Here is a 56,944-nt window from a genome sequence, read left to right as displayed (position 1 = left end):
CAATTTACCGGCAGATGCGGTGATTTGCCCGTGTGAGAATGAACACCGTCCGGTCTATCCGGTGCGTTATGCCTATTCGAATTTATACGGTGATAAAAATGCCGTGGCAGCGATGCCGCCGGAGGTTTCAACGCTGATGACGGCATCCTCAATGGCGGAAACAAAGGGATTTTCTGTCAGATTACTGAGACCCGGCTGGGTTTATGTTTTTGAGGAAGGGCAATTCCCGACCCGGACAGACTCCCGGGGGCAACTGCTGATTTTTAAACATATCGTCCGGTATTATGATGACGGATATGTTTATACTGATGATGATATAACGCCGGAAGCACAACAAGCGAGAGAGGCCGGTGATGCTGAAGAAGGGTTTATTCCTTATCTGCGCTGTGCATCAGATAATACACTGCAGGAACAATCCTGTCAGTATCCTTATCTGCCGGTAAAAAAAGATGTCATCAATGCCTCGTTCATATTCAGCGACATTCCTCTGTCTGATTATGTTTTAAATAAAATAGAAACGGATGAATCTTACCGCCGTGCATTTATGCAGAAAATCAATGTGGTTGATTTCAGCCATAATCCGCATGCGCTTGAGCTCAGTGAAGAGCATGTTGAACATCTTGTTGAGGAGTACAAAGCAGAGGAGCAGCAGTTTTCGGTATTTACCGAACACACAAGGGCGATTGGCAATCCGCTGCCTAAAGAGTATTTCTCACATATCGCCGCCCTCAGCAGTGCAACAGCAACAACAGACCGGCTGTTAAATCAGATAGAGCAATTTCTTGATCACGAAGAAAAGAGCTGCCTTGTTGCGCTGTATGACCCGGTCGGGTATCAGAAAGATATCTTATCCCTGTATTCCTTTGTCACTACATCCTATGCCATGTTTCAGCATCACTGGGAGTATCCCAACAAAATCGGTCAGTACCTTTCGGTATTAGAAGCGCAGTTCAGCAGTGACGAAATGGCAAAAACCGGGGCAGGACAGAAATTAGCGGAAAAGTTTAACAAGCATATTGATGTGCCCGGCTGGAAAACCTACTGGCCGCAAATTGATAAAGGTTATCAGGAATTTGAAGCCTTACAGAATAATGTCATTCAGATTTACTATGATTTTCTGACAAATCCGGCAGTCTCTTCCCGGCAGGGAGGAATAAAACACTATCTTGACCATGCATTTTTAATTCAGGAACAATATGAGTCTGGGGATTTCCCGCATTCCGGATTTCTGGATGAGCTTAACGCCTGGAGTCAGTTACATGAACTGCTTTTGACACCGCTGAACAGCACCGCTTACGGGCGTGCAAAGCTTGATATCCTGTTCTCCACTGATACGGAAGAAGGCAGTATCTGGGTATCGTTTATGACCAGCTTTCTCAGCGTACTGAATGAAGATGAAATAAAAAAAGAAGCATTGACAGTATTTAAACAGCGTGTGCAGCCTGTATTGCAGTCCGCCGTTATGATTTGCTGGGATGTGCTCGGCTATGCTTATGCCGAAATTCATCCGATGCTCGGTGAGGCCCGGAACCAGGTCCGCCGTATCAGCAAAGCAGGCATCGATTTTCTTGCCTGTAAAGTGCTGCCTGCATTTTTAGCCTATTACGGTGTCACACTGAGTTTTGATAAACTGCATACGCTGGGGGCGGATGCATTCAGAGTGTGGATGAACTCACTGAACGCCAAATCTGAGTCATTAAAACCGGTTGCGAACAAAATGAAAAAGATGTTTGACTGGGATAAGCGACTGCAGGCCGCGGGCTCAGCACCGGTGATAACGACGGCAAATTTTGGGGTGATAGCGGGTTTTCATAAAACGGTATTGCCTGAAGGTAAAAAGTCACTGATGGAGCACATTCAATTCGGTGAGAAAGTCTTTGCGCTTATCAGCGGTATTATTGAACTCAGTGTTGTGGCCAGAACAAAAGAGTTTGAGCTCAATTCCCCGTTGCATGTTGCCGCAGCTAATCTTTTCCGGGTACAGATGGTTGCCAATATATTAAGCACGGCGGATGCAATAATTAATATCCGTAAAGCTGCACCGGGATACTCCGCGACTATTACCTATCCGCCCCTTCAGCGGTTGCTGACAAAAATAACACTTCCTGAAATAAAAACGGAGCTGGGTAAAGCCGGAATGAAACTTTTCGGATATACCGTTACATTTATGGGGTTTGCACTACCTGTTGCGGAAGCAGCAGCTGAATTTATGGACGGCAACAAGATTACCGGTTCGGCTAAAATTACAGAAGCTGTTGGCTCATTGGTTTTTTCTTTGGGTATAGCAGGGTTAGGATTAACACAAATAACCAGTGTCACCACACTGTTTATTTTCGCATTTGCCTGGGAGCTGGTAGTCATTGGTGCAGTCCTGATAGAAATTGGACTGGCTGTTTATCACTGGTTTAAAACTGATGACTTTGAAAATTTACTGAAGAAATGTTTTTGGGGAAATGGTGATAAATATTTTGCTGGGGGAAAAGAAACAGATGATAATCCAAAAATAAAAAGAGAGCCAAGTAAATATATACAACTTAAAAAATATATTAGATTCTTTGAAAATTATCATGGGTATTATCAGGCTGAAATTCAGGAGTTTAAAAATTTATTTTTCACCTCACAACTTAAGGTTGAAGCTGTTCCGAATCCGAATGTTCCCCGTAATGAAATGAATTACGGTGTGGTACATTATATGATTCAGTACCATTTTAAGTTATCGAATTTCCAGTACGGTCTCTCTGATATTGAGTATCAGCTGGCTGAGAAAAAATCCCTGCCTGTTAATCCGTCAGACAGACCTGCAAAACCCGGTGATGAGGTTGTCACACGTCGCGGTATTCAGTATCTGGCATCACAGAACAAAAAATTCAATGCTGCGTTTGAATCCGCACTGCAAAATGCACTGGAAACCACATTGAGAAACAGAGATTCAGCCAAAAAAGCAAAATCCGGTAATGGTGACCTTGAGCTGAAATTTGAAGTTTATACCTCTGTATTTATGGGGAGTCCGGTAAGGGAAAAGATACCTTCCGTTTACTGGTATTATTTGGTTGACCGGATTAACGGGGATATCGCCCCGTTACGTTACCGGGATAATAACCCGGAAGATAAAATCTATGGTTGTATTGATGAAGAGGGCACCGCATGACCAGTTTATATACCGCAACCAGGCATCCTGAGCAGCTGGAGACAACATTATTAACCGGGGAAAGTCACACCTATGATGACCCTTTAGCCCCCCGTAAACTGGTGTTTTTGGATGCTGTGAATGAGCAGCGTTGTGTGATTAACTCACCGCAGCGTAACAGTCAGTTAACCAACACAATTCCTTTTTTTATCGCTATCCTGATTATGGCGTGTTATACATCATTTTATTTTGTTCATGAACATACTGCGGCTAAGGCTTCAATAGAGGACATGTCTCAATATTTATTTAAACATAATCAGGATTTTAATAAACTAGATGCTCTTGAAAGAAATTCTATAAAAAAATATGAACCATTCTTTGGGAGAGAGGATATAAGTTGGTGGGAATATATTAAAGCTTATAATTCTGGTGATTTTTTTACCGGGAGTCAGAATGAAAAATATATTGTTATAGGCTGGCTGATCCTCTTCCCTGGGGCATTATGGATATTTGGGTATCTGGCTTTCTTTGTTCCTCCGGCACACCTTATTGCTGACAGGCAACGGGGTATTCTGTACAGCTACGGTATGGGAAAAGTATATGTAACCCGTTATGAAGAGGCGCAAATCGGGTTAGCCGGTAAAATGCCCGCTATCAAACTTTATGGTCTTGACCAGAAATCCGGTGAACTGAAAACAATTCTCTTTCGGCCGAATGTCTCGCATTATTCGGCTTTTCTGACCAGTACGGACAGTGAAAACCACCGTTTTATTACATTCCTCAATGCCTATATGCAGCAGGGACGTGATGCTGTTTCAGCCTCGGATTATCAGGCGCGTAAACCATTCCTGTCATTTGGTAAAAATCCGCTTCCCGACAATTTTGAGCAACAGGTTACACAAATTCTGGCAAAGTTGGATAACAGGAAGCAACGTCATGCGTAGTGTTGTGAATGGTCGTAAGATCATTTTAAAAAATGACACCACCAATACCGGAGGTACTGTTCTCCGGGGCTCTTCTGTTGCGAAACAAACGCAGGGGATTGCCTGTGTGGGTGACCCGGTATATTGCCCGTCGTGTAAACAGACGGGGACAATCGCGGAAGGTGACAGTTTGATAAAAATAAACGGCATACCGGTTGCCCTCGAAGGTCATAAAGTGACATGCGGATGTTCCGGTGGGTGCCTGCTGGTTGCGGCGGGTTAAGTACAGAGATATGAACGAAAAATATTCTGCTCCGTCTGTGTACGGTGATGATCGGGTTAGCGGGGATATTTCCCCGTTTAACCTCGATGGTTGTATTGACGAAGAAGGTACCGCATGACCCGTTTATATACCGCAACCCGGCATCCTGATCAGCTGGAGACAACATTATTAACCGGGGAAAGTCACACCTATGATGACCCTTTAGAACCCCGCAAACTGGTGTTTTTAGATGCGGTGAATGAGCAGCGTTGTGTGATTAATTCACCGCAGCGTAACAGTCAGTTAACCAACATAATTCCTTTTTTTATCGCTATCCTGATTATGGCTTGTTATACACTATTTAGTTTTGCTGATAATCATCTTGGAAAGAAAGCATCAATGGAACGAATGTCTAAGTACTTGCAAGATCAATATAATTACTTATCTGAGGATGAAAAAAGAAACGATAGTGCTATTATTCTTTATTCTCCTTTTTTCTATAAAGAGAAAATAAGTTGGTGGGAATATATAAAATCCTATAATTCTGGAAAATATTATATTAATGGTCAGAATGAAAAATATCTTGTTATAGGCTGGCTTATCCTATTCCCGGGGGCGTTATGGCTATTTGGGTATCTGGCTTTCTTTGTTCCTCCGGCACACCTTATTGCCGACAGACAACGGGGTATTCTGTACAGCTACGGTATGGGAAAAATATATGTAACCCGTTATGAAGAGGCACAAATCGGGTCAGCCGGTAAAATGCCCGCTATTAAACTTTATGGTCTTGATCAGAAATCCGGTGAACTGAAAACAATTCTCTTCCGGCCGAATGTCTCGCATTATTCGGCTTTTCTGACCAGTACGGACAGCGAAAACCACCGTTTTATGACATTCCTCAATGCCTATATGCAGCAGGGACGTGATGCTGTTTCAGCCTCGGATTATCAGGCGCGTAAACCATTCCTGTCATTTGGTAAAAATCCGCTTCCCGACGATTTTGAACAACAGGTTACACAAATTCTGGCAAAATGTGATGAGAGAGATAATCGTAAATGAATAACCCGTTTACAGTATCAAGGTTTCCGTCACAACTGAAAACCTCACGTTTGGCGGATGCAAATTATCCTTATGATGACCCGTTACCACTGAAGGATCTGGTTTTTTTGCAAAGTATCAATAAACACGAGTGCAGAATAAAATCATCACAAGTCAATAGCCGGATATCGAATACGTTTCCGATGTTTGTGGTATTGCTGGTGATGATGTTTTATACATTATTTATATTTGTCGATGGACATAGACACAAAAAAGCTGACTTTGAAAAAAGAGTGGCACGTGCAGAGTTAAAATATAAGAATTATCAAGACCTAAATAAATTTGACCGTGACTATCTAACGGCATATGAACCCTATTTGGGGAAAGATAAAGTAAGCTGGTTAGACTATTTTAAAAATTATTATATTGATGAATACTATAGTGGAACTGAATACGATAAATATTTCATTATCGGATGGTTAATATTTTTTCCGGGGGGATTATATATCGTAGGTTCTCTGAGTTTTTTTGTTCCGATGACCTGGCTGGTAGCAGACCGAAAGCGGGGCATCCTGTATTCCTATGTGGACGGGATTGTGATGGCCGTGCGTTATGAGGATGCACAGTTTGGTTTTGCAGGCAGAATGCTGGCGTTTAAATTATTCTATATTCATCCGGAAACCGGAAAGTTAGGTACCCATATTTACAGACCTAACGTTTCGTTCTATACCGGTTTTTTAATGAGCACGGATACCGAAAATTACCGTTTTATTACGTTTTTAAATAAGTATATGAAAGAGGGACGGGATGCCGTTTCATCCGTGGATTATCAGGCACGTGATCCGTTGTTTTGTTTTGCCAAAAATCCGCGTCCCGACAATTTTGAGCAACAGGTTACACAAATTCTGGCAAAGCTGGATAACAGGAAGCAACGTTATGCGCAGTCAGGTGAATGCCTGTAAAGCGATATGCGGTTGTTCCGGCGGCTGAGTACTGGTCGCGGCGGGGTGAGTCGCCAGAGGCAACACCGGATTCTTTTTTTATCGTCATATTTATTATAACTGATTATTTATCAAATTTTATTAACAAGAGACATTTGTAATGTTTGAATTTTTTATGGGAACAATGTTCCCGGCTAAGCTGAAAACGCAAAAAATTACGTCTTATCAGGAAGACGGTCGTTTTACGGGTTCCCCGGAAGACAGCCCGTATTTGCTGAAGATAAATCAGGAACAATGTCAAATAAAGTCCACTAACTTTAAACATCGAAAGGTTGTCTCAATTCCTTTATTTTTAGTTGTCTTTGCTACTTTTATTTTTTTGATGAATTCTTTTTTCGAGAGTCATTATTCAAATTATGAGTCATTTATTTCAGATGTTGAAATATATAAAGAGTATGATGAAAACTCAAGAGATCCACTTGAGGGTACAGAACGATATCGTCCTTTTTTTGATAAAGAACCTGGCGTATTTGATTATTTAATATCTTACTACTCCGGGAATTTTTATGCAGGAACGAAGTATTTAATATATTTAACGACACTACTGGTATTCGGATTTGGTTATTGCCTGTATGTTACGGGTAAATCGGCTTTTTTTGGACCTTACCCCATTTTGGTCTTAGACAGAACACGTCAAATTTTGTATACATGGGAAAATAACAAAGTTTATATGGCTCGCTATAAAGATGCCGGATATGCAACACCAAATAATAATTTATTTATAAAATTGTTTTCGTTTAATGCCGAAAAAAACAGACTGGACACGATTTTGTTTCAACCGAATGCATCCGATCACAGTAGCTTATTTCTCAGTGAAAAATATGAAAATAATGCATTTATTAGTTTTATTAACACGTATATGCAAAAAGGGCGTGATGCTATTACAGATCATGATTTCGAATGTGAGCCATTGACACTTTATTTTGGCGGCTATAATCCCCCGGCGGATGCTGACAGCCAAATAGCGAATACATTAGGCATGCTGGATAAAGAGACGGTTTCTGATGCGTAGTCTTGTGAATGGTCGTAAGATTATTTTAAAAAATGACACCACCAATACCGGAGGTACCGTTCTCCGGGGCTCTTCTGTAGCGAAACAAACGGAGGGGATTGCCTGTGTGGGTGACCCTGTATATTGCCCGTCGTGTAAACAGACGGGGGCAATCGCGGAAGGTGACAGTTTGATAAAAATAAACGGCATACCGGTTGCTTTGGAAGGCCACAAAGTGACATGCGGATGTTCCGGTGGGTGCCTGCTGGTTGCAGCGGGTTAAATACAGAGATATGAACGAAAAATATTCTGTTCCGTCTGTGTACGGTGATGATCGGGTTAACGGGGATATTCCCCCGTTTAACCTCGATGGGTGTATTGATGAAGAAGGTACCGCATGACCCGTTTATATACCGCAACCAGGCATCCTGAGCAGCTGGAGACAACATTATTAACCGGGGAAAGTCACACCTATGATGACCCTTTAGAACCCCGCAAATTGGTGTTTTTGGATGCTGTGAATGAGCAGCGTTGTGTGATTAATTCACCGCAACGTAACAGTCAGTTAACCAACATAATTCCTTTTTTTATCGCTATCCTGATTATGGCGTGTTATACGTTATTTTGCTTTATAGATAGACATGCATCCAAAATGTACACATTTCAAGATAATATAAATTACGATAGAAGTATTTATAACTTATATATAGAACGCAATCAGAAAATACCAGAATATTTAAATGGATACGAAATTTATTTTAATAAGGAAGAAATAGATATCTTTGATTATATCAAAGCTTATTATTCTGGAAAACTTAGTCGCAATAGTGATATTGATCTATTATTGATATTCGGCTGGCTTATCCTATTCCCGGGGGCGTTATGGTTATTTGGGTATCTGGCTTTCTTTGTTCCTCCGGCACACCTTATTGCCGACAGACAACGGGGTATTCTGTACAGCTACGGTATGGGGAAAGTATATGTAACCCGTTATGAAGAGGCACAAATCGGGTTAGCCGGTAAAATGCCCGCTATCAAACTTTATGGTCTTGATCAAAAATCCGGTGAACTGAAAACAATTCTCTTCCGGCCGAATGTCTCGCATTATTCAGCTTTTCTGACCAGTACAGACAGCGAAAACCACCGTTTTATTACATTCCTCAATGCCTATATGCAGCAGGGGCGTGATGCTGTTTCAGCCTCGGATTATCAGGCACGTAAACCATTCCTGTCATTTGGTAAAAATCCGCTTCCCGACGATGTTGAACAACAGGTTACGCAGATTCTGGCAAAGCTGGATAACAGGAAGCAACGTTATGCGCAGTCAGGTGAATGCCTGTAAAGTGATATGCGGATGTTCCGGCGGATGAGTTCTGGTCGCTGCGGGATGAGTCGCCAGAGGCAACACCGGATTCTTTTTTTATCGTCATATTTATTATAACTGATTATTTATCAGATTTTATTGAACAAGAGACATTTGTAATGTTTGAATTTTTTATGGGAACAATGTTCCCGGCTAAGCTGAAAACGCAAAAAATTACGTCTTATCAGGAAGACGGTCGTTTTACGGGTTCCCCGGAAGACAGCCCGTATTTGCTGAAGATAAATCAGGAACAATGTCAAATAAAGTCCACTAACTTTAAGCATCGAAAGGTTGTCTCAATTCCTTTATTTTTAGTTATATTTGTCACTTCTATATTTATGCTAAATTATTTTCTTGACGGGCATATTTCAAGATATAGAAACTTTATTTTTTTGACTAATGTATATAAGGAGAAACATGAGCATTCTATTAATATTACGAAAGGAATAGAAAAATATCGTCCTTTTTTTGATAAAGAACCTAATTTATACGATTATTTGGTCTCTTATTATTCAGGAGGGTTTTATGCAGGAACTAAGTATTCAATATATTTAACGATACTACTGGTATTCGGAATTGGTTATTGCCTGTATATTACGGGTAAATCAGCTTTATTTGGGCCTTACCCCATTTTGGTCTTAGACAGAAAACGTCAAATTTTGTATACATGGGAAAATAACAAAGTCTATATGGCCCGCTATAAAGATTCCGGATATGCAACACCAAATAATAATTTATTTATAAAATTGTTTTCATTTAATACCGAAAAAAACAGACTGGACACGATTTTGTTTCAACCGAATGCATCCGATCACAGTAGCTTATTTCTCAGTGAAAAATATGAAAATAATGCATTTATTAGTTTTATTAACACGTATATGCAAAAAGGGCGTGATGCCATTACAGATCATGATTTCGAATGTGAGCCACTGACGCTTTATTTTGGCAGCTATAGTCCCCCGGCGGATGCTGACAGCCAAATAGCGAATACAGTAGGCATGCTGGATAAAGAAACAGGTTCTGATGCGTAGTCAGAATATATTTACCGGCAGGGTGTTCTCTGCCGGAAAATATATTCATAACATCAGTGTGTTTCCGGTAATTTAAAAACGGAGACCATCTGTGCGAGCTGTTCTGCTTCACTTTTCAGAAGCTGTGTCCGCGAGACGGCATTATCAATTAAAGTGGCATTCTGCTGCACGGTGGTATCCATTTCGGTGACTGCCATGGTAACCTCAGCCAGCCCTTTACTTTGTTCCTCTCCCGCAACCCGGAGATCACTCATCAGCTGTCTGACTTTCAGGACATCCTCCACCAACTGATTCAGTGTTTCACCGGATTCATGCACCTGGCTGCTGCCTGTTTTAATATTCTGAACAGACTCGTCAATCAGAACTTTAATCTCACGGGCTGCCCGAGCACTGCGCTGAGCCAGAGACCTGACTTCAGTCGCAACAACGGCAAAACCCCGGCCTGAATTACCCGCCCTCGCAGCCTCTACCGCCGCATTCAGGGCCAAAATATTGGTCTGAAATGCGATACTGTCGATGACTGACACAATGTCAAACATCCGCCCGGATGACGTACTGACATTGCTCATTGTTGATATAACATTATGCATCATATCCCCGCAGCGGCTTGCGGTTTGTGCGGTGGTTTCTGCCAGTTTATCGGCCATGTGTGTGTTGTCACTGTTCTGACGCACGGTGACATTCAGCTCCTCCATTGCCGCCGCACTTTGCTCCAGGGCTGCGGCCTGTTGTGTCACCCGGACTGATAACTCGTTATTATTATCGGCCAGACTGACGGTATTTTCCGCGACAACAGCGCTGCTGCTGCGTACGGTCAGCAGCATCGATGATATTTTGTCCGCAAACAGATTGAATGCCCGTGAGATATCCGATATTTCATCATTACCGGCTATCGCCATACGCTTCGTCAGGTCGCCTTCTCCGCGGGCAATATCATCGAGTGCGTTATATGTCTCATTCAGGCGGGTGATCAGACGACGGACTGCTAACCAGGAGCCCAGCAATAACAGCGTCATAACCGGCAGCAGGACTTCCAGCACATCCTGCGTCATGATGTTCGCCAGACCGGTTACCCGGCTTTCCGGCGTGGCAAGGCCGATAACCCATCCGGTATCTGCCATCGGGAACAGCATCACCTGTGACGATGTATTCAGCTGTCCGTCGTGATCAATGCGAATGCTGCCGGGAGCGGATTGCTCAGAATCCTGCAGCTTCAGGCCGGCAGCCACCGGTGCCAGCCAGCCGGATTGGGCGGCCAGCTCATCAAAGGTTTTAAATTTTTTACTGTCATCACCGGGAAAATAAATCAGCTGCCCGTGACGGTCTGTCACAAAGGCGTAGCCGCCGGTGCTGTTGCCGTATTGCTGCATAATGGCGGCAATATTATCCAGGCGGATATCTGTTGTGACGACACCGGAAAATTTCCCGCCCGTTTTATACGGCACACTGCAGGTTACCATATTCACACCGGAAACCGTGTCGCTGTAAACATCTGACCATAAACAGCGTTCCGTCGATTCGTCCTGTGCATTTTGGTACCAGCTTTCATTATGATAATTATCGGTACTGTCTTTATTATACTCGTCAGAAAAGACCAGTTCCCCGGCCGGATTTCGTGCCCAGAAAAAGCTGCGTTTCTCAATTCCGGGCGTGAATGCCCCCGGTTCCGGCCAGATCCCGCCACCGGTGATCAGGCTGTTACTTTCAATCAGATTAGGCGGGATATAACGGTACAGCGCCTCATCATTGGGCAGAACCTCTGCCATGCGCGCCAGGCTGACAGTATTTCCGCCGGTGTGAGATAAAATGGTACTGACTCTGGAGGTCAGGCCATGTCCGGTTTCTTCAATTAATGCGGTATTAATTTCCACCACACGGGGCTGCCCGCGCCACAGCATAACAATAATAATAATCGCCGTGGTGACAGCAAGGAGCAGAATACCACCGATCGTCAGACGAGTTGAAATACGGGACGGATACCAACGCATGAAAAACTCCGGAAATAATAAATTTACATATACTATAAATTTGGCTGGTCTGAGCAGAGTCCTGCTATATTTTAACGATTGCCCGGTTATTGGCTGAGCTGCCCCGGGTTTACTATTGCAGAGACTCTCTGAATAAAAAACGGAACTAAAGCTGTCAGTCAGAATAGGGTACTTTGCTGAAAATTATTTCCTTATGGTGTTTTTTTAAGTGAAAGATAAGATGATTTCTTTTTATAACAGGAATATACAACACATGAAATTGCTTGTTTTATGTTACTGTTATTATTCATTCCTGTTATCAGAAATATATTTTTTATTTTTCATATTGTTATTGTTTTTTTTAAATATTCATTTAGTGATTTTGACAGAATTAACAGCAAAAATGAGGGGTTATTCATCATTTGAGGTGGTCTTCAGCCGGGTTTTTCCGGAGTACGGCCTGACGTCATATCTGCGTTAATACCCGCTTTTTATTTTTATTGCGCCTGTTTTGCGGGCAGGTACACGTACAGTATGGTACCGGTTCCGTATAATCATAAGATCCGGATAAAAAAAGCAGGAGTAACGTTTGGTTACCGGACCTTTTATTAATGCCGCCGCAGTATTGATTGGCGGAATTGCCGGGGCAGGACTGAGCCACCGGTTGCCGGAACGTATCCGGATATCCATGCCGTCCGTATTCGGGCTGGCATCACTCGCTATCGGGGTGTTGCTGATTATAAAATGCGCCAATATGCCGGTGATGGTGCTATCGGTGCTGCTCGGGGCGGTTATCGGTGAACTGTGTTGCCTGGAAAATAAAATCAATGCGGTGGCCGGTAAAATAAAAAACCGGCTTCCGGTACGGAGCGGGGCACAGGAAAGTTTTATTGAAAACTATGTGGTGCTGATATTCTTGTTCTGTGTCAGCGGTACCGGGATTTTCGGGGCGATGCATGAAGGCATGACCGGAGATCCGACCGTTCTGCTGACCAAGGCTTTTATGGATTTTTTCACCGCGATGATATTTGCCTGTTCACTGGGTATTGCGGTGTCGGTTATTGCCGCGCCGATGCTGATTATTCAGCTGGCACTGGCGGGCAGCGGTGCGTTATTGATGCCGTTTACCACAGCGGCTATGATGGCGGATTTTACCGCTGCGGGCGGGGTATTATTGATCGCAACCGGGCTTCGGATCTGCGGTATTAAAATGTTTGCGGTGATTAACCTGCTGCCTGCGCTGATACTGGTGATGCCGCTGTCACTGCTCTGGTCATATTTATGATTTAAATCATCAGGATAGCGGTGAACGATAACAACGAATGATCATGCGGGGTTATTTTTTGGTTATTGATCCCGCAAAATAACATCCGGCTGAATAAATTACCGGAAAATACAGGATTGGCTGTTGTTATCTGCTGTATTTAAGTCACTTCAAAAAATTGAATTACTTCTGAAATCTCAGGGTTATAATCCGGAAAACCGATTCAGTTACTTTCCGTATTTATTCCATGGATGTCATCAGTATTATCATTTCAGCGGGAAAATCCTCCGTTGATGTCGCGCTTTATACCTTATTACCGATTATGGTCGTGATGCTGATCATAATGAAATACCTCTCTGTCAGAGGCGTGCTGGATGTGATCGTTCGCTGGCTGGCACCTTTACTCAAACCGTTCGGCTTAACCGGGATGAGTGCATTTGCGCTGATCCAGATAAACTTTGTCAGTTTTGCCGCACCGCTGGCAACACTCGCGATTATGGATAAGCGGGGGGTATCTGATCGCCATATGGCCGCCACTCTGGCGATGTGTTTTGCGATGGGGCAGGGGAATGTGTTTTATCCGCTGATGCCGTTCGGGCTGCACTGGACAACGTCCATTATTGTTTCTGTTGCCGGGGGATTGTGTGCGGCGGCTTTTACCTGGTATGTCACCGGCCGCCGGTTATCGGCGACAGAGACCGCAAGCTCAGAGCCGCTGCCGGATGCGGAGCAGAATAATCAGGGAATTTTGTCGGTTATCAACAGCGCGGGGGCGGATGCTATCCGTCTGGCACTCGGGGCTATCCCGATGCTGATCCTGTCATTATCCATTGTCGGATTAATGCAGGCCGCCGGGGTGATTGAATGGCTGCACCATATTCTGATGCCGGTACTGAATGTTATGCATATTCCGGACAGTTTTGTGCTGCCCGCTCTGGTGAAATGCGTGGCCGGCGGGACGGCGTATTTCGGGGTGATGTCTGATCTGGTACAGCAGGGCGCGGTAACTGCTAATCAGATTAATGCATCAGCCGGGTTACTGATCCAGACATTTGATTTACCGGGGATCGGCATTTTTCTCGGTATCAGTTCGCGGTTTGTCCGTCTGTTCCGTTATGTGATCCCGGCAGCACTGATCGGTATTCTCATCCGCACGGTTTTGCATATAGTATTATTTTAAGCCGGAGGAGATAAGTGATGGATATTCGTGAAGATAAAACCAGTTTTTATATTCTGTCTGAGGACGGCAAAAGCCGGATAGCAGAAATCACCTTTGTGTATACCGGGGATAATCTGGCGATTATTGACCACACTATGGTGGATGACAGTCTGCGCGGGCAGAAAGTGGGTAATAAGTTGGTTGCGGCGGTGGTTGAGAAAATGCGGCGTGAACAGCGGAAAATTATTCCGCTCTGTCCGTTTGCCAAAAGCGTATTTGATAAAACCCGTGAGTATGACGATATCCGTCACGCCGGATAATGCACAATGCCGGAGGGGAAACCGGTTTCCTCTCCGGCACAGACAGAACAGTTACCATCCGCAGATATTGGTTTCTTCATCCATATCGTAGCCGCGGATAATATTAATCAGATCCTTGACGATTTGCGCCGCGTTTTCAGCATCGGCTAATTCAGCGGCGGAATCCACGTCTTTATCCACTGACACACCATTATTCTTATTGGTCATGGTGACCATCAGTGCCGTATCATTAATTTTTTCTTTGCCGTCTAATTCACTGACCAGCAACGCGATTTCTTCTGCCGCAATCTCAGGGATATATAACTTTTTCGGATTCAGAAAGTGTTTCTCCGCTTTCTGGCCGTTACCTTCATTGATCAGCGTTAATAAAAAGCCTTTGTTTTCGTCGTTCATGATTGTGTTACTCCTCGGTCAGGATCTCTGGGGCGACATAAAAATCAACATTAAACACCGTATCGTCAGTAACCGCTTCTATCCGGTGCCAGGTTTCCGGCGGAAAAACACCGAACTGCCCGGCCTCTATTACCAGGGTGTCCGTTGGTTCAGGGCTGGTTTCATCCGCATAGGCATAGTAGATAATGGTGCCCTGCATAACAGACAGTTTAGGATAAACGCCCTGACGGGTACCTTTATCCAGATGCCTCTGCCAGATAGATTCCGGTGCCGTTTCTTTGGTCCAGAGCGGCGTGCTCCGGATATGAATGTAGTTTGTCGGAATGATGATGCGTTCCATCTGTGTTCTCCTGAAGTCAAACAGATGATTAAGATCCAATCTTAAAATATTTTTCAAAATTTAAAAAGTATTTCAGATGCAACTTCAGGGGAAACCGCACGATTTACCCGCTGACAGCCGGAGGCTGTCAGCAGGGCTGGCGCCGGGAAGGAGAGGCGGGATTAGTCGTAAGTAATCATAAAGGTGGCATCCGCGTCAGCAATGCCGGGGGTCGGGCGGTTACCGGTGGCGATGTAGTTGGCATAAAACTGTGCCTGACCGTTGCCGTTAATATCCATGGCAATTTTCGGGCTTTTGGTTTCCATCGGCAGCCGGTTTTTCTGACTGTCGAGGATCTCCACCGCCACAGAGCCCGCCGCACTTGCCCCTTCATTGATTGCCAGCAGTGAGCTGTCCTGTTTATCTTTCTTACCGCTGAAGACAAAGGTGACGGCAGAAGAAGGCGGGCAGTTCCGGACCTGAAAACTGAACGGCATGGATTGTGTTTTATCACCGGCGGCGCGGAAATTCTTCAGAGCCCAGCGCCCCAGCTCAACTTTTTTATTTGCCTGGGAAACTTCAACCCCGCAGCTGTAAGCAACAATCTCACCGGACAACTCAATATTCACCCGGCCGAGTTCATAGGCGGCGGCTGACTGTATCAGCAGACCACCGCACAGCAGGGAAAGGAGTCTCTGTTTTATGTGTTTCTTCATTGCCGTGCCTGTTATTCGTAGTCTACGCGTAAATAACCGCGGGATTGGAAAACACCTTCTTTCGGTTTATTACCGGTCACGCTGACAGGCCAGGCGGTAATGGCTGTCCGGGCAGAACCGGCACCGTCAAGCTGGAACGGAATAACACTGCCGATATTGTTCGGCGTTAGTGCTTTACCGTCTTTATCACCGACCATAAAACCGACATCCGGGTTATCGGAGACAATCATATTGCCGTTTACTTTCTCCGCTTCGATACGTAGTGTCAGATACGCTTTCGCTTCCACGTTAGTACACTGAATCGCGATATTTTCGAGTTTTTTATTCACGGTGGCAGGTTTATTACCGGCACCGGCCTGGCTGAATAACTGCGAACCGATTTTACCGAAGTTAATCACCACGATATCGTTAACGCCGACTTTGCATTGCTGCGGTACATTAATCACTCCGCTGTAGCTGATGGTATAAACCGGTATGCTCAGCGGATCCGAATTACCGGTGGTGACATACACCGTGAATAATGTTTTTTTCGGAATAACCACCTGATCAACAAAACGCCGGGTCACTTTCAGCCGGAAAATAAAGTTACGATCCATGACTTCAAACGGATTTCCCAGAGCCACGTTGGGGTGCATCCCCATCTGTACATATTCCTGCGGCGGATAGAATGTACCGGCATAGCTGTCAGTGATGCTCATGGCGCCGATAAGGTAATCATTGAGCTTCAGGTATTTATAGCGGCCTTCGGTTTCGACCACGGGGATATTGGCCACATAACTGCGCATTGTGGTGCTTTTGCTGCCGACACTTCTCGGACAAACCGCCATTACCCGTTCGCTGAACTCTTTGTTTAAGGTTTTTATCTGCCCGACCTGGTTATTGGCTGAGGTAAAGCTGTTTGTCAGGTCATAAAAAACCTCACTGGTTCCGCCCGCCGCATTACTGCATACCACAGCCAGCGCCGGAAGAGGTAAAAATGCCATTAATAACGGGATTGCATATCTCTTTTTCATCATTAACTCTCTATTTACATTCAAGCGCGGTCCGCAGTAACGGCCCTTTGATTTCCTGACGGGTAAAATCATAATCCGCAGTACACTGATCACCCGGCTGATTCCCCCACTGCACCAGTAATTTCCCGGTCAGCGGCAGGCCGGTTAAATACACACGTCCGTCATCATCAGCGATACTGCTGATCTGAGAGCCGGTTTCCTGCACCATACTGCCGAAGCGGATGGGTTTGCCGTTGTGGGTCAGCGAGAGCAGTGCCCGGATCCCGATACTGGTATCAAATGTGGCACGGACAACCGCACCGCTGATTGGTACCACGTTCTGCACGTTATTTTTGATTTCCGTATTGTCATTGAATGAATCCGGATTCAGCGCAATACGGTTGTTCCGGTAAGCCGAGGCATAAGGAATGATGGCGTAACCGCGCCAGTCCGTTTTCACCCCGGTGTAGTTTTCCACCGCCACACCGGCAGCCCCCGGTGCTTTGACCAGCACGGTGGTATCATTAATTGACTGGCCGAATGTCAATCCGTTTTCATGCAGCAGCACGGCACCGGAGGCCCGGTAGTTGAGCTGATTCTGATCCGGGTCGTAGTTGTAACTGATCCCGAAATCGCCGTAGGTGCCCTGATAATCCAGACCGGCCGAGCCGTTATAACCCTGCTGACTGACATGCCCCTGCGAGACGGAATAGCTCAGGTTTCTGCCTTCCAGCAGCGTGCCGTTTACACCGGCACGGTAAGCGTTCCGCCCGCCGGAGTTATTGGTGGCCGAGAAGGTGGCGTAGGCGTTATTAAAGGCATCATTACTGCGCGCGTTACGCGACGAGAATGACGAGAACGGCACGGACACATTCACCGACAGCATGTTATCGCGCTCTTTGAGTTCCAGCGCTTTGGTGGTGCTCAGGGACACGGAATAGTTGATCCCGTTCCAGCTGTTGGAATACCCGGCCTGATACCACTCATCCTTACCGCTGCGGTTCCAGTAAGATTGCTGGTTACCGGATATATAGAGTGAGCCGTACTGATCAAATGACTGCGAAATATTGACCTGAAAACGCCCTTTTTTGTTATAGAGCAGGTTGTGATAATTAATAATGATCGGCTTGCTGGTATCACCATCCTCGCCGTCCGGCGCATATTCATACCCGGACATCTGTTTATACGCGACATCGTTTAAGGTATAGAAGCCCTTGGTGGAATAGCGGTAACCCAATAACTGGAACGTGGTGCCGGTGGTGTTCAGGGATTTCGCGTACAGGAAACGGAATGACTGTCCGCTGTGGTTTGAGCCGTCCGCCAGTTCACTGTTTGCATGGGTGACATCAAAGGAGAAGGCACCAAAACGGCCGATATTCTGACCGACCCCGATCAGGACTGATTTATATTTGTCAGCCAGCTGGGTCCCGGTATAAACAGAAATATCACGTGTCAGACCGGCGAGCAGTGTCGCCTGGACAAACTTCGGTTTATCCTGGTTGCTGTTCCCGCTGCGGAACTCCCCGGCCATCACGTCATATTTCACGCGGCCTTCACGCTGGAGCACCGGCAGTGTGGAGTAGGGCACAACATACTGCTGCTGAGTACCGTCTTTTTCCTCAACGGTCACCTGTAAGTCACCACTGGAGGTCGCCGGGTTTAAGTCATTAATGACAAACGGGCCCGGCGGGACATACACCTGGTAAATAACATAGCCGTTCTGGCGGATAACCACCTTGGCATCCGTTTTTGCCATACCGCGCACGGTCGGGGCATAGCCCTGCTGGCTGTCCGGATACATATTATCGACAGAAAACAGCCGCACACCACGGAACCCGGCAGAGTCAAAGACACTGCCGTCCGAGTTGCCGTCACCGATAACCAGCTGACTTTTCAGGGCAATGATCGGCCGCTGAACATAGTTCATCAGGCTGCGCCACTGGCTGTTACTGGCGTTTTTACTTTTGTTGTAATTCCAAGAGCTGGACTGACGGAACTGCCATGCACCGAGGTTAAACCCCGAGTTCAGGTTCACGTAGTAGCTGCTGGTATTGTCCGAGTTATTATTCCCGGACGCGAAATAGTTCATAAACAGCGCCGGAATACCGGATTCCCATCTGTCCGGCGGAATATAGCCGCGCGCCTGTCCGGAAAGACTGGCCTGCGGGAAGCTGAGCATCAGCCGCTGTTTCTGAAAATCAAAGTGATATTCTGAGCCGGGAATTTTTTCGGTAAACGGAAAGCACTGCTTATCCTGTTCTGTTAATTCCTCCGGACGGGCGATATTTACCCCGAAACCCATAATGGTATCCGCACTGAAGCAGGGGAATAAATAAGGCTCACCCTCTTTATTTTTCAGTTCGGTAAACGTGATCTCAGAGGAGGAGACAAAATCATTATTAACGGACAATTCAACCAGGTAAGTTCCGGGCGGCTGATAGCCGCCTGATTCAAAGCGGGATAAATCAGAGACATCCGCGTCAGACAGGTCATCGGTTAAAAATGCGGCGTTGAAGGAAGGCTTCGCACCGGCCATTCCCGCAGGGAAAAAACACGTAACGGCTGCAAGCACAGCAAAATAAACCGGCGTATGTGTGAAAACCTTTTTGATGTTACTCATTTCACCCTGTTCCCTGCATGACAACAATAAAATAAAGAATGTCTTAATTCAGATTCACGTCGCGCTGTTTGCGCAGTCCGCCATAGTCATTAATGGTCTGATAAGTCAGTGTGCGACCGTTTTTACCGGCAATCTGATGGGCACTGAATGGTGCAACCATGACATTGTCCAGCGGACGCCCGTCTAACATGATATTGACGAAGGTGGTGTAATACGGCGTCGGGTTATCAATCGTAATTGCGCCATTTTTCTGTGTAATGGTGATTTTTTCCGCTGCATCTTCGGTCTGGATGGGTAAATTCACCGGTCTGACAAATAATTTGATCCGCGACAAAATAGCCAGCTGGAGCACGTTCTTTCCTTCCAGTGATTCTTTATCCACGGACGGAATCGCTTTTACGTTCAGCCAGAAAACTGATTCTCTGTCTTTCGGCAGATCCTGAGCCAGGTTAACAATCCGCAGAATATTTTCGCTGGCAGGTTCCATCACAAATAATGGCGGCGTGATAACGAAATCTTTTTCCTTGCCCTTGTCGTTATCAACCCATGAGTTGATCAAAAAACGTTCTTTCGGGCTGTGGTTAATCACAGAAAGAGACGTTTGTTTGGCATCCTGCGGATAAATAATCCGGGTGGCACCGAGTGCAATGCCTGAGTTCTGATTTGATGCTGAATAAGCAAATCCTGACATCAGAGTGAAAAACAATATCAATGCACTATTTTTTAAATAATTAAAAATCACAGATGGACCTCTTAATATTCTCTGTCAGAAATAACGCATAGAGTATGGTATTTCATTATCCGGGGTGGTTTACAGCACAACCGGTGATATATAAAACTCTCTCTGCTCCCTGTTGCAGGCACAATCCATCGTCAGAATTAAGAAAACATAATTCTGTACAGAGAGAGTTTTTATTTACTTAATTAATTACGTTCGGTAATTGATTATTCGTATTTAACAACGAAAGTGGCATCAGCATTTGCCTGACCCGGTGTGGATACACCTTTGGCAACATAACGTGCAGAGAAGTCTAATACGTTAGTACCTTCGTTCAGTGTTTTTGCTGCAGAGAACTTGCTGCCGTTTGGTGATAAAATGGCAGAGGTGCTGTCAGAAATCTGAATACCGACATTCTGAGCAGCAGGTGCGTTTGTACCTGAATTTACTGCTAATAATGTAGCATCACCATCCATGCTCTGGCCGGCGAAGGCAACAGCCGCAGTGGCGGATACTGTCGGGTCACAGTCAACCAGTTTGATTTTGAACGGAACCGGTGTTGTCATGTCGCCGGCCGCCGCTAATTTAGCGGTACGGTACTGACCTAATTCAACAGTCTGGTTGCTGCTTTCAGTGCTGACTGCACAGGCTGCGTTAACCAGTTCCCCGGTAAAATGAACGTTGCCGCCGTTTACAATAACCGGATCTGCAGCAGATGCCGCAGCGGAAAATAATAAAGCGGATACAACAGATGCACCAATAATATTTAATTTCATAATACTGAATTCCTAAAAAATAAACGCCATCTTCAAATTTTACTATCTCAACAGAATAGTAAACCACTACATCTGAAGAGGTTAATCTTCAGATACAATTTGAGTGTTGTGTGTACCAGAAATGAAAAAATGTGAAATACTAAAATTAATATATATAATCCCGGCTGCTATCCAGATCACCAAACAGCTTGACAAAAGGCACTTCCAGAACCAGTGAAATAGTAAACAGCATGTCAAGCGGAATATTGCATTCCCCGCGCTCATAGCGTGAAACCTGCTGCTGACTTAATTTTAATTTGTCACCTAATTCTGAACCGGATAATCCCTGTTCTTTTCTGTGTGCTCTGATCTGTTCTCCAACAACTTTATTTATATTCATCATGAGTCGTACTCAAAAATTACCGGGTTTCTTATGGGAATAATATGCAAGGTATTCTGAATAACTAATCAGATAATACAGACCCGATTTCCGTCATAATAAAATAGGGCAGGAAAATCGCAGTTGCATTTCGGGATTAAGTATTAGCGCTTACAGGTGCTAAGTAAAGTTAGTTATAACGATCAAAGAGCAATTATTGAAAGGTAAAAGCTATCAATAACGATTTTTTGATCGTTGTAATCTTTTTTGAGTGTTAACAATTTCAGGAGTGTTTAAAATTCGTGGTCTTTAGTTTTTTACCTGTTTTGTAATATATTGATAAATAAGTAAATATGAATTCTGTGTAAATGTTAATTATTTTGTAAATGCCGGTTACTTTTATTTATCCCCTGTTATGATTATTTATTTATAAAATATACGTTAATATATTGATTGTAAACAAATAAAAAATTTAATTAATATTTAATCAAAATTGTTGTTTTTTAATAAAAAATCGTAAACTGGTTATAACGCAGAATTAATAACTATAAAATCATGAATAATAAGACAAATGGACTGTTTTGGTTTTTTGTTATTTTCCATAAATACATCACTAACACAAATAACATATCAAAATGACTAAAATTATGACTTTTCCCATATTATCAAACATAAAATATACATAATAAAAACATATATTTCATAATGTAAAATTAAAAAATCATTACATTTCATGGTGTTATGGCTGTTTAAATGCGAAACACCTGAGATATTACAAATTATTACCACAATGTGCCTGTTCACAAGTTTAAAGCGTAAATGTAAAATAACACGTATCGCGAGTAAATTAAGGTTCAATAATAGTTTATCTGATAAAAAAGACAGAATATGTTGCGTTATGCAGAAATATCATGCGAATCATGATGTTGAATTGTACATTATAGCAGGGTTACAGCGTATTATCGGCATTTATCCGGAAGACTTTAGATTTTCCGGGGGGCGCGATAAAAACAGAAGGACGGAAATGTCACCATTTTTCATTCTGAACGGGGAATAACCGATGATACCGGGCTATACAGGAAGCAATGTTGCCGGTATCGGTATTCACCGTGACTGTCCGTAATGCGTTGTTACAGCATGACCGGGATGTAGTAATTAATCACTTCAACATACTGTAAGCCGTTGGCAATAAACTCATCATGCCGCTCTGCGGGCAGCAGTTTGTAGTGCTCAATATCCGGGCCCCGTCTGCGCAGCAGGTTCATTTCTGCCAGTGTGCCGGAATAAGCGGCATGAATAATCGTGTTGTAATCGCCGGGAAGATCGTTCAGCGTGGCCGGGTCAATGGTAATTCTGAGATAATCTCCGCCGGGTAAGGTTACCGGAGAAAGTGATGCACGGCGGATACTGTCCGCTGACAATACCGACGGCATGACGGCTGTGGTATAGGCATAACTGATATTATCTGCGGTCGATTCATACGGGGCATGCATGGCATACAAATCCGCCGGAATAATATCCACTTCCTTAAAAAATGTCTCCCAGAATTCACGCCGGAATTTCCGGTTTTCTGTCTGCCAGTCTGACAGGTTTTTCCGGTGATAATGATGGGAGCCTGTTAACTGTATTTCCGGTAATCTGGTCAGTTCCGGCTGAAACGGAACGGGGCTCTTTGCCTGCAGCGGAAAACAAAAGCCGTTACTGTCCCAGCCCGCTTTCTTGCGGTAAGCGGAAGGGGTGGTATTAAACTGTGATTTAAAGGCGCGGCAGAAGGTTTGCTGTGAGTCAAAGCGGTATTTTACCGAAATATCGAGGATGCTGCTGCGGGTGATCCGCAATGCTCTGGCTGCACAGGATAAACGCCGTGCGCGGATATATTTTCCGATCACCACACCGGTATGTTCTTTAAATAAACGCTGTAAATGCCATTTAGAATACCCCGCCCGTGCAGCAATGATATCCAGCGATAAATCGGATTCCAGATTTTGCTCAATCCACAAAACCAGACTCTGAATAATACTTCCGCGAAGTCCGTCTATGTTCATTTTTTATTACCGGCAGAGAGTGATATCGCTCAGTCAGTTATCGGGCGATAAAAAAAGTTAACCTTATAATATTAAATGAATTTATCTTTTATATCCGCAAGGAGTGTAAATATCTGTATGCAGCACACCCCGCTTTGTATTTTTTTATCAGGAATTGTCTTTTTTTATGTGATTTTGTGACTGCTGACCGGGAAATTATCGTGATCCGGCGAAAAACGGGCAGCTATTAACCTGAAAAACAACAAAATTTTAAAAAATAACAAAAAATTATAACTTTTGAATTTTCTGCCGATAACAGTATCCGTATGGCGCCAGATTATGTTGTCACCCCTTAAAGGAAACTGTATGCAGTTACTTCGAAACTTATCCATCCGGTTCGTCATGCTGTCGATACTCGGTATTTTGTGTCTGACACTCGGATGTGTCAGTTTTTACAGTGACTGGTCACTGTCAAGAGTGTCTGACGGCAATGCGACCGACCGTCAGCTCGTCCGGCAGCTGACGGTACTGAATCAGGGAAATGATCAGTATTTTCGCTTTATTTCCAGACTGAACCGTGAAATGCAGAAAAAAGCGGAAGGGGAAATACCGGATTTAAAACCGTCTGCGGAAGCAATGGAAAATATGGGGCTGCACCTGGCGGAAATGAAACGGATTTCTCCGGGGCCGATGGATGTGCAGATGTCAGAAAGGGTCATTGCCCGCTGGCAGGCGCTCTATGATGAAGGGGTTAAGATTCAGATGCAGCTGGCGGAGCGGGGGGATCAGGCGGGTTACCGCAAACAGTCCCATGATGTCACCCCGCAGCTGAGTAAAGAATTCGGTACTGTCAGCGTTGAGTTCACGCAGGTGGCAGAGGCGCGGATCGAACAGACCCGTGCCCTGGTGGACGGCCTGATGACGACCACACGGATTGTGATTATCAGCGGCACACTGTTTGGTCTGCTGATCCTGATTTTCGCTGACCGTTATCTGGTGACGATGATGCAGCGCCCGCTGAATAATGTCCGTCAGCATTTCCGCCGTATTGCCGGAGGTGATCTCAGCCGGCCGGTGGAAAGTGACGCCGCCGGACGCAACTGTGTCGGTAAATTATTCCCGCTGCTCAGCGAAATGCAGGACAGTCTGCGGGACGCCGTGAGTTCTATCCGCGAAGGCAGTGATACCCTGCGTGACAGTGCGTCTGAGATTGCGCGCGGCAATACCGATCTCTCCTCCCGTACCGAACAGCAGGCAGCAGCGCTGGAAGAAACGGCAGCGAGTATGGAAGAGATCACCGCGACAGTGAAACTGAATGCGGATCACGCGCATCATGCCAGCGAACTGGCGGAAGTCACGTCTTCAACGGCGCATCAGGGCCATGAAATGATCGCCGCTGTTATCCGCACCATGGACGAAATTTCTGAGAGTTCACGGAAAATTGCTGAAATCACCAATGTGATCAACAGTATTGCTTTCCAGACTAACATTCTGGCGCTGAATGCTTCGATTGAAGCAGCACGGGCCGGTGTTCACGGACGCGGTTTTATGGTGGTGGCCGGTGAGGTGCGGACACTGGCCAGTAATAGCGCGGATGCCGCCAAAGAGATTGAACGGCTGATAGCGAATGCGGTATCCCGCGTCGATCAGGGTATTACGCTGGTGGCCGGCGGCGGGGAAACCATGGAGGAAATTGTCCGCGCCTCCGGTGAAGTGACAGCGATCATGAAAGAAATTGCCATTGCGTCAGAGGAGCAGACCAAAGGGATCCTGCAGATCGGCACTGCAATCACCCAGATGGACACGGTAACCCAGCAGAATGCCTCGCTGGTCAGCAGTGTCTCTGAAACGGCCGCCGGGCTGGAATTACAGACACTGGCACTGCAAAACTCCGTACAGAAATTCCGCCTCCGCGCCACAGACTGACGCGGCTCAGATTGCTGCCGTGGTCAGTAAATCACGGTAGTAATCTATCTTTCTTTCCAGGTGCTGAAAATGATCATTCAGCACCGCTATCTGCTGCTGTAATGCCCCGCTGTGTGCCAGCAATAGATCCATACGCGCCTGTGCCGTCCCCTCTCCCTGCGCCCGCAGATCTGCATAATGTTTTATCGATTTCAGCGGCATGCCGGTTTCTTTCAGTCGTGTGATAAACGTCACCCATTCCGCATCACGGGCGGAATAACAGCGGTGATTATTTGCCCGGCGCTGCGGGATCAAAATACCTTCTTTTTCATAAAACCGCAGGGTATGGATACTGAAACCGGTTAAGGCAGAAAATGCGCTGATGGAATAATGCATACAAAAAACCTCTTGACCTCGAGTGAACTCTATCTTTTACGCTCCGCAGACCAATGTCAAAGGAGGTGTGTATGAACAATCAGAATTATGTGGTGATCACCGGTGCCAGTGCCGGTATCGGCCGGGCAATCGCGGCTGCTTTTGCACGCCGGGGAAATAATGTGGTGCTGGTGGCGCGGCGTGAGGATGCATTGCGGGCACTGAAGGCGGAACTGATGCAGCAGAATCCGGCGATCACGGCAGAAATCCGTGTGTGTGATTTGTCCGTGCCCGGCAATGCGGCGGCGCTGTATCACTCGTTATCGGCACTGAATATCATTGCGTGGATTAATAATGCCGGTTTCGGCTACTACGGCAGGGTGGCAGAGCAGCCGGTGGCGGAAGCGGAGAAAATGCTGGCCCTGAATGTGAATGCCCTGATGGTGTTGTCGGCGCTGTATGTGCAGGATTATCAGTATACGGAAGGTGCGCAGCTGATCAATATCAGTTCGGCGGGCGGTTATACGATTGTCCCTTCAGCGGTGACTTATTGCGCCACGAAGTTTTTTGTCAGTGCGTATACCGAAGGGCTGGCACGTGAGCTTATCCGCAGCGGGGCAAAACTGCGGGCAAAAGTGCTGGCACCGGCTGCCACACAGACCGAATTTGGTCAGGTGGCAAATAATACCGATTCTTATGATTATGACCGGGCTTTCGGGCGTTATCACACCAGTGACGAAATGGCCGCATTTGCGCTTGAACTGTATGACGCGGACAGTATCACCGGCATGATTGACCGCGATGATTTCCGCTTTCAGCTGGCGGATACCCGCTTCCCGCATGCGGAAAACAGCCGGTCAAATCAGAACGTCACTTCATAAGATTCAGCGGGTACAGCCGGGATGATTGCTGTCACCCGGCGTTACTGATAATGTGAGGTAATTCTCATTTTTCAGGTTGGATACCTTTTTTATGCTGCAATTACTTCCGGTTATCTCACCGGCTGACCCGGTACTTGATGATATTCGTCCGCTGTATGAATCCGCTTTCCCGCTGCATGAACAGCGCACGCGGGCAGGACGGGAGAAACTGTTTTCACAGCCCGGCTATTATCTGTATCAGATAAGGGATAATGACCGCTTTGCCGGATTTACCGGCTGCTGGCAGATTGGTTCCCTGTTTTATATTGAGCACATTGCTATTGCGCCGCAGATGCGCGGCAGTGGGATCGGGCAGCGGGCGTTATCGCTTTTTTGTCAGGAGAAACAGCGGGTTGTTCTGGAAATTGATCCGCTGACGGATGAGGTGGCGCAACGCCGTCTGCGTTTTTATCAGCACTGTGGTTTTGCCGTTAATGACTATGTTCATCATCACCCGGCTTACCGCCCGGAATTTCCGCCGCATGAGCTGGTGATCCTGAGTTATCCGCAGGTTATTAATCCGGAAGAATATCAGCAATTTAAACACTTTCTTATCCATCACATTATGCCGGAAAATCTGTTGTAGCGCCCGGCTCACCGCATGTTATGATGACCGCTTTTCCGGCGGTCTGCCTGCCGGTTTCCGTACTGTACTCCGCCGCCATCCACCAACAGTGAGGCGATTGTCAGCAAAGCATTGTTCAGATGGCGGTCAAATAAATCTTCCGGAGTACAAAAAACGAAATACATTTATTACCGTATTGATTATAGGGAGAGAAAAGGCAAAAAATGCTGAGTGTGAATTTTCTTATAAGGGTAAAAAATGATTACAGAGGCTTATTCTCATTATCAGCTTAACGCAGAACAGTTTAATAATTTGTTTACTGACAACGTGGATATTAACACGCTTGATGTAATGGGTAAATCAGCAGCAGATGGCAACTTTGCTTGTATTGATATATTGAGTAACCTTGCATTGCGTCCTGATGATGCAGGAAAACGGGCTGAGAGTCTCCTTTTTGATTTATTCAGCGGGAAAATCAAGGGTAAGACAGGAATAGACGAAGAAATTCAACAGGCCAGTTTAAAATTATACAACGTGGCGGTTGATACGAAAGGTAAAAACAATGAAGATATGAACAAATTTTATTCACCATCCAAACTACTTTATATAGCGGGTTCCGCTATGGAAAATATAACACAATAACAAGAGATATCCGCTATTTTCAGAGAAAGGAATATATCCCAGTCACCCCATGAGCAGCTTGATAATGTTGATTTGTGGAATAAGGGCCGCATGCTGACGACAGATGAGATAAACACAGCCATGAAAGGATTAGATTCAAATTTTCCTGTAGGCCTTATTGAACCTGTCAATAAATCAAATATGTTATCTGAACAAATTGCCGACAAAATACCGTGCGATCACGGCCTTGATAAGATGGAGATTTTCCCCTTAAATACGGGAGGGCACTGGATATTGTTTATTTTATATAATAATGAAACTGATAATAATCCAAAATGCGTTATCTTTAATTCTTTATGTGCGTTAAGTGATGAGGCAAAAAATCATCTTATCGATTCGGCAAAAATAGCAGGGGTAATCGAAAATAATATCGAATTTATTAATGGCGATATGCAGGAAAATATGCCAAACGGATGCGGGATATTTGTCGTTAAGGTGGCTGAGTTACTCTCAGTGACTCCGGAGAGAAAACCGGGAGATATTATTAATGATTTTGTTGATGATTTTTCAAGATTATCAGCAGAAGATCAAGGCTTATTTAACATACAGAATCGTCGTCAAATGGATGAACGGGTTTATTGTAAATAATAAATCAGCCAGTTTATTTTTAATCATCACAGAACTCATTATTAATTCTCCGCAGTGTGAGCAAATGCGTGACAAAACCAGTCACTGACGGCACTGATCATCGCCTGATCGGCACTGTGGCGGTTATGCAGCAGATAAAATCCCTTGCCGGAATGCAGCGTCAGTGCCGGAAACAAAGGAATAAGCGTCTGCTGTGCCAGCTCATTTTCCAGCAGGAAATCGTTGGCAATCAGAATACCCTGCTGATGCACCGCCGCATCAATTGCCAGTAAGAACTGATCGAAATGCAGCCCGGCGGTAAACGGCGTGCCGCCGGACGGTATTCCGGCATAGTGTTCCAGCCAGCTGTCCCAGTAAGGATAGAGTGTGGTGTGCAGCAGTACCGCATTTTTCAGATCTGCGGGGCTGTGAAGTGACAGCCGCGCAGCATAAGCGGGATGGCAAAACAGACGGCAGGGCGCGTCAGATAACAGCACCCGTGCCGGTTGCGTGCGGGATAAATCCGTATAGCGGACAGCCAGATCCACATTATCTTTTTCCAGCGAGACCAGGGCAGCTGTAGCATTCAGGTGCAGATCCAGCCCGGGAAAGGTGCGGACAAAATCACTCATCCGGGGGGAGAACCATTTGGAGGCCAGCCCGGGCGGCATGGACAGGGTCAGGGTATGACGCGCCGCATAGCGGATTGTCTCACCGGCGGCGCGGATCTGTTCCAGCGCAGGCTGAATTAAGCGATAGTATTTCTGTCCTGTTTCTGTCACCGTCAGCTTGCGGATTTCCCTCACGAACAGCATCACGCCCAGTTCGTCCTCCAGCTTTTTTATCTGCTGGCTGACCGCACCCGGCGTGACATGCAGGGATTCTGCTGCTTTGATAAAGCTGCCGAGGCGGACACTGGCTTCAAAGGCCAGCAACGCTTTCATCGGCGGATAACGGTTCATGAAATAGTTTTTCTCTTTCATAAGGTAATTTAAATCGGTTGTAGCACAGCCCGGGATTCAGAACAATAGCCCCATCAGAAAAAAGGGGTAGCAATAATATGAACAGTAAAACGGCAGCAGCCTTCGCGTTCCTCGGGATAATCTGGGGCACCAATTTTATTTTTATGCGCCAGGCGAGTGAGTGGATCTCGCCGGTACAGATTGTCTTTTTACGGGTGTTATGCGGTTTTGTGCCGATTGCGGTGATGGCGTGGATGCAGAAAGCAGTACGCCGTGAACATCTGAAATACACCGGACATTTCCTGGTGATGGCGCTGCTGGCCACGGTGATTTATTACTGGGCGTTTGCCTCCGGCACCTCATTACTGCTCTCCGGCGTATCCGGCGTACTCAGCGGGGCAATTCCGCTGTTCTCGTTTATTGTCGCGGCGATTTTCCTGCGGCAGGAAAAAATCACGGTACTGCGTCTGTGCGGGCTGATGCTCGGCTTTGCCGGTGTGATTCTGATCGCCAAGCCGTGGCAGGTCAGCGGGGAGAGTATCAGTCTCGCCGGGGTGGGTTATATGATCCTGGGATCTCTGAGTGTGGGGATTTCCTTTGTGTATGCCAAAAAATTCCTCGCGGATAAACAGATTGCTCCGCTGGCACTGACAACTTATCAGATTGGCCTTGCGCTGCTGATCCTTGCCTGCATCACACCGTTTACCGGCATTACCGCGATTGCACAGGACAGCACCGCCAGCCTCGGGCTGATTATCGGGCTGGGATTGCTCGGTACCGGGGTGGCGTATCTGACGTATTACTATCTGATCCTGAATCTGGGGGCGGTGGTGGCCTCATCCGTAACTTACATCCCACCAGTGGTGGCACTGCTTGTCGGGTTCCTGGCCGCCAATGAGCAGCTCGGTGTGACAGAGATTCTGTCGATGGTGCTGATTATGAGTGGTGTCTTCTTATTACAGCGTCCTTCGCGCCGCCCGGAAGCGGAGAAGGATGCTGAGACGGTGCAGTAATATTCCGGGAAACCAAACCTATCTTTTTATTGTCTGTTCGACTTGAGTTGCATTTCCTGCCCCGTTGTCAGTATCGCGGGGCTTTTTTTCACCCGCAAACTGCATCACCAGCACACCCGCCACCACCAGGCCGATACCGGCGAGTTTGGCTATCTGAACCGGCTGTTTCGGCATCCCGAACAGACCGAAATGCTCAATCAGCGCGGAAATCACCAGCTGACCGGCAATCACCATCACGAAAAAGGTAATGCCGCCGATTTTCGGTACCAGGATCAGGGCGGAGGTCAGATACAGCATGCCGGCTATCCCGCCGATCCAGATCCAGAACGGCTGATGCAGTAAATCCGCACTCAGTACCGGCTTCGGCACTTTAAAAATAAATAATAACGGTGCTAAAACAATAATGCTGATTAATAATGATACAAGGCTGGCCCATAACGGATGACCCAAATGGCGTGCTAACACTGCATTGCTGACCGCTTGTACCGGTACAATGGCACCGGCAAAAAACGCACAAACAATCAAAGCAATAGCAGATAATGATAAGGTTGACATAGTAGCCTCCCTGGTTAACGTTTTATTAACATCAATCATAGGTGATCCCCGGCAGAACCGGAAATGATCAATTTTATAGGGCACTATTCGCACCATGAATAATATAAAGAAATTAGATTTAAATCAGCTGGTTACACTGCATGCGTTGCTGCGTGAACGCCATGTTAGCCGGGCGGCGGTGTCTCTGCACCGCAGCCAGCCTGCTGTCAGCCACACACTGAACCAGCTGCGGGATTTATTTCAGGATCCGCTGCTTATCCGCAGACAGGGCCGTTATCATCTGTCCGGTAAGGCGGAAGCACTGTATGCGCCGCTGACGCAGGCACTGAGCCAGCTTGATGATCTGATCGCACAGCAGGATTTCCGGCCGGAAAATTGTACACGGCGGTTTAATATCGCTATGTCTGATTACGGGGCGGCGATTTTCAGCGGAAAATTAATCCGTTATCTGCGGACTGCCGCGCCGCAGGTTGATTTGCAAATCTGGCAGGGCAGCCGCGAGGAGATGCAGGGAAAATTGCAGGAAGGCAGTCTCGACCTGGCATTCGGGGTATTTACGGCAACAGATTACACTCTCCGCACAAAAACAGTTTTTACGGACACCATGGTCAGTGTTGCGGACAAACAATACTGCACCAACGGCACGATGCCGATGGCGGACTGGCTCTCGCACCCGCATATCCTGGCGAGCATGAAGCCGTATGAAGCCAATGAAATTGACCGGCAGTTACAGTTGCTCAATTACCGGCGGCGCATTGCGGTCTCTGTTCCTTACTGGCAGATCGCCTCGCAGCTGCCGGAAGGCACGGATCTGATCCTGACGGTGGCGCAGCGGGCACTGCCGGAAACACTCAGCCCGTCATTACAGGTATTTACGCCGCCGCTGATTATCGCGCCGCTCAGTTTTCAGATGTTATGGCACCAGCGCAGTGAAGGGGACGCGGCACTCGGCTGGCTGCGGGAAGCAGTGATGCAGGTGTGTGACTGATGCTCAGCGCGTTGTCCGGCGGCAGTTTTGCAGTTCCAGCAGAAACGAGCCGTTATTACCGCTGGCGCGTTTATTTAAGCCGAAAACAAAGCGCCGCTGTGACGGTGTGAAATAGGCGAGCCCGCTGAAGGTGCCGGCATAAATCAGGGTATCTTCGCCGATCTCCTGTAAATCCTGCTTTGACATGGTGGCAAACTGTTTTATCGGCGTCAGTGCCGGGGAGTGATACGGGGACGGTTGCGTATCCAGCACGGTAAAGCGGTCACGATGAAACAGAACGACGGATTCACGCTGTTTATCCGGAAAATAAAAATCGCGCATTGCGCCCTGTTTTCGCTGATAACTGGCGGATGAAATCTCACATTTGTAATAGCCGTTCAGTGATCCTCCGGCGGCATAACCGGATAAACAGACTGATAATAATAAAAAAGTTAATAGACGCATAAACACGATAATTGTTTTCACAAATATTAAGTGTAATGGGATGCGGTTATCCGCACAATCAGTTCAGTACAATTTTCCGGAAATCAGCGGAAAGAATAAAGGGCTGAATACGTGTAAAATACAAATTTTATAAGTAAATGACGGGAAAGTTAGTTTCTGAAACTATCATCCTGATGATATATCCGTTTATCAGAGATCGGCGTAACATAGCGGCTGATATCATTTTTTACTGACGGATCTCCCTATGCTGGCGAAGTTTCTCCCGGTTTTTCTGCTTGTTCTCTCAAATATTTTTATGATGTTTGCCTGGTACGGACACCTGAAGTTTGCCGGTAAACCCCTTATTGCGGTGATTTTTTTCAGCTGGCTGATTGCCCTGGCGGAATATTGTCTGGCAGTACCGGCTAACCGGATCGGACACCAGTATTACAGCGCCGCCGAGCTGAAAACCATGCAGGAAGTGATCACCTTGTGTGTCTTTATGGTATTTTCTGTCGCCTATCTGGGTGAAAGCATCACACTGAACCACCTTGTCGGCTTCGGATTTATCGCCGCCGGGGCTTTCTTTATTTTTAAAGGGCCGTTTTAACCGCCATCACACAATGACGATAACGATACTGTAAATTTATCCATAATATAGCGGGATGACTGGTTATATCACCAGGTGTTATTACCGGGTGTGGTGCCCGGTCTCCCGGATACTTTTTTCATTCTGATCAAGGCAGGTTTATTATGTCATCACTACGGTTATCTTATCCGAAACTCAGTCCGGCAGCGTATGCGGGGCTGATTGCCTGTAAAAATGCACTGGAAACCAGCGCGTTATCTCCTGAACTGGTTGAGCTGGTGTATCTGCGGGTATCCCAGATTAACGGTTGTGCGTTTTGTCTGGAAATGCACACGGCGGCACTGCGTAAGCGGGGCATGGTTCAGGAGAAACTTGATGCACTCGCGGGCTGGCGCGTGAGTGAACGATTCAGTGATCGTGAGCGGGCGGCGCTGGAATGGACGGAGTCCGTCACGCTGTTATCTGCACAAAATACGGATAATGCCGTCTGGCAGCGTGTGAAGGCACATTTTTCCGATGCGGAAATGAGTGATCTGACAATTGCCGCCGGGCTGATGAATGCGTTTAACCGGATTGCTGTCAGTCTGCGTCAGTAGCGGATAACAGCAACCGGCACCGGCGATTATTCGCCGGTGTTATCCGGAAATATCATCTCTTCGTACGGTGCTTCGCGGCAGGCATCCAGCCGCTGTTGTATTCCGCCGGAATGCGCCTCAAGCTGATGCCCGTCCGGGTCAAGAAAATAGACAGAATCCCCTTCACTGCGGTTACGTTTCCAGAGTGTTATCTGATGATCGGCGAGCAGCGAGCGGAAGGCCGGAAACTGTTCGGGAGGAAGGGTAAAAGCGTAGTGGGTATAACCCTGATGAATAGGCCGGTGAATGATTTCCGGGTCTGCCGATAAACAGATCCACAGTTCCCCGCAGGTCAGGTAAGCCCCGTATTTCCAGCGGGTATGCAGCGTCATTTTCAGAATATCATGGTAAAAATGCAGGCTGCGATCCACATCGGCGACCGCCAGGGTCAGATGATTCATTCCTGTTAACATATATCCTCCGTCAGCAGCCGGCTGTTATAAACAGCACGTCTGAGTCAGGTTTATGATTACCCTGAAGCTTACTGACTGACAACACAAGGTGCCAGATAATTCCGTTGCCGGGCGTTGTGATTTAAGATCACGTTAATTTAATCCTGTCAGGGGTATTCACCCTGAATATGATTTACCTCAATTATCCTTATTATTAATAGGTCTACGCTGGCGCCACACTTTAATAATGATAATGGTAGGTCTACTTATGTCATTAGTCACAGAACTTCCGTCGATCTTTTCTGATTTCTCCGATGCCCGCCAACAGGGTTTTCTCACTGTCATGGAACTGAAAGAGCAGGGTATCCCGCTGGTGGGAACCTATTGCACCTTTATGCCGCAGGAAATTGCCATGGCTGCCGGTGCAGCGGTTGTCTCTCTCTGTTCAACCAGTGATGAAACCATTGAGGAAGCGGAAAAAACCTTACCCCGCAACTTATGTCCGCTGATCAAAAGCAGCTACGGATTCGGTAAAACCGATAAATGCCCCTACTTCTATTTTTCTGACATCGTCGTCGGTGAAACCACTTGTGACGGCAAAAAGAAAATGTATGAATATATGGCGGAATTTAAACCTGTCCATGTGATGCAACTGCCGAATAACAGTGAAAGTGCGGAATCTGTCGCGCTCTGGCGCTCGGAGATCATCCGTTTTCAGAAACGGCTGGAAGCGCAATTCGGCTGTGAAATTACAGAGCAGGGGATCCGTGATGCTATCGATCTGCGTAACCGCGAACGCCGTGCATTAACCGAATTTTACCGCCTCGGGCAGCTCAATCCGCCTGCCATGACCGGTCGTGAGATTCTCAGTGTAGTCTATGGCGCCACCTTCAAATTTGATAAACGCGCCCTGATCGGCGAGCTGGAAACGCTGACCGCCAAAGTGCGTGCGGAATATGCCGCCGGTAAACGGCTGGATCCGCGTCCGCGCATTTTGATCACCGGCTGCCCGATTAGCGGAGCGGCGGAAAAAGTGGTGCGGATTATCGAAGAGAACGGCGGCTGGGTGGTCGGTTATGAAAACTGCACCGGGGCGAAAGCCACTGAGCAGTGTGTGGATGAAAATCCGCAGACCGATGTTTATGATGCCCTGACCGAAAAATACCTTGCTATCGGTTGCTCCTGTATATCACCAAACACACAGCGTCTGAATATGCTCAATGAGATGGTGCAGGACTATCAGGTGGACGGGGTGATTGATGTGATCCTCCAGGCTTGTCATACCTATGCGGTGGAATCCCTGCTGATAAACCGGCATATCCGTGAAAAACACGATATTCCGTATATGGCGATTGAGACAGATTATTCCACTTCTGACACCGGTCAGCTTGCGACCCGCATTGCCGCCTTTATTGAGATGTTATAAGGAGGCATCATGCTGAGTATCGGTATTGACTCGGGCTCGACGGCCACCAAAGGGATTTTGTTCAGTGATGAAAACGGCGGCGTGATCCTGCGCCGCTTCCTGATCCCGACCCCGTTCCGGCCGCAGTCGGCGATTCTGGAAGCCTGGGAAACTCTCTGCGGCGAATGCGACACCAGGCCGTATCTGACCCTCACCGGCTATGGCCGCAAACTGGCGGATTTTGCGGACAAACAGGTCACGGAAATTTCCTGTCACGGTATCGGGGCGCGCTGGCTGCATCCGCAGACCCGCACGGTTATTGATATCGGCGGCCAGGACAGCAAAGTGATCCGGCTTGATGAGCAGGGGCACCTCACGGATTTTCTGATGAACGACAAATGCGCTGCCGGAACCGGACGTTTTCTGGATGTGATCAGCCGGACACTCGGTACTGATATCACGGCGGTGGATGACACCATCCGCGGGATCGAACCGCATGCTATCTCGAGCATGTGTACGGTCTTTGCCGAATCGGAAGTGATCAGTCTGCGATCTGCCGGGGTGGAGCCGCAGTCGATTCTGTCGGGCATTGTGAATTCAATGGCACAACGTACCGCCGGATTTGCCAAGCGGCTGAGTACCGTGCCGTCAGTGCTGTTCAGCGGCGGGGTCAGCCGCAGTCAGGCGTTCTGTGAGCGGCTTTCACAGCACCTGGGGGCGGAGGTGATCACGCATCCGGACGGGCAGTTTGCCGGTGCCATCGGTGCTGCCATTTACGGCATCCGTCAGTTACAGAAACAGGCAGCCGTGACTTCCGGGGATCTCCGTTCATGAATGACTATCTGATTTTATTTGAAAATATGCTCGGTGTGGTGGCGATGCGCAAGCATCTCACGGCGGCGGGGCAGCCTTTCACCGTGACGGACATCCCGCCGTCACTGGGCAAAGCCTGTGGTCTGGGGATCCGCCTCAGTGTCAGTGATGATTCACTTCCGGCACTGCGCGACCATCCGCAGGTCACGGAAATTTACCGCTGTGAAGCGGCGGAATATGTACTGACGGCAGCGGTGTAAACCGCGCTTACAGACAGATAACAAACCACAATCACGATAATCCGGCATTTTTTATTCTGATATGTTGTAAAAAATAATAAAAATGAAGGGTCTTATTGTGAGCAACGAAATACATAGCATGATCACCACTGATGCCAATCAGGCGGTGGCGCGGATGGCGTATCAGCTGAATGAAGTGATCGCCATCTATCCTATTACCCCGAGTTCCACCATGGCCGAATATGCTGACCACTGGTCCGCAACCGGGGAACCCAATTTATGGGGCGATGTCCCGCGCATGATGGAAATGCAGTCGGAGGGCGGAGCCATTGCCACCGTTCACGGCGCACTTCAGACCGGCGCACTGTCGACGACTTTCACGTCCTCTCAGGGATTGCTGCTGATGATCCCGTCCCTGTATAAAATTGCCGGACAGTTGATCCCGTTTGTCCTGCATGTGGCGGCGCGGACGGTTGCGACCCACGCGCTCTCTATTTTCGGCGATCACTCGGATGTGATGGCAGTACGTCAGACCGGCTGTGCACTGCTGTGCGCCAACAGCGTCCAGCAGGCTCAGGACTTTGCGGTGATTTCACAGATAGCCACGCTGAACAGCCGCGTGCCGTTTATTCATTTCTTTGATGGTTTCCGGACCTCTCATGAGATGAACAAAATTATTGCGGTCAGCCGTGCAGAGCTGAGCAAACTGATCCCGGCAGAGGCGATCCGCGCTCACCGCGACAGAGCACTATCGCCGGAACATCCGGTAATACGCGGTACGTCCGCCAATCCGGATACCTATTTCCAGGCCCGCGAAGCCACTAACCCGTGGTATGACGCGGTTTATCAGCATGTCACTGATGCAATGACCGCATTTGGTGAGGTGACAGGCCGTTATTACCAGCCGTTTACCTATTACGGACACCCGCAGGCAGAGCGCCTGATTATCCTGATGGGATCTGCCGCCGGTCCGGCGGAGGAAGTGGCGGACAAACTGATTGCCCAGGGCGAAAAAGTCGGTGTGCTGGAAGTGCATCTCTACCGGCCATTCTCCGCACCGCACTTCCTCGATGCCATTCCGGACAGTGTGCAGCACATTGCCGTGCTCGACCGGACCAAAGAAGCGGGTGCCCAGGCAGAGCCGCTCTATCTGGATGTGATGACCGCCTTTGCCGAAGCATATCAGAACGGGGAACGGGCGCAGCTGCCGCGCATTATCGGCGGACGCTACGGGTTGTCATCCAAAGAGTTTGATCCGGATTGTGTGATGGCGATTTTCCGCGAACTGACGTTAACTTCGCCGAAACGCCGCTTTACAGCCGGTATTATTGATGATGTCACCGGGTTGTCCCTGACACCGGTTCCGGCGGAGCTGCCGGTCACACACCGCCTCAGTGCGCTGTTTTACGGGCTGGGCAGTGACGGCACGGTTTCAGCCGCCAAAAATGCCATTCAGATCCTCGGCAGTCACACAGATAACTATGCGCAGGGCTTTTTTGTCTATGACTCGAAAAAAGCGGGCGGCCTTACCGTTTCTCACCTGCGCATCAGCGAACAACCGATCCGCGCTACTTATCTGATCCGGCAGGCGGATTTTATTGCCTGCCATCAGTGGCAGTTCCTCGACAAATATGAAATGGCGGAAAAACTGGCGCCGGGCGGGATTTTCCTGCTCAACAGCCCGTATCCGGCGGATGAGGTCTGGCACCATATCCCGCAGGATGTTCAGGCTATTCTGACAGAAAAACAGGCACAGTTGTATGTCATCAATGCCTACCGTATTGCCCGTGAATGCCGCCTCGGTGCGCGGATTAATACTGTTATGCAAATGGCGTTTTTCCATCTGACCGCTCTGTTACCGGCGGCGGAAATTCAGTCATATTTACAGCAGGCAATCATCCGCAGCTACAGCAAAAAAGGGGAAAGTGTCGTTCAGGATAACCTGATGGCGATAGCCCGCACCCCGGAAGCCCTGAACCGCGTGCCGTTGCAGGCAGTGGATCCGCACAGTCTGCCGCGTCCGCCGGTTGTGCCGGATAACGCGCCGGACTTTGTCAAAACTGTCACTGCCATGATGCTGGCCGAGCGCGGTGATGCATTGCCGGTATCGGCATTCCCGCCGGACGGAACCTGGCCTTCCGGCACCACCCGTTGGGAAAAACGCAATATCGCGGAGATGATCCCCATCTGGAAACCGTCTCTCTGTACCCAGTGCAACTACTGTGTCGCGGCTTGTCCGCATGCGGCTATCCGCGCCAAAGTGGCCGATCCCGCAGAGTTCAGCGCCGCACCGGATACATTGCAGCGTCTGCCGGTCAAATCCCGCGATATGAAAGGAATGGATTATGTCCTTCAGGTCGCCCCGGAGGACTGCACCGGCTGTAATCTCTGTTATGAGGTCTGCCCGGCGAAAGACTGGGAGGATCCGTCCATCCGTGCCATTAATATGCAGCCGCGGCTGGCACATTTGGCAGAGGAAAAAACCAACTTTGATTTCTTCCTGCAACTGCCGGACACCCCTGCATCTCGGCTTGAGCGCATTGATATCCGGACATCACAACTTATCACGCCGCTGTTTGAATTCTCCGGCGCCTGTGCGGGCTGCGGTGAAACACCGTATATCAAACTGCTGACCCAGTTGTACGGCGAACAGCTGCTGATCGCCAATGCCACCGGCTGCTCCTCCATTTACGGCGGCAACCTGCCGACCACGCCGTACACCACCAATAAAGAGGGACGCGGTCCGGCCTGGGCCAACTCGCTGTTTGAGGACAATGCCGAATTCGGGCTGGGGTTCCGCCTGACAGCGGATCAGCATAAAAAACGGGTGAAACGTCTGCTGATGACCTTTGCGGCACAACTGCCGGATGAGTTACAGCAGCGGCTGACGGATGAGGCATTGTCTGCGGATGAAAAACGTGCGGCTATCACGGAACTGCAGACACTGCTGGCGGAGAACCCGGATCCGCGTGCCCGTGAGCTGTCAGAGGATGCACATTACCTTCTGCCGAAATCCGTCTGGCTGATCGGCGGTGATGGCTGGGCTTATGATATTGGCTTCGGCGGGCTCGACCACGTGCTGAGCAGCGGTGAGAATGTCAATGTGCTGGTGCTCGACACCCAGTGTTACTCCAACACCGGTGGCCAGCAGTCAAAAGCCACACCGATGGGGGCGGTCACCAAATTCGGAGAGGAAGGGAAAGGTAAATCCCGCAAGGATCTGGGCGTATCCATGATGATGTACGGCAATGTGTATGTGGCACAGATAGCCATCGGCGCACAGATGAACCAGACCGTGAAAGCGATTCAGGAAGCGGAATCCTATCCCGGCCCGTCGCTGATTATTGCCTACAGCCCGTGTGAGGAGCATGGCTATGATCTGGCATTCAGTTACGACCAGATGAAAGCCCTGACCGCCAGCGGGTTCTGGCCGCTGTACCGGTTTGATCCGCGCCGTGAGGGCACCGGCAAAGCACCGCTGGTGCTGGACTCCCGTCCGCCGTCACAATCCCTGGCGGAAGTGATGCATCAGGAACAGCGTTTTAACCGTCTCAGCAGCAGTGATCTGGCGAGAGCCGCTGCTCTGGCAGAAAAAGCGGAACAACGGACGGTAAAACAGTATGCACTGCTGGAACTGTTAGCGTCACAGAAACCGGAACAGGCCGGAACCGGCACGGTGCAGGAGGACGCCTGAACGTCATGATGACAAATAGCCGGAGCGCCGGGGAGATATCCCCGGCAACGGAACAGGATCTCGCGGCGTTAATTGCCCTTGATACCGTTGCGGCACAGGAGCCGCAACGGTGTGAGGCGATCCGCCGCTGGATTGAACAAAAGGTCTGTTTTGTGCTGCGGCGTGAAGGCAAAATTGCCGGTTACGGCGTACTGCATTATCACTTTTTCGGCTGCGGGTTTATTGAGTTACTGATGGTGGACCCGGCGCTGCGCGGGCAGGGGATCGGCAGTGCATTGCTGGTGGCATTACAGCAGCAGTGCCGGACAGAAAAACTGTTTACCTCCGTGAATACCTCAAATACCGGTATGCAGGCGTTGCTGCTGCGTCAGGGTTTTGTGCTCAGCGGGCAGGTGGATAATCTGGATGACGGTGATCCGGAACGGTTTTATTTCCGCAGACTGAGTTGTAAAAACGATTAACAATATTAATTATTAATCATATTGAAACTATTTTCCCGGATATATTTTCCGCTCCCGGGAGAGGGGGATTAAGAGCAAACTGATAGCGGGTTAAAATATTAACGATTACATTACAGGCTCAATAACAATACATTAAAGGGATGTTTAATGAAAAAGTTAATTTTAGCTGCCGGGTTGTTATCACTTTCTTCCGTTGCATTTTCTGCTCAGTTATCTGCCACCTGTGAAGATTACTTTAAACAGGTTGATGGATATATGGAACTGCTGGCCAAAAATGATGCAATGAAAGGTCAGGTTGATACCATGAAGCAGCAGTATGCTGATTCCAAAAAACAGTTTACGGAATTACCTGCCGATGCACAGGATGCAGCCTGTAAGCAGGGTATTGAGGCGTTAGCGCAGGCTAAAGCCATGATGGAACAGCAAATGCCGAAATAACGGTCGCTGTAATTATTGACGGGCTGTATGATACAGCCCGTTTTTGTTTTCAGCGGGATGAAAACTGTTTGCGGCGTTTTTCATATTTCGCCGGATTGCGGTGAAAATGACGCCAGTGAGGTTCGCCTGCGGCATAGAGCAGTTCATAATCTCCCCGTGAATCGCCCCAGGCACGCATATGGTAGGCGGATAAATCGCCGTATACCTGCTGCAGCCGGGCAATTTTCTGACCGCAGCGGCAGTTGTTGCCGTTGATTTTTCCGGTCAGAATCCCGTCTTTCTCTTCCAGCTGAGTGCCGATAAGTTTTATCCCCAGCCGCTCTGTAAACGGCTTCAGCACCAGCTCCGGGGATGCCGAACAGAGCGTGACTTCCGCACCCGATGCAATTTCTGCCGCCACCGCGCGCAGGCCTTCCGGGCGCATCATCTTATGCCAGTAACGTTCACAAAATTCCTGTGCTTTCTTTTCCACCCAGCGGGCATCGGTACCGGTCAGAAAGGTGGTGATCAGCACTTCTTTCAGCTCGTCGCGGGTCAGTTTGCGAGAGAAGCAGCGCAGTGTCGGCAGAACCAGGCGCAGCATCCGCAGGGAAAAAACACGTTTCCCGAAGGCAAAACGCAGGAAAGGAACAAAACTGTCACGGCGGGTCAGCGTGCCGTCAAAATCAAAAACGGATAACACCGGTTTTTCTGACGGGGTGGATGCGTGCATAAAGAGGTATACTCCGGTTAAATAGGTGATCGTGCAGAGTTTAGCATTTTTTCCGGCAAAAGGAGACATCTGCCCGGCTTGTCCCGCGCTCATAAGTTATTTACTATCAGGTATTGATTATCACTATCTGAATTATACCGGTAAACACTGCGAGAATATGATGATTGCAATCAGTGCCTGTCTGGCAGGCGAAGCCGTCCGTTACGACGGCAGCCATAAATTATATGCCCCGCTGAAAGCCTTGCAGAACAGCGGAATGGCGGTTCCGGTATGTCCTGAAATTCTCGGTGGTCTGCCGGTGCCCCGTGCCCCGGCGGAAATCACCGGCGGTGAGGGCTGTGATGTCTGGGCAGGCACTGCCCGGGTCACCGGCAGTGACGGCGAAGATGTCACTGATGCGTTTAAACAGGGCGCACTGCGGGCGCTGGATCATCTGCAGCAGCGGAATATCACGCATGTGATCCTGAAAGCGAACAGCCCGTCCTGCGGCAGCGGCCTGATCTACAGCGGCGCATTTGACGGCACGCTTAAATCCGGCAGCGGTGTGGCAACGGCATTGTTTGAGGCAAACGGGATCACCGTCTGGCATGAAGACCATCCGGAACTGCCCGCACTGATTGCACAGCTGTTACAGAACGGAAAAAGCGCATGACAACGCTGACACCCGCCAGTGTGTTAATCCGTATACCGGGTTGAAGACCCGTTTCAGAATCTGACAGGGTTAAGAGGTGCTTAACCGCAGAAAGGAGAGCAAAGTGATATATCCGGTTGATTTACATGCCCATACGGTTGCCAGTACTCATGCTTACAGTACCGTGCGTGAATATTTCACCGAAGCGGCGGAGAAGGGAATAACCCTGTTTGCGATCACTGACCACGGGCCGGACATGGCGGACGGCCCGCATCCGTGGCATTTTTCCAATATGCCGGTTCTGCCGCGCATGATTAACGGTGCGGGGCTGCTGTACGGTATTGAGGCCAATATTAAAAATCAGGCCGGAGAAACAGACTGCACGGATAAAATGGCGCAGCAGCTGGATATTATTCTCGCCGGTTTTCACGAACCGGTGTTGCAGCCGCAGGGACAGGCCGCCAATACCGAAGCCATGATTGCGACTATCCGCAGCGGAAAAGTGCAGATTATCACCCATCCCGGAAACCCGAAATACCCGCTGGATATTCAGGCGGTGGTGCAGGCGGCAAAAGAGTGCAATGTGGCGCTGGAGATGAATAACTCCTCATTCCTGCATTCGCGGGCGGGCAGTGAGAAAAACTGCCGTGCGATTGCCGAAGCGGTGCGTGACCACGGCGGCTGGATTTCGCTGGGCTCAGATTCGCATTATGCCGGTTATCTGGGTAATTTTGAGCGGGTGGTGACCATGCTGCGGGAGATTGAGTTTCCGGAAGCACGTATCCTGAATGTGACACCGCGCCGGGTACTGGATTTTCTGGAATCACACGGACGGCCGCCAATCCCTGAATTTGCCGGACTCTGAAAAAATGCCCCGCATTGCGGGGCATCACTTTGTTTACTTAGCGCGTAAATCATAATTCCAGTTAGTTTTTTCCAGCGCTTCAATACTTTCCACCACCAGATCAGTCAGGGCATTCAGCATTTTTTCACCTTTCTCAATACTGGCGTAAGTCGGGTCGCCGGTCGCACCGGTCACTGAAACCTCGGTGATATCCCACATAATCTGCACATTATCGCCGTGGCGGATGCTGTCCTCCGGCATCTGGCGTACCGCTTTGCTCAGGTCGCACAGATCCGGACACACCGCAGCGGTAATGGAGGATTCCCCCTCACCGCCATGCCCCAGCCCGTTCCATTCACGGAAGAAATTCTCCCCGAGACGGGCGCCGAGTACGGACCACCAGGCCGGCAGGAATGCAAAGACCACATCTTTATGGCGCGCTTTGACATTTCGCTGCGCGATATCCAGAGACGGAATATTCCCGTCGTGACCATTGAAAACAAAAATGTGTTTGATGCCATACTGAATCAGGCTCTCAAACATGTCCTCCGCAATCGCAATGACGGTTTCAAAGCGGATGTTAATCGCCATCGGCGTGCCGTTATAGTGCGCGGAAGTGCCGAACGGCACACCCGGTACCACAATCGTGCGGGACAAACGCTGTGCCGCACGGCGGGCAACGGCTTCCGGCACAAACAGATCCGGACCGAGAGGCAGATGCGGGCCATGGCTCTCGCAACTGCCGAAAATGGTAATGGCGCTGTCGATTTCGCCCTTATCGAACCGGTTTTTCAGTTCTTCAGTCGTAAATTCATTCAGATAGACTTTTTTCATTATGATCTCCCTGTGGCCGGTGAGGTGGCTTTTGCCGCCAGCAGCGGATGCAATATCAGATAAATAATAACGGTAATCACTAATGCCAGCAGGCCGGTCGGCCAGTCAGACAGAATGTTGTTCAGTGCCATCACCAGACCGGAAGCCATCCCGGCCAGCGCACTGATCACCCCGGCATAATTGTATTTCGGCTGACTGTTAATCTGCGTGATGTCGTAGCGGCATTTGCGGGTGATGTAGTAATCCGCCAGCAGCGGCCCGGCCAGCGGTGGTGCCATAATGCCGAGATAGTTAATAAAATCAGCAAAGAAGATCTGGTAAAAACCGATAGCGCCCAGCACGGTGCCGATAATCCCGGTGGTCAGGATCAGCACGTTTTTATTGACCTTTATCCCGACGGAATCCAGTACCGGCCCGGTATAGAGCGAGTTACAGTAGAGTTCCGCGTCATTGGTGGTCCACAGTGACAGTGTCCAGGTGATCACCCCGATCAGTGCCAGCAGGAAGCTTTTTTCAATCATCCAGGTTATGTAGTTCGGCATCCCGACGGTCATGGTGCCGATATAACCGACCACATTGAGCAGCGGGTTGGTGAAAATAAAACAGGCCGCCGATCCCCAGAATACCGCAGAAATACTCTTATTAAAGCGGAACAGATCCACACCCATCACCGCCCCGGCAATCCAGCTGCCGACGACCATAGTGATCGCGGTGGAGAGCATCAGTCCTTCATTACGGTTGGAATTCTCAATAAAGACCGATAATCCGCCGCCTTCCTGCAACATGGCATAACCGGTGATCACAGCGATAATCATAATAATCGGTGATACCGGAATGGCGATAATTTCCAGCCCTTTCATGCCGTGCAGTGAGGTGTAGGTAAACAGCAGGCCGGCGACGACACAGGAAAGAAAGACTTCCAGGGTGATCGGCACACCGCTGTAGCCGTGCTCAGCCGGGTTAAAGACGATGATCCCGCTGGGATTGCCCAGGAACGTGCCCCAGATATCCCCGACCATCCCGGTGATCGCCGCAAACCAGCCGAGGGTCAGCAGCCCCATAGCAATCATCGGCAGGTTCGCACCGAAACGGCCATAGGAAAAACGGCTGATCAGCGCCAGGCTCAGCCCGGTGCGCTGCGCCATAATGCCGAGCAGCGAGGTGAGAATAAACAACAATCCCATCCCGATGGCGATAGCCAGCAGCGCCATCGGAAATGACATTCCCGGCCCGCCGTTGGCCCCGGCCAGTGCGCCGCCGATAAATAACCCGGTTGCCACATACCCGAAGCCTATCCAGACCAGCACCTGTTTCCAGGTCTCGCGGCGGTGTGTCATCGGTATGGGCGTAAACATAAAATCGTGGTCATGCGCCGGAGGTGCGGATGACGTCTCGTGTTTGCTCATGGTGTTTCCCCTGTCTTACGTGGTGTTGGCAGTTGCCGCTAAATGTGTTTTTAAAATAAAAGGCATGCTCTTGTTATGATTTATTATTAGCCCGGTAAAGTCATTGTTTGCAACTAAATTAATGAAAATAAAAGGAAAAGAAAATTTAATATAACGGACAGGTTGGCGGTAAAAGCGGGGCGGGAAATCACATAAACGGGAAGGGGAACAAAAAAGCGACGAAAAATGCTGCCATCAGAAATAATGGCAGCAGGATATAAAATAACCGGGGGTAGTCATTATTCCGGCAGCGGCACCATACAGACGGCACTGCCGAAGCTGCCGTGACTGCACTCAACCCGGAATTTGCCGTAACGGCTGAGAAACCCGAGCAGGCTGTCGCCGGAGTTAAAGGTCACAATCCCGGTGACCGGCTGCCCGTCAGTGGACATATGCGGCATCAGGCTGTCTGCCAGTGCCCGTTTGACCAGCCCGGCCTCGGCGGAGGAGCCGATATAGAATTCTGATTTCAGCCAGTTTACCCCGGCAGAAACGGAATTCACACCCGGAGAGCGGGCGGCGGCAAATACCATCAGTACCCAGCCGTTGGAGTTCTGGCTGTCGGTCGCAAACGGATGTGCCACCATGTTGTAAGCCGGATTGTGCAGGGCTTTGCGCAGCTCCGGATCACGCAACACTTTCAGCAACTGAGACTGTAAGGCAGGCGGGAAGTGCAGGGTGGCAACGGTATTTCCCGCCAGTTCATCATCAATAAACTGATAAAGCCCCTGGATCCACAATTCAGACTGCGCAGTACCGCAGGTGTTGAGATTGTGATACACCCGCCAGGTACCGTTTCTTTCCCGCACGGCATAACCGGCATGGGAAAAGCTCAGCCCGTAGTCACTCAGCGCCTGACCCTGACGGACCAGCAGGACGACCCGGTCACCCTGTTTCTCCAGCCAGTCATTCAGCACTTTGGCTTGTGCGGTGCGCTGTGCGGCTTCCTGCGGCGTGGGCGGAGATTTATCCGCACAGTTCTGACTGCTGCTGTATGCCAGGCCGGACGCAGTAAGCAGGGCAGCCGCAAAAACGGATTTCAGCAGTCGCATATTATGGCATCTTCTCCTGATGAGTTAATTCACGATCATCCTGATTCACCATATGAGTGATAATTTTCCCGTCCTTTTTCAGGTACGCACCAGGGCCTTTTTCCGCCGGTTCCATTGCCAGTTTATCCCCCGGGTTCACCGGTATTTTCTCCAGCTTTTCAGTGGCGACCAGCAGCACGACATCTTCATTTTTATCGGTTTTGCCGGTGATAGTGGTCACTTTTTCTTTTTTATTGTTTTCCACAGACTCCACACTCAGTTGTGCAGGCAAAATAACCGGCGATAAAATGACAGCACTTATTATCACAGAGCTGGCGGCACTGAGCACACTACTGACTGCCGCTGTCGATAAATAAGGGTTATCCGGCAGTTTACCTGCATTCGCAGGCTGTGTGACCAGTGTGGCGGCACATAATATTGCCGGAAAAATAAACTTATTCATGCTGTTTCCCTTGATTTAATGAATAAAGGTTCTTTTTACCCGTTCTGACACCAGAAAATACGAGATCCAGATAATAGCGTAAATCACCAATCTTATCAGCGGATAATAAAGCGTGAAGTCCACATTAACATCCAGCAGATTAACCAGCACTATTTCCTGAATGGCCTCCGAGGCAATGGCAAAAAGAATAAAGGCAATAAACAGCTTCGGCAGATAACGGGAGAGCCTGAAGAAATAATACAGCGTTATCAGTATCAGCAGCATGGTCAGTATGGTAAAAGCAATATTAATATACATGACCTGCAATACGCGGTCAGGAATAAACCCCGCATTTTGCTGATATAAATCATACCACTCACTCAGCGAGTAACCACCGGCACCCAGTGACAGAAAAAGGGTAATTAACGGCAGCCACAGCCAGCCGCCGATCCGCGACATCCGTTTTTCCGCGCACTCATCACAATATTCCGCGTATTGCGGAATCTCTTTTTCCCCGCACTGAATACAGACCCATTTATGTTCCATACGCTATTTTCCGTTTTCGTCTTTCCGGATTATCCGGTTACCTGGATTGATCGTTTATCCGGCTCATCAGAATCGCATCGACATAACGCCCGTCGCGGAACGCGTAATCGCGGGCAATCCCTTCGCGCTGAAAACCGAATTTTTCATACAGGGCCAGACCGTCCGGATTATTGGCAAACACTTCCAGTTCAATACGGCGGATACCCAGCCAGTTATCGCAATAATCGATCATGGCCTGCATTAATGCACTGCCGACACCCTGCCTGCGGTAGTTTTTATTGACCGTAATACCAAAATTAACCACATGGCGGCGGCGGGGATTACTGTTCTGATTAATGCCCAGCAGCCCGACCACCACGCCGTCAACCACAGCGACCAGACGGGTGGCTGACTGATCACTCTGGCTCATCCGGTGTTCCCAGAATTTCCGCGAAGTGTACGGCATCTGTAACGTATTGGCGCAGGCGGTAAAGTCCTGATGCATGTCACACAGCGCTGCTGCATCCGAAGGGTCGGCTAACCGGATGGTAATCTGACGCATAGATAATATCCTTGATGTAATACTGTTATATTCCCTTATTAATGGCATCAATACAGTGTATCCGTCAACGGGATGAAAAGTGTTATCCGGAACGTAAAAACGGTGCCGCCGTGTTTTTTCCTGTTATTTTATTTTTCACTGATCAAACTCTCCGTGAATGAAAGGTGACGATAAAATAAGCGGAGTAACCTGCTGACATAAACAGGAAAATGTATTTTCTCTGAAAAATAAAAATTCATGTAAAAAAGTAGGCTAACCGGTGGCGGGCGATTACACTGATTGTTTCCGGAAACAATAAGGATTGTCATGGACATCCGGTTTCTTAAATCGGTATTCTGTAAATCAGGTAGCAGGCAGATGACTCATTCAGTACAGACACTGGTTTTTCTGCGCCACGGCGAAAAACCGGACAATGACAGTGGTCAGTTAACCGGCAAGGGATTACACCGTGCGCTGGCGCTGGCCGATCTTCTGATCACCCGTTACGGAAGGGCGGATGCGCTGTATGCTGCTGCGCCGAAACAAAGCAAGCTCGGCAATTCGCTGCGCTCCCTTCAGACCATAACCCCGGTGGCAATCCGCTTATCTCTGCCGGTGCATCTGGAATTTCACGCCAAAGAAACCAAAGCGCTTCGCGATGCATTACTGGATAAAGCCCATCACCGCCATACGGTCTTTGTGGTTTGGGAGCATGATAATCTGATCAGGGTCGTGAGGGATATTCTGAAACAGACCGGCGGGGATTACGCCGGTATACCGGCCTGGCCACGTGATGATTTTGACAGCCTGTGGGTGCTGACGATTATCAGAAAGAACGGGGAAATCAATATTGCATTTACCCGTGAGACACAGGGACTGAACAATCTGAACGATTATTATTCCTGAATCGTGTGAGTATGATGATGAAAAATTACGTATTTACTATGAATTAATGACGTCATGATGATTATTCTGATGGTGAGATAAATCTTAATAATGGGTGTCATTTTCCCTTAATTTACAATGTGTGAACCTGGTTTTCCTGCGCAGGGCATATCCGGGCGGCGATTATTCCGGAAAGCTAAAATTAAATGTAATGAATTATATCTGCGGGTATTAATCGGTGTTTAAAATTTATACGTAGTTTTTGGTTTCCTTTTACATTTAAATCACAACCGCTGCATCGTTAAAGAATATATAAACAATACTTTTTCATTATAAATCAGTACGTTGATCTTTGTATCTTAATGGTAAGTGTATTTTATTGTCATTTGTATTAATGAATGACATTTATTAATAATAAATCTGGCACTATTTACACTGTATATCCGTAACATTAGATTAGTTTAATATTAATGTAATGGCAAAGTATGAATACTGATTTAATATTATCGCTGAAATTACGCTGGACTGACACGGAAAATAGATGGTAGTGTTTGTTAAATCCAAATGGGTGCTATTTTTGTAAAAGGTTACATCCGGAGAGAAAAATTAATAGCATAAAATAAAATGACTAATAAATATAATAGAGGTTATTTGATGTCATCAGGTGATATATCTGATGTTAATATTTCTATGCACGCAGCTAATGATTAGTTTGCGGCGGTTAGCCGGAATTAAAAATGGAGTTGTAAATTACTACTGTTAATTTCTATAAAAGGAAGTATTATGAAACTTAAATATGCTGTTTTACCAGCTGCTCTTGCTTTGTTATTCAGTGCTTCATCATTTGCGGAAGACACAGGTACAATTTACTTTACCGGAAAGATTAACGCATCTACCTGTAAAGTTAATAATGGTAACAAAGATTCTTACATTGATATGGGTACGCATGATGCGAGCGTATTCAAGACTATTGGTACAGAAATCCAAGGCAGCGAAGACGTTGTCCTTGATCTGACGGATTGTACAGGTAATACAGCCAATCTGGCATTAACGGCTAACGATCGTAATGGCCCGGCTGAAATTAATCTGAAACAAACCGCGACCACGGCTAAAGGCCTGGTTATTGTTTTAAAAGATAAAGTAACAAATGCTAATCGCCGTGTTGATGGTTTCATCACGTCACAGGCAATTACCAGCGGTAAGGCTAAATTTGAATATGCCCCATATCTGGTCAGCACTGCAAATGTAGTGGATGCAGGTACTATTGATGCATCAGTAGATTATACTATCACGTATAACTAACAGGTATATATACTACAGGGCAGACGTGTCTGCCCTGTTAATTGTATTCAGGTGGAGTCATGATTAATTTAATTAAGATAGTTACACTTATCTTTTCATGCATTTTTGTCAGTAACAGCATGGCAGATATATATCTGGGTTCAACCCGTGTTGTTATCAGTGATGGTAAAAATGAAGGAAGTGTAAGTACACATAACAAGGATAATAAAAACTATCTTATCCAAAGCTGGATTCTGGATGAGAATGATAAAGAAAGTAATGAATTCGTAATAACACCACCATTATTTAAACTGGAAGGTAATACATCAAGCAGCCTGCGGGTTATGATGGTCGGAAATCTGCCGGCGGATCGGGAGTCACTGTATTGGCTGAATGTGAAATTTATTCCGTCAACGGATAAAAACCTGAAAGTAAACAAATTGACATTTGCGGTTAACAACAGAATTAAAATAATTTACAGACCAAAATCATTATCCTTTTCTGATTCGGTGGATGTCTTTAAAAAAGTGACTGTCAGATATGTTGACGGAAAGCTGGAATTTAAAAATCCGACAAAATATTTTATTAACATCAGTGAAGTTAAGGCTAATGATGTTGTTCTGGAATCCCCGAGTTATATCCGTCCGGAGTCGTCAGAGTTCATTCCGTTAAAAAATAATAAAAAGCCATCCGTGGTAAACTACACATTTATTGATGATTTAGGGAAGTTGAATCTATTTAAGGCCGATTTGTGATTTTTAAATAAAATTTTCTTTTCATGATAGGGATTTTCATGGAGATATTATTATGAAATCATCAGAAAGAACATGGCGTTACAGTTCAATTCTGATAGTTGCATTGTCAGGTATCAACACGGCAGGAGCCGACGACTATTTTGATCCTGATTTTCTTACCACCCCGTCCGGCGAAGCGCTTAATGTTGATTTGTCTGCGTTTGAAAAATCATCGTTTATACCCGGAACCTACCGGGTGGATATCTATCTGAATGACAAGTATGTCAATACGCAGGAAATTCTGTTCTACAGCGACAAAAATACCCATAAGCTGCGGCCTTGCTTTACAGATACCGAATTAGCGGACTACGGCATAAAGCCGGAATATTATTCGTTACCGGATCAATCCGGGGATTGTGTTGACCTGAGTGGTATTCCGGGAGCGGACGCTGAATTTAAAGGGAATATGAACCGGTTATATCTCAGTATGCCGCAGGTGGCTTTTGATCAGAAAGCGCTGGATGCCCGCCAGGAGTTACTGTGGGATGACGGTATTCCCGCTGTTTTCACTGATTATAGTTTCTCCGGTCTGCATCTGACCAATAGTAACAATAATAATACAGACGACTCCTTTTATCTGAATTTGCGTTCCGGTGTGAATCTCGGCAGTTGGCGTTACCGTAACAGCAGTACATGGAACAAAAGGGCGGGTGATCACCAAAAGTGGGAAAGTCAGCTCAACTATATTGAGCGTCCGCTGCGATCAATTAAAAGTAATTTTTTGGTTGGTGATAACTTTTCGGATTCTGACGTTTTTGACAGCGTTTCATTTCGCGGAATAAAACTGTGGTCTGATGATCAGATGTATCCGCAATATGCCGGTATCTATGCGCCGGTTATCAGTGGTGTGGCAACCACAGATTCCACGATTGAGGTATACCAGAACGGTTATGTTATTTACCGGACTAATGTCCCGGCAGGACCTTATGAGTTAAGCGATGTTATTCCGCTGAACAGCGGCGAAAATTTATACGTTGTCCGCAAAGGTATTGACGGCAGCGAATTTCGTTCTGTTGTTCCTTTTTCTTCACTTAATTTCATGCAGCGCAAGAGCCGGTATAAATACAGTATTACGGCTGCACAGTACAGAATGAATAATTACGGGCTTTCAGAGGGGACCGGTAATAAAACAAAATTTGTTCAGGCAGATGCCTTCTACGGATTAACCGGCAATACCACTATTTTCGGTGGTGTTCAGGTGACCTCCCGCTATCAGGCCTATGATGCCGGTATCGGTATGAATATTCCGGTCGTGGGTGCGATAGCAACGGATATTATGTTTACCCGGGCACAACCGGACGCCATTGACAGTATGGAAGGCAGGGTATTTCGTGTCCGCTACTCAAAGTCACTGGAAGATACCGGCACGAGTATCAGTTTTGCCGGATATCGCTATATGAGTGGTGATTATCTCACCATGACCGATATGTTTGATTATTACAGCGGACGGGCGGATACATCGGCATATCTGATGCGCAAAGGACAATCAGAATTATCCGTGACCCAGAGTTTACCGGATGAATTTGGTACCCTGAATGCATCGGTCTCCCGCCAGACGTACAACACATATTATAATAATCAGGAAAAAAGTGTTGATTCTTACAATATTGGTTATAGCAATGTATTCAACAGGGTGAGCCTGAGTGTCAATTACGCCTATTATAAAAACTCGCTCAACAGAAAAAACTACCGGACTGATATTTTTGAAACGGAGCGTCATAATGACCACGTTGTGTCTGTTAATATCAGTATTCCGCTGGAGGGGCGTTTTAAAGATCAGTGGATAACCTATGGTGCCTCCTATAATAAAGACGGTGATTTTAATAATTACGTCGGGGTCGGCGGTATACTCCCGGATGACAAAAACTTTTCGTGGAACGTTCAGCAGGGATACGGTAACAAGGGCAACGGAAATTACGGCAGTGTGTACGGTAAATATAAAGGGCGTTATGGTGATGTCAATGCCGGTTATTCCTATAAGAAAGACAACCGTCAGATATCTTATGGCCTGAACGGTTCCCTTGTGATGAGTGGTTACGGGGCTACATTATCACGGCCGCTGGGTGATACCAACGGATTGGTATATACACCGGGGGCAGAAGGTATCCATATTCTTAACAATCCCGGTGTGACGACAGACGGCTCCGGTCTGGCGATTGTGCCGAATCTCATTCCTTATCGTAATAACAGCATCCGGATCGATAATCTTACACTACCGGAAAATGCCGAAGTGGAAACGACGATAAAAGAAATATACCCGACCCGCGGTGCCGTTGTTCTGCTTGATTATAAAACGGCTATCGGAACAAAAATGCTGGTTACCCTGCGGGGCGAAGACGGTCAGCTCATTCCGTTTGGTGCTTATGTGAAAAATGATAATGATAATGATCGCGCTTATGTCAGTAACTATGGACGATTATATCTCACCGGCGCAAAAGATAATGATGATATCGGCGTGACCTGGGGAGATAAAAATCAGTATAACTGCCGCTTTTCTTATAATGTCAGCGGGAAACAAAAAGTAAACGGATTTTATATTTTCGATGCGGTTTGCCGCTGACCGGGATATTACGGAACCGGCAGACAGAGCAGGTAAACAGCATTAAAGGGAGTCAGAATGACATTGAATAATAAACATCACTGGCTGATGCCGGTATTACTGATAGTGTCAGCACAGGCGATGGCGGATTGCGCTAACACTGAGTCCGGGCTTAAAACGGCAGAATCCCATCTGCAGGCGCGTATTGAAGGTAAAATCAGCGCCGGTACATTACTGGCGACGGATGTATTGCAGGTCGATGGTATTTCTGCCTGTAATAACAGCGCTTATGAGGAATTACGGCTGGTAACAACCCGGATGGACAGTGATTCACCACCGGCATTTTTCCGGATGATTAACGGCGTACCTGCATATTACCTTAATAAAGATTATGCCTATTCTGTCCGTCTGGACGGCGTGCAGCCCTATACGTCACAGGGAGGGACTTTTTCAGTCGAAAACCGGAACGGATTTGTGTACATTCCCCGCGCATTAATTTCTGTCTATGCCGCAACAGATAATCCGGAACCGCTGAGGTTAGCGTCAGCACAGGCCGGACTCATAAAGAACGACCGGCATGAAACGATCGCAAGACTTAAATTATCGGCTAATATTGATACCGTTGAAACATGTGTCATTAATACCCCGCAGATAGTCTATGACTTCAATAATCTGGAACTGTCAGATTTTCCGGCAGAAACGGGCAGAACAGCTATCCGCGCTGATAATACAATTTCAGTCAGTTGCAGCAATGATAAAACAACCAAACGTGCTTCGATTGTATTAAGTGAGGCAACACGTTTCGCACTGGCAGACAGCGCGATTATTGCCTCAACGAATCCGGCTATCGGGTTTGCGCTTTATTATAATGATGAACAAATTACGGCGGGGAACAAGGTGTATCTCGGCAATATGCAAAAACAGTTAAATGCCTCTGTTACGGCATATATCTATAAACTGAAAAGCCGGATTGAGCCCGGACAATTCTCCGGAACAGCGGAATATATTATCCGTTTTGACTGACGGATGGACTGATATCCGCATTTTTCCCGTCATGATCCGTCAGAAAGGGCGGTGATCAGCCCTCTTTCTTTTTGCGGCTGGCTTCTTCCGCCCGTTTACGGCGCATTTCTTTCGGGTCCGCAATCAACGGGCGGTATATTTCCACGCGGTCACCATCACTGACAATATCGGTCAGTTTTGCCGGGCGGCTGAAAATACCGACTTTATTCTTTGTTAAATCCACATCATCCCGCAATGATAAAATACCGGATGCGAGAATAACGGCCTCCACGGTGGCCCCTTCGTTTATTTTCACCGGGATCAGAAATTGTTTATCCGGCAGGGCGTAGCAGACTTCAGCGGAAATATCAGACACGGTAAACCTCTTTTGCCCGTTTGGTAAATGCCATCACCATATTACCGGCCAGCTCTTTAAAGATACGGCCGAAAGCCAGCTCAACCAGTTTATTGGTAAACTCAAAATCCAGATTCAGTTCAACTTTGCACGCATCCTGGCTCAGCGGAATAAACGACCAGCCGCCCATTAGTTTGCGGAACGGGCCTTCCACTAACTGCATACGGATATACTCATTACTGGTCAGCTGATTGCGGGTGACAAAGGTTTTACTGATACCGGCTTTGGACACATCCACCGACGCAGTCATCTCATCCTGATCATGGCTGATAATACGGCTTCCCACGCAACCCGGTAAAAATTCCGGATACGCACGGACATCATTCACAAGGTTGTACATCTGTTCCACACTGAACGGAACCAGTGCGGAGCGGCTAATTTGCGGCATAACATATCCTGCGGTCAAAAATCACGAAACGGCGGAAATTATCGCCGCCTGTCAAATCGTATTATACTGTGCTGCGGCGCGGAGATAAATGCACAATGCGGCACGTACTGATGACAGAATGTATCTTAATGACAACAAAGATGTTTGTCACAAAAAGCACTTGCCAAATCCCGCTGACATGTTAAAAACAGCGTACAGGGACAGAAAACCCGTAACGGCGCTTAAAATATCAGCATTTACCGTGCGACGGATAAATAAGCAATTTATTTCGGGTGTGCATAACGTATAATAGTGAACATTATGACAAAGAAAAAAGCTCACAAACCAGGCTCTGCCACTATCGCGCTGAATAAACGCGCCCGCCACGACTACTTTATCGAAGAAGAGATAGAAGCTGGTCTGGCGCTGCAGGGCTGGGAAGTCAAATCATTACGTGCAGGTAAAGCCAACCTGGGGGACAGCTACGTCATCCTCCGTGACGGCGAAGCTTTCCTGTTTGGTGCCAACTTCACACCGCTCAGCGTGGCATCATCCCACGTTGTCTGCGACCCGACCCGGACGCGCAAGTTGCTGCTCAACCAGCGTGAACTGGACAGCCTGTACGGCAAAATCAACCGTGACGGACATACGGTGGTCGCACTGTCGCTGTACTGGAAAAACGCCTGGTGCAAAGTCAAAATCGGCATTGCCAAAGGTAAGAAAGAACACGACAAACGGGATGACATCCGCGAACGTGAGTGGAAATTAGACAAAGCAAGAATTATGAAGCACGCAGGACGTTAAGTACTGGTATTCCGTACTGATTTTCTGATATACTGTGTTTCACAACTTGGGGCTGATTCTGGATTCGACGGGATTTGCGAAACCCAAGGTGCATGCCGTGGGGCGGTTGGCCACGATAAAAGCCGCAAAAAAATAGTCGCAAACGACGAAAACTACGCTTTAGCAGCTTAATAACCTGCTCAGAGCCCTCTCTCCCTAGCCTCCGCTCTTAGGACGGGGATCAAGAGAGGTCAAACCCAAAAGAGATCGTGTGGACTTCCTGCCCGGGGAGAAAGCATTAAAACGAATCGGGCTAGTTTGTTAGTGGCGTGTCTGTCCGCAGCTGGCAAGCGAATGTAAAGACCAGACTAAGCATGTAGTACCGAAGGTGTAGAAATTTCGGACGCGGGTTCAACTCCCGCCAGCTCCACCAAATATAGTATCATTGATGTTCAGTGATAATTAAAAAAGCCTTCAATATCATAGTTGAAGGCTTTTTTTATATGTATGACCCATCCTGAATAGAGTTGACTCGTTCCTGACTTAAATACGAAGAACGTGATGATGACTGAATTCAAACGCACACAACGTGATTATCCTCTATCCTCTATCCTCTATCCTCTATCCTTTAAAGTAGCCGTTGTTGAGCAGGTCGAAAAATGTAAGTACACCCGTTTCAGTTCCACACACTTTTTGAGATTTCGTTGTTTTCAGCTAATAACCGGTACTCTCCCGGTGTCTGATTACCATTAAAAAAATGCCCATGAAACATGGGCAAACAGAGGCGGAAGTCATTCAGTAGTACCAGGTAAAATGCAGTAATAATTCCGTTTTTTTATTTTAGTTTGCAGACATTAAAAGGTTTCCCAGTCATCATCGGAATTATCTGTT

At 47.6% G+C, this 56,944-nt stretch carries 59 protein-coding genes and 1 other RNA gene; 36 read left to right on the top strand and 24 right to left on the bottom strand.

The genetic code is table 11. The annotated features are described in order from the left end of the window. The 9 genes from N7387_RS15355 to N7387_RS15315 all read left to right on the top strand — a co-directional run. The coding region (locus N7387_RS15355; protein WP_279800086.1) for a toxin VasX at positions 1-3,148 on the top strand (3,148 nt) is incomplete at its 5' end. Continuing rightward, a complete protein-coding gene (locus N7387_RS15350; RefSeq protein ID WP_279800084.1) occupies positions 3,145-4,071 on the top strand; it encodes a hypothetical protein in 927 nt (308 codons plus the stop codon). The genes N7387_RS15355 and N7387_RS15350, both read left to right, overlap by 4 nt. Then, the gene (locus tag N7387_RS15345) at positions 4,064-4,333 is read left to right on the top strand and encodes a PAAR domain-containing protein (RefSeq protein ID WP_279800083.1); all 270 of its coding nucleotides are present in this window, start codon (positions 4,064-4,066) and stop codon (positions 4,331-4,333) included. The genes N7387_RS15350 and N7387_RS15345 overlap by 8 nt, the downstream gene beginning before the upstream one ends. Before the next feature lie 114 nt (positions 4,334-4,447). Continuing rightward, positions 4,448-5,371, top strand: coding sequence for a hypothetical protein (locus N7387_RS15340; protein ID WP_279800081.1), 924 nt, complete (start codon positions 4,448-4,450; stop codon positions 5,369-5,371). Further along, on the top strand, positions 5,368-6,312 hold the full coding sequence (locus tag N7387_RS15335; protein WP_279800080.1) for a hypothetical protein: 945 nt from the start codon (positions 5,368-5,370) through the stop codon (positions 6,310-6,312). Before N7387_RS15340 ends, N7387_RS15335 begins: the two co-directional genes overlap by 4 nt. A 139-nt stretch (positions 6,313-6,451) precedes the next feature. Continuing rightward, positions 6,452-7,363, top strand: coding sequence for a hypothetical protein (locus N7387_RS15330; RefSeq protein ID WP_279800078.1), 912 nt, complete (start codon positions 6,452-6,454; stop codon positions 7,361-7,363). Beyond that, positions 7,356-7,625 carry a PAAR domain-containing protein gene (locus N7387_RS15325; protein WP_279800076.1) on the top strand — a complete coding sequence of 90 codons (270 nt, stop codon included), beginning with the start codon at positions 7,356-7,358 and terminating at the stop codon, positions 7,623-7,625. The genes N7387_RS15330 and N7387_RS15325 overlap by 8 nt, the downstream gene beginning before the upstream one ends. Before the next feature lie 114 nt (positions 7,626-7,739). Next, the gene (locus N7387_RS15320) at positions 7,740-8,684 is read left to right on the top strand and encodes a hypothetical protein (protein ID WP_279800074.1); all 945 of its coding nucleotides are present in this window, start codon (positions 7,740-7,742) and stop codon (positions 8,682-8,684) included. Positions 8,685-8,824: 140 nt separating this feature from the next. After that, a complete protein-coding gene (locus N7387_RS15315; protein WP_279800072.1) occupies positions 8,825-9,736 on the top strand; it encodes a hypothetical protein in 912 nt (303 codons plus the stop codon). Between the two features lie 53 nt (positions 9,737-9,789). Here N7387_RS15315 and N7387_RS15310 read toward each other — a convergent pair whose 3' ends face one another. After that, the gene (locus N7387_RS15310; RefSeq protein WP_279800070.1) at positions 9,790-11,724 is read right to left on the bottom strand and encodes a methyl-accepting chemotaxis protein; all 1,935 of its coding nucleotides are present in this window, start codon (positions 11,722-11,724) and stop codon (positions 9,790-9,792) included. 568 nt (positions 11,725-12,292) lie between these two features. Between N7387_RS15310 and N7387_RS15305 the strand changes: the two genes are divergently transcribed. From N7387_RS15305 to N7387_RS15295, 3 genes are all read left to right on the top strand, one after another. Continuing rightward, positions 12,293-12,988, top strand: a complete 696-nt coding sequence (locus tag N7387_RS15305) for a DUF554 domain-containing protein (protein ID WP_279800069.1) — start codon at positions 12,293-12,295, stop codon at positions 12,986-12,988. 226 nt (positions 12,989-13,214) lie between these two features. Next, on the top strand, positions 13,215-14,147 hold the full coding sequence (locus tag N7387_RS15300; RefSeq protein ID WP_262883288.1) for a nucleoside recognition domain-containing protein: 933 nt from the start codon (positions 13,215-13,217) through the stop codon (positions 14,145-14,147). Between the two features lie 17 nt (positions 14,148-14,164). Then, positions 14,165-14,446, top strand: a complete 282-nt coding sequence (locus tag N7387_RS15295) for a GNAT family N-acetyltransferase (protein WP_279800068.1) — start codon at positions 14,165-14,167, stop codon at positions 14,444-14,446. A gap of 51 nt (positions 14,447-14,497) precedes the next feature. On the opposite strand, the gene N7387_RS15290 is transcribed toward N7387_RS15295, so the two are convergent. From N7387_RS15290 to N7387_RS15250, 9 genes are all read right to left on the bottom strand, one after another. After that, positions 14,498-14,839 carry a DUF1869 domain-containing protein gene (locus tag N7387_RS15290; RefSeq protein WP_279800067.1) on the bottom strand — a complete coding sequence of 114 codons (342 nt, stop codon included), beginning with the start codon at positions 14,837-14,839 and terminating at the stop codon, positions 14,498-14,500. Positions 14,840-14,846: 7 nt separating this feature from the next. Then, positions 14,847-15,179, bottom strand: a complete 333-nt coding sequence (locus N7387_RS15285) for a DUF1971 domain-containing protein (RefSeq protein WP_262860620.1) — start codon at positions 15,177-15,179, stop codon at positions 14,847-14,849. Positions 15,180-15,340: 161 nt separating this feature from the next. After that, positions 15,341-15,874: a fimbria assembly protein gene (gene sfmF, locus N7387_RS15280; protein ID WP_262860621.1), complete on the bottom strand. Its 534-nt coding sequence runs from the start codon at positions 15,872-15,874 to the stop codon at positions 15,341-15,343. An 11-nt stretch (positions 15,875-15,885) separates the two neighbouring features. Further along, positions 15,886-16,890, bottom strand: a complete 1,005-nt coding sequence (locus N7387_RS15275) for a fimbrial protein (protein WP_279800066.1) — start codon at positions 16,888-16,890, stop codon at positions 15,886-15,888. A gap of 7 nt (positions 16,891-16,897) precedes the next feature. Beyond that, positions 16,898-19,486 carry an outer membrane usher protein FimD gene (fimD, locus tag N7387_RS15270; RefSeq protein ID WP_279800065.1) on the bottom strand — a complete coding sequence of 863 codons (2,589 nt, stop codon included), beginning with the start codon at positions 19,484-19,486 and terminating at the stop codon, positions 16,898-16,900. A gap of 43 nt (positions 19,487-19,529) precedes the next feature. Next, the gene (locus tag N7387_RS15265; protein WP_262860624.1) at positions 19,530-20,177 is read right to left on the bottom strand and encodes a fimbria/pilus periplasmic chaperone; all 648 of its coding nucleotides are present in this window, start codon (positions 20,175-20,177) and stop codon (positions 19,530-19,532) included. Positions 20,178-20,431: 254 nt separating this feature from the next. Beyond that, positions 20,432-20,980, bottom strand: coding sequence for a type 1 fimbrial major subunit FimA (fimA, locus tag N7387_RS15260; RefSeq protein WP_262860625.1), 549 nt, complete (start codon positions 20,978-20,980; stop codon positions 20,432-20,434). Between the two features lie 145 nt (positions 20,981-21,125). Then, a complete protein-coding gene (locus N7387_RS15255) occupies positions 21,126-21,362 on the bottom strand; it encodes a helix-turn-helix transcriptional regulator (RefSeq protein ID WP_262860626.1) in 237 nt (78 codons plus the stop codon). 1,106 nt (positions 21,363-22,468) lie between these two features. Beyond that, positions 22,469-23,383, bottom strand: coding sequence for an effector binding domain-containing protein (locus N7387_RS15250; protein ID WP_262860627.1), 915 nt, complete (start codon positions 23,381-23,383; stop codon positions 22,469-22,471). 345 nt (positions 23,384-23,728) lie between these two features. On the opposite strand from N7387_RS15250, the gene N7387_RS15245 reads away from it, so the two are divergent. Continuing rightward, entirely contained in the window at positions 23,729-25,288 is a 1,560-nt protein-coding gene (locus tag N7387_RS15245) for a methyl-accepting chemotaxis protein (protein WP_262883284.1), read from the top strand. A gap of 6 nt (positions 25,289-25,294) precedes the next feature. On the opposite strand, the gene N7387_RS15240 is transcribed toward N7387_RS15245, so the two are convergent. Beyond that, positions 25,295-25,663 carry a MerR family transcriptional regulator gene (locus N7387_RS15240; RefSeq protein WP_262883283.1) on the bottom strand — a complete coding sequence of 123 codons (369 nt, stop codon included), beginning with the start codon at positions 25,661-25,663 and terminating at the stop codon, positions 25,295-25,297. Positions 25,664-25,734: 71 nt separating this feature from the next. On the opposite strand from N7387_RS15240, the gene N7387_RS15235 reads away from it, so the two are divergent. The 4 genes from N7387_RS15235 (at position 25,735) to N7387_RS15220 (ending at position 28,396) form a co-directional block, all read left to right on the top strand. Then, entirely contained in the window at positions 25,735-26,523 is a 789-nt protein-coding gene (locus N7387_RS15235) for an SDR family NAD(P)-dependent oxidoreductase (protein ID WP_279800064.1), read from the top strand. Between the two features lie 91 nt (positions 26,524-26,614). Further along, a complete protein-coding gene (locus tag N7387_RS15230) occupies positions 26,615-27,148 on the top strand; it encodes a GNAT family N-acetyltransferase (protein ID WP_072870805.1) in 534 nt (177 codons plus the stop codon). 237 nt (positions 27,149-27,385) lie between these two features. Then, on the top strand, positions 27,386-27,769 hold the full coding sequence (locus N7387_RS15225) for a hypothetical protein (RefSeq protein ID WP_279800063.1): 384 nt from the start codon (positions 27,386-27,388) through the stop codon (positions 27,767-27,769). A 90-nt stretch (positions 27,770-27,859) separates the two neighbouring features. Continuing rightward, the gene (locus tag N7387_RS15220; RefSeq protein ID WP_279800062.1) at positions 27,860-28,396 is read left to right on the top strand and encodes a Ulp1 family isopeptidase; all 537 of its coding nucleotides are present in this window, start codon (positions 27,860-27,862) and stop codon (positions 28,394-28,396) included. A gap of 41 nt (positions 28,397-28,437) precedes the next feature. Here N7387_RS15220 and N7387_RS15215 read toward each other — a convergent pair whose 3' ends face one another. Further along, entirely contained in the window at positions 28,438-29,337 is a 900-nt protein-coding gene (locus N7387_RS15215) for a LysR substrate-binding domain-containing protein (RefSeq protein WP_279800060.1), read from the bottom strand. 98 nt (positions 29,338-29,435) lie between these two features. On the opposite strand from N7387_RS15215, the gene N7387_RS15210 reads away from it, so the two are divergent. After that, positions 29,436-30,350: a DMT family transporter gene (locus N7387_RS15210; protein ID WP_279800058.1), complete on the top strand. Its 915-nt coding sequence runs from the start codon at positions 29,436-29,438 to the stop codon at positions 30,348-30,350. 18 nt (positions 30,351-30,368) lie between these two features. Here N7387_RS15210 and N7387_RS15205 read toward each other — a convergent pair whose 3' ends face one another. Then, entirely contained in the window at positions 30,369-30,905 is a 537-nt protein-coding gene (locus tag N7387_RS15205; RefSeq protein ID WP_279800056.1) for a DMT family transporter, read from the bottom strand. Positions 30,906-30,999: 94 nt separating this feature from the next. On the opposite strand from N7387_RS15205, the gene N7387_RS15200 reads away from it, so the two are divergent. Continuing rightward, positions 31,000-31,893, top strand: coding sequence for a LysR family transcriptional regulator (locus tag N7387_RS15200; RefSeq protein WP_279800054.1), 894 nt, complete (start codon positions 31,000-31,002; stop codon positions 31,891-31,893). 3 nt (positions 31,894-31,896) lie between these two features. Here N7387_RS15200 and N7387_RS15195 read toward each other — a convergent pair whose 3' ends face one another. Then, positions 31,897-32,337 carry a hypothetical protein gene (locus N7387_RS15195; RefSeq protein ID WP_279800052.1) on the bottom strand — a complete coding sequence of 147 codons (441 nt, stop codon included), beginning with the start codon at positions 32,335-32,337 and terminating at the stop codon, positions 31,897-31,899. Positions 32,338-32,581: 244 nt separating this feature from the next. On the opposite strand from N7387_RS15195, the gene N7387_RS15190 reads away from it, so the two are divergent. Both N7387_RS15190 and N7387_RS15185 read left to right on the top strand, forming a co-directional pair. Further along, positions 32,582-32,926, top strand: coding sequence for a DMT family protein (locus N7387_RS15190; protein WP_262883274.1), 345 nt, complete (start codon positions 32,582-32,584; stop codon positions 32,924-32,926). 143 nt (positions 32,927-33,069) lie between these two features. After that, positions 33,070-33,501, top strand: coding sequence for a carboxymuconolactone decarboxylase family protein (locus N7387_RS15185; protein WP_279800047.1), 432 nt, complete (start codon positions 33,070-33,072; stop codon positions 33,499-33,501). Positions 33,502-33,527: 26 nt separating this feature from the next. On the opposite strand, the gene N7387_RS15180 is transcribed toward N7387_RS15185, so the two are convergent. Beyond that, entirely contained in the window at positions 33,528-33,953 is a 426-nt protein-coding gene (locus N7387_RS15180; RefSeq protein WP_279800045.1) for a VOC family protein, read from the bottom strand. Between the two features lie 247 nt (positions 33,954-34,200). Here N7387_RS15180 and N7387_RS15175 point away from each other — a divergent pair, with 247 nt between their 5' ends. The 6 genes from N7387_RS15175 (at position 34,201) to N7387_RS15150 (ending at position 40,982) form a co-directional block, all read left to right on the top strand. Next, positions 34,201-35,358 carry a double-cubane-cluster-containing anaerobic reductase gene (locus tag N7387_RS15175; protein WP_279800043.1) on the top strand — a complete coding sequence of 386 codons (1,158 nt, stop codon included), beginning with the start codon at positions 34,201-34,203 and terminating at the stop codon, positions 35,356-35,358. Between the two features lie 6 nt (positions 35,359-35,364). Then, positions 35,365-36,171, top strand: coding sequence for an acyl-CoA dehydratase activase (locus N7387_RS15170; protein ID WP_279800090.1), 807 nt, complete (start codon positions 35,365-35,367; stop codon positions 36,169-36,171). Next, positions 36,168-36,410, top strand: a complete 243-nt coding sequence (locus N7387_RS15165) for a putative Se/S carrier-like protein (RefSeq protein WP_279800042.1) — start codon at positions 36,168-36,170, stop codon at positions 36,408-36,410. Before N7387_RS15170 ends, N7387_RS15165 begins: the two co-directional genes overlap by 4 nt. Positions 36,411-36,528: 118 nt before the next feature. Next, entirely contained in the window at positions 36,529-40,083 is a 3,555-nt protein-coding gene (gene nifJ / locus N7387_RS15160; RefSeq protein ID WP_279800088.1) for a pyruvate:ferredoxin (flavodoxin) oxidoreductase, read from the top strand. Between the two features lie 5 nt (positions 40,084-40,088). Beyond that, the gene (locus N7387_RS15155) at positions 40,089-40,544 is read left to right on the top strand and encodes a GNAT family N-acetyltransferase (protein WP_279800040.1); all 456 of its coding nucleotides are present in this window, start codon (positions 40,089-40,091) and stop codon (positions 40,542-40,544) included. A gap of 147 nt (positions 40,545-40,691) precedes the next feature. Further along, positions 40,692-40,982: a DUF5339 domain-containing protein gene (locus N7387_RS15150; protein WP_025153330.1), complete on the top strand. Its 291-nt coding sequence runs from the start codon at positions 40,692-40,694 to the stop codon at positions 40,980-40,982. A 49-nt stretch (positions 40,983-41,031) separates the two neighbouring features. Here N7387_RS15150 and N7387_RS15145 read toward each other — a convergent pair whose 3' ends face one another. After that, on the bottom strand, positions 41,032-41,694 hold the full coding sequence (locus N7387_RS15145; protein ID WP_262864678.1) for an HAD family hydrolase: 663 nt from the start codon (positions 41,692-41,694) through the stop codon (positions 41,032-41,034). 157 nt (positions 41,695-41,851) lie between these two features. Here N7387_RS15145 and N7387_RS15140 point away from each other — a divergent pair, with 157 nt between their 5' ends. Then, positions 41,852-42,346 carry a DUF523 domain-containing protein gene (locus N7387_RS15140; protein WP_279800036.1) on the top strand — a complete coding sequence of 165 codons (495 nt, stop codon included), beginning with the start codon at positions 41,852-41,854 and terminating at the stop codon, positions 42,344-42,346. Between the two features lie 106 nt (positions 42,347-42,452). Next, positions 42,453-43,190, top strand: a complete 738-nt coding sequence (locus tag N7387_RS15135; protein ID WP_279800087.1) for a phosphatase — start codon at positions 42,453-42,455, stop codon at positions 43,188-43,190. Positions 43,191-43,223: 33 nt separating this feature from the next. Here N7387_RS15135 and N7387_RS15130 read toward each other — a convergent pair whose 3' ends face one another. From N7387_RS15130 to N7387_RS15105, 6 genes are all read right to left on the bottom strand, one after another. Beyond that, positions 43,224-44,003, bottom strand: coding sequence for a creatininase family protein (locus N7387_RS15130; RefSeq protein WP_262883269.1), 780 nt, complete (start codon positions 44,001-44,003; stop codon positions 43,224-43,226). Continuing rightward, positions 44,003-45,409, bottom strand: coding sequence for a cytosine permease (locus N7387_RS15125; RefSeq protein WP_279800033.1), 1,407 nt, complete (start codon positions 45,407-45,409; stop codon positions 44,003-44,005). Before N7387_RS15125 ends, N7387_RS15130 begins: the two co-directional genes overlap by 1 nt. 278 nt (positions 45,410-45,687) lie before the next feature. After that, positions 45,688-46,500 (bottom strand): DUF2145 domain-containing protein, encoded by an 813-nt coding sequence (locus tag N7387_RS15120; protein ID WP_025153335.1) that lies wholly within the window; start codon positions 46,498-46,500, stop codon positions 45,688-45,690. Position 46,501: 1 nt separating this feature from the next. Then, positions 46,502-46,942: an STM0539 family protein gene (locus tag N7387_RS15115; protein ID WP_262860647.1), complete on the bottom strand. Its 441-nt coding sequence runs from the start codon at positions 46,940-46,942 to the stop codon at positions 46,502-46,504. Between the two features lie 15 nt (positions 46,943-46,957). Continuing rightward, positions 46,958-47,467, bottom strand: a complete 510-nt coding sequence (locus N7387_RS15110; protein WP_279800030.1) for a DUF2569 domain-containing protein — start codon at positions 47,465-47,467, stop codon at positions 46,958-46,960. 37 nt (positions 47,468-47,504) lie between these two features. Then, a complete protein-coding gene (locus N7387_RS15105; protein ID WP_279800028.1) occupies positions 47,505-48,008 on the bottom strand; it encodes a GNAT family N-acetyltransferase in 504 nt (167 codons plus the stop codon). A gap of 357 nt (positions 48,009-48,365) precedes the next feature. On the opposite strand from N7387_RS15105, the gene N7387_RS15100 reads away from it, so the two are divergent. The 5 genes from N7387_RS15100 to N7387_RS15080 all read left to right on the top strand — a co-directional run bounded on the left by N7387_RS15100 (position 48,366) and on the right by N7387_RS15080 (position 54,509). After that, positions 48,366-48,893: a histidine phosphatase family protein gene (locus N7387_RS15100; protein WP_262883265.1), complete on the top strand. Its 528-nt coding sequence runs from the start codon at positions 48,366-48,368 to the stop codon at positions 48,891-48,893. 762 nt (positions 48,894-49,655) lie between these two features. Beyond that, positions 49,656-50,174, top strand: coding sequence for a fimbrial protein (locus N7387_RS15095; protein ID WP_279800025.1), 519 nt, complete (start codon positions 49,656-49,658; stop codon positions 50,172-50,174). 59 nt (positions 50,175-50,233) lie between these two features. Further along, positions 50,234-50,908 (top strand): molecular chaperone, encoded by a 675-nt coding sequence (locus tag N7387_RS15090; RefSeq protein WP_262860652.1) that lies wholly within the window; start codon positions 50,234-50,236, stop codon positions 50,906-50,908. Positions 50,909-50,960: 52 nt separating this feature from the next. Beyond that, positions 50,961-53,507 carry a fimbrial biogenesis outer membrane usher protein gene (locus N7387_RS15085; protein WP_279800022.1) on the top strand — a complete coding sequence of 849 codons (2,547 nt, stop codon included), beginning with the start codon at positions 50,961-50,963 and terminating at the stop codon, positions 53,505-53,507. Between the two features lie 57 nt (positions 53,508-53,564). After that, complete coding sequence (locus N7387_RS15080) at positions 53,565-54,509, top strand: fimbrial protein (protein WP_262883264.1); 945 nt, start codon at positions 53,565-53,567, stop codon at positions 54,507-54,509. Positions 54,510-54,564: 55 nt separating this feature from the next. Here the strand turns inward: N7387_RS15080 and N7387_RS15075 are convergent, their stop codons facing one another. Beyond that, positions 54,565-54,864, bottom strand: a complete 300-nt coding sequence (locus N7387_RS15075; protein WP_262860655.1) for an RnfH family protein — start codon at positions 54,862-54,864, stop codon at positions 54,565-54,567. Continuing rightward, entirely contained in the window at positions 54,857-55,291 is a 435-nt protein-coding gene (locus N7387_RS15070) for a type II toxin-antitoxin system RatA family toxin (protein ID WP_025153345.1), read from the bottom strand. The genes N7387_RS15075 and N7387_RS15070 overlap by 8 nt, the downstream gene beginning before the upstream one ends. Positions 55,292-55,591: 300 nt before the next feature. On the opposite strand from N7387_RS15070, the gene smpB reads away from it, so the two are divergent. Together smpB and ssrA are read left to right on the top strand one after the other, a co-directional pair. Next, positions 55,592-56,074, top strand: coding sequence for an SsrA-binding protein SmpB (gene smpB / locus N7387_RS15065; RefSeq protein ID WP_025153347.1), 483 nt, complete (start codon positions 55,592-55,594; stop codon positions 56,072-56,074). A 48-nt stretch (positions 56,075-56,122) separates the two neighbouring features. Next, positions 56,123-56,486, top strand: a transfer-messenger RNA (tmRNA) gene (ssrA, locus tag N7387_RS15060). Positions 56,487-56,944: the final 458 nt, after the last annotated feature.

The sequence above is a fragment of the Morganella sp. GD04133 genome (genome assembly GCF_029835375.1).
Taxonomy (GTDB): Bacteria; Pseudomonadota; Gammaproteobacteria; order Enterobacterales; family Enterobacteriaceae; genus Morganella; species Morganella morganii_B.
Note: the sequence above shows the minus strand (reverse complement) of the source record. Positions and strands in the feature narration are given on the sequence as shown.

Bases quoted from the DNA above. Each gene is read 5' to 3' on its own strand.
- N7387_RS15335 (WP_279800080.1), top strand. From the start codon at position 5,368: ATGAATAACCCGTTTACAGTATCAAGGTTTCCGTCACAACTGAAAACC.
- N7387_RS15105 (WP_279800028.1), bottom strand. From the start codon at position 48,008: ATGCGTCAGATTACCATCCGGTTAGCCGACCCTTCGGATGCAGCAGCG.
- smpB (WP_025153347.1), top strand. From the start codon at position 55,592: ATGACAAAGAAAAAAGCTCACAAACCAGGCTCTGCCACTATCGCGCTG.
- N7387_RS15225 (WP_279800063.1), top strand. From the start codon at position 27,386: ATGATTACAGAGGCTTATTCTCATTATCAGCTTAACGCAGAACAGTTT.
- N7387_RS15210 (WP_279800058.1), top strand. From the start codon at position 29,436: ATGAACAGTAAAACGGCAGCAGCCTTCGCGTTCCTCGGGATAATCTGG.
- N7387_RS15165 (WP_279800042.1), top strand. From the start codon at position 36,168: ATGAATGACTATCTGATTTTATTTGAAAATATGCTCGGTGTGGTGGCG.
- N7387_RS15115 (WP_262860647.1), bottom strand. From the start codon at position 46,942: ATGAATAAGTTTATTTTTCCGGCAATATTATGTGCCGCCACACTGGTC.
- N7387_RS15245 (WP_262883284.1), top strand. From the start codon at position 23,729: ATGCAGTTACTTCGAAACTTATCCATCCGGTTCGTCATGCTGTCGATA.
- N7387_RS15175 (WP_279800043.1), top strand. From the start codon at position 34,201: ATGTCATTAGTCACAGAACTTCCGTCGATCTTTTCTGATTTCTCCGAT.
- N7387_RS15120 (WP_025153335.1), bottom strand. From the start codon at position 46,500: ATGCGACTGCTGAAATCCGTTTTTGCGGCTGCCCTGCTTACTGCGTCC.
- fimA (WP_262860625.1), bottom strand. From the start codon at position 20,980: ATGAAATTAAATATTATTGGTGCATCTGTTGTATCCGCTTTATTATTT.
- N7387_RS15240 (WP_262883283.1), bottom strand. From the start codon at position 25,663: ATGCATTATTCCATCAGCGCATTTTCTGCCTTAACCGGTTTCAGTATC.
- N7387_RS15195 (WP_279800052.1), bottom strand. From the start codon at position 32,337: ATGCGTCTATTAACTTTTTTATTATTATCAGTCTGTTTATCCGGTTAT.
- N7387_RS15345 (WP_279800083.1), top strand. From the start codon at position 4,064: ATGCGTAGTGTTGTGAATGGTCGTAAGATCATTTTAAAAAATGACACC.
- N7387_RS15340 (WP_279800081.1), top strand. From the start codon at position 4,448: ATGACCCGTTTATATACCGCAACCCGGCATCCTGATCAGCTGGAGACA.
- N7387_RS15235 (WP_279800064.1), top strand. From the start codon at position 25,735: ATGAACAATCAGAATTATGTGGTGATCACCGGTGCCAGTGCCGGTATC.
- N7387_RS15310 (WP_279800070.1), bottom strand. From the start codon at position 11,724: ATGCGTTGGTATCCGTCCCGTATTTCAACTCGTCTGACGATCGGTGGT.
- N7387_RS15145 (WP_262864678.1), bottom strand. From the start codon at position 41,694: ATGCACGCATCCACCCCGTCAGAAAAACCGGTGTTATCCGTTTTTGAT.
- N7387_RS15320 (WP_279800074.1), top strand. From the start codon at position 7,740: ATGACCCGTTTATATACCGCAACCAGGCATCCTGAGCAGCTGGAGACA.
- N7387_RS15155 (WP_279800040.1), top strand. From the start codon at position 40,089: ATGATGACAAATAGCCGGAGCGCCGGGGAGATATCCCCGGCAACGGAA.
- N7387_RS15140 (WP_279800036.1), top strand. From the start codon at position 41,852: ATGATGATTGCAATCAGTGCCTGTCTGGCAGGCGAAGCCGTCCGTTAC.
- N7387_RS15090 (WP_262860652.1), top strand. From the start codon at position 50,234: ATGATTAATTTAATTAAGATAGTTACACTTATCTTTTCATGCATTTTT.
- nifJ (WP_279800088.1), top strand. From the start codon at position 36,529: ATGATCACCACTGATGCCAATCAGGCGGTGGCGCGGATGGCGTATCAG.
- N7387_RS15275 (WP_279800066.1), bottom strand. From the start codon at position 16,890: ATGATGAAAAAGAGATATGCAATCCCGTTATTAATGGCATTTTTACCT.
- N7387_RS15125 (WP_279800033.1), bottom strand. From the start codon at position 45,409: ATGAGCAAACACGAGACGTCATCCGCACCTCCGGCGCATGACCACGAT.
- N7387_RS15220 (WP_279800062.1), top strand. From the start codon at position 27,860: ATGCTGACGACAGATGAGATAAACACAGCCATGAAAGGATTAGATTCA.
- N7387_RS15300 (WP_262883288.1), top strand. From the start codon at position 13,215: ATGGATGTCATCAGTATTATCATTTCAGCGGGAAAATCCTCCGTTGAT.
- N7387_RS15080 (WP_262883264.1), top strand. From the start codon at position 53,565: ATGACATTGAATAATAAACATCACTGGCTGATGCCGGTATTACTGATA.
- N7387_RS15330 (WP_279800078.1), top strand. From the start codon at position 6,452: ATGTTTGAATTTTTTATGGGAACAATGTTCCCGGCTAAGCTGAAAACG.
- N7387_RS15085 (WP_279800022.1), top strand. From the start codon at position 50,961: ATGAAATCATCAGAAAGAACATGGCGTTACAGTTCAATTCTGATAGTT.
- N7387_RS15250 (WP_262860627.1), bottom strand. From the start codon at position 23,383: ATGAACATAGACGGACTTCGCGGAAGTATTATTCAGAGTCTGGTTTTG.
- N7387_RS15325 (WP_279800076.1), top strand. From the start codon at position 7,356: ATGCGTAGTCTTGTGAATGGTCGTAAGATTATTTTAAAAAATGACACC.
- N7387_RS15180 (WP_279800045.1), bottom strand. From the start codon at position 33,953: ATGTTAACAGGAATGAATCATCTGACCCTGGCGGTCGCCGATGTGGAT.
- fimD (WP_279800065.1), bottom strand. From the start codon at position 19,486: ATGAGTAACATCAAAAAGGTTTTCACACATACGCCGGTTTATTTTGCT.
- N7387_RS15150 (WP_025153330.1), top strand. From the start codon at position 40,692: ATGAAAAAGTTAATTTTAGCTGCCGGGTTGTTATCACTTTCTTCCGTT.
- N7387_RS15265 (WP_262860624.1), bottom strand. From the start codon at position 20,177: ATGTCAGGATTTGCTTATTCAGCATCAAATCAGAACTCAGGCATTGCA.
- N7387_RS15295 (WP_279800068.1), top strand. From the start codon at position 14,165: ATGGATATTCGTGAAGATAAAACCAGTTTTTATATTCTGTCTGAGGAC.
- N7387_RS15200 (WP_279800054.1), top strand. From the start codon at position 31,000: ATGAATAATATAAAGAAATTAGATTTAAATCAGCTGGTTACACTGCAT.
- N7387_RS15130 (WP_262883269.1), bottom strand. From the start codon at position 44,003: ATGAAAAAAGTCTATCTGAATGAATTTACGACTGAAGAACTGAAAAAC.
- N7387_RS15095 (WP_279800025.1), top strand. From the start codon at position 49,656: ATGAAACTTAAATATGCTGTTTTACCAGCTGCTCTTGCTTTGTTATTC.
- N7387_RS15315 (WP_279800072.1), top strand. From the start codon at position 8,825: ATGTTTGAATTTTTTATGGGAACAATGTTCCCGGCTAAGCTGAAAACG.
- N7387_RS15190 (WP_262883274.1), top strand. From the start codon at position 32,582: ATGCTGGCGAAGTTTCTCCCGGTTTTTCTGCTTGTTCTCTCAAATATT.
- N7387_RS15350 (WP_279800084.1), top strand. From the start codon at position 3,145: ATGACCAGTTTATATACCGCAACCAGGCATCCTGAGCAGCTGGAGACA.
- sfmF (WP_262860621.1), bottom strand. From the start codon at position 15,874: ATGAAGAAACACATAAAACAGAGACTCCTTTCCCTGCTGTGCGGTGGT.
- N7387_RS15070 (WP_025153345.1), bottom strand. From the start codon at position 55,291: ATGCCGCAAATTAGCCGCTCCGCACTGGTTCCGTTCAGTGTGGAACAG.
- N7387_RS15215 (WP_279800060.1), bottom strand. From the start codon at position 29,337: ATGAACCGTTATCCGCCGATGAAAGCGTTGCTGGCCTTTGAAGCCAGT.
- N7387_RS15230 (WP_072870805.1), top strand. From the start codon at position 26,615: ATGCTGCAATTACTTCCGGTTATCTCACCGGCTGACCCGGTACTTGAT.
- N7387_RS15285 (WP_262860620.1), bottom strand. From the start codon at position 15,179: ATGGAACGCATCATCATTCCGACAAACTACATTCATATCCGGAGCACG.
- N7387_RS15205 (WP_279800056.1), bottom strand. From the start codon at position 30,905: ATGTCAACCTTATCATTATCTGCTATTGCTTTGATTGTTTGTGCGTTT.
- N7387_RS15290 (WP_279800067.1), bottom strand. From the start codon at position 14,839: ATGAACGACGAAAACAAAGGCTTTTTATTAACGCTGATCAATGAAGGT.
- N7387_RS15100 (WP_262883265.1), top strand. From the start codon at position 48,366: ATGACTCATTCAGTACAGACACTGGTTTTTCTGCGCCACGGCGAAAAA.
- N7387_RS15185 (WP_279800047.1), top strand. From the start codon at position 33,070: ATGTCATCACTACGGTTATCTTATCCGAAACTCAGTCCGGCAGCGTAT.
- N7387_RS15255 (WP_262860626.1), bottom strand. From the start codon at position 21,362: ATGATGAATATAAATAAAGTTGTTGGAGAACAGATCAGAGCACACAGA.
- N7387_RS15110 (WP_279800030.1), bottom strand. From the start codon at position 47,467: ATGGAACATAAATGGGTCTGTATTCAGTGCGGGGAAAAAGAGATTCCG.